Annotated in this window: 57 protein-coding genes (1 of these 57 running past the window's edge); 17 read left to right on the forward strand and 40 right to left on the reverse strand. The window is 40.9% G+C overall.

What is annotated here, in order from left to right; translation table 11 throughout:
- Positions 1 to 603 precede the first annotated feature (603 nt).
- The 18 genes from rplQ to AC27I2_RS18860 form a co-directional block, all read right to left on the reverse strand.
- On the reverse strand, positions 604 to 1,005 hold the full coding sequence (rplQ, locus tag AC27I2_RS18775) for a 50S ribosomal protein L17 (RefSeq protein WP_006794892.1): 402 nt from the start codon (positions 1,003 to 1,005) through the stop codon (positions 604 to 606).
- 39 nt (positions 1,006 to 1,044) lie between these two features.
- Entirely contained in the window at positions 1,045 to 2,031 is a 987-nt protein-coding gene (locus AC27I2_RS18780; protein ID WP_008127834.1) for a DNA-directed RNA polymerase subunit alpha, read from the reverse strand.
- A 24-nt stretch (positions 2,032 to 2,055) separates the two neighbouring features.
- A complete protein-coding gene (gene rpsD / locus AC27I2_RS18785; RefSeq protein WP_002959461.1) occupies positions 2,056 to 2,676 on the reverse strand; it encodes a 30S ribosomal protein S4 in 621 nt (206 codons plus the stop codon).
- Between the two features lie 21 nt (positions 2,677 to 2,697).
- Positions 2,698 to 3,084, reverse strand: coding sequence for a 30S ribosomal protein S11 (rpsK, locus tag AC27I2_RS18790; RefSeq protein WP_002959471.1), 387 nt, complete (start codon positions 3,082 to 3,084; stop codon positions 2,698 to 2,700).
- Between the two features lie 12 nt (positions 3,085 to 3,096).
- Entirely contained in the window at positions 3,097 to 3,453 is a 357-nt protein-coding gene (gene rpsM, locus AC27I2_RS18795; RefSeq protein ID WP_006794252.1) for a 30S ribosomal protein S13, read from the reverse strand.
- Positions 3,454 to 3,578: 125 nt separating this feature from the next.
- Positions 3,579 to 3,692: a 50S ribosomal protein L36 gene (gene rpmJ / locus AC27I2_RS18800; protein ID WP_002959476.1), complete on the reverse strand. Its 114-nt coding sequence runs from the start codon at positions 3,690 to 3,692 to the stop codon at positions 3,579 to 3,581.
- Between the two features lie 22 nt (positions 3,693 to 3,714).
- Positions 3,715 to 5,043: a preprotein translocase subunit SecY gene (secY, locus tag AC27I2_RS18805; protein ID WP_058403567.1), complete on the reverse strand. Its 1,329-nt coding sequence runs from the start codon at positions 5,041 to 5,043 to the stop codon at positions 3,715 to 3,717.
- A 10-nt stretch (positions 5,044 to 5,053) separates the two neighbouring features.
- A complete protein-coding gene (rplO, locus tag AC27I2_RS18810; RefSeq protein ID WP_006794250.1) occupies positions 5,054 to 5,488 on the reverse strand; it encodes a 50S ribosomal protein L15 in 435 nt (144 codons plus the stop codon).
- 4 nt (positions 5,489 to 5,492) lie between these two features.
- Positions 5,493 to 5,675, reverse strand: a complete 183-nt coding sequence (gene rpmD, locus AC27I2_RS18815; RefSeq protein ID WP_002959482.1) for a 50S ribosomal protein L30 — start codon at positions 5,673 to 5,675, stop codon at positions 5,493 to 5,495.
- 2 nt (positions 5,676 to 5,677) lie between these two features.
- Positions 5,678 to 6,184: a 30S ribosomal protein S5 gene (gene rpsE / locus AC27I2_RS18820; protein WP_006794249.1), complete on the reverse strand. Its 507-nt coding sequence runs from the start codon at positions 6,182 to 6,184 to the stop codon at positions 5,678 to 5,680.
- Between the two features lie 9 nt (positions 6,185 to 6,193).
- On the reverse strand, positions 6,194 to 6,544 hold the full coding sequence (gene rplR, locus AC27I2_RS18825; protein WP_006794248.1) for a 50S ribosomal protein L18: 351 nt from the start codon (positions 6,542 to 6,544) through the stop codon (positions 6,194 to 6,196).
- A gap of 9 nt (positions 6,545 to 6,553) precedes the next feature.
- Positions 6,554 to 7,087, reverse strand: coding sequence for a 50S ribosomal protein L6 (gene rplF, locus AC27I2_RS18830; RefSeq protein ID WP_006794247.1), 534 nt, complete (start codon positions 7,085 to 7,087; stop codon positions 6,554 to 6,556).
- Between the two features lie 13 nt (positions 7,088 to 7,100).
- Entirely contained in the window at positions 7,101 to 7,493 is a 393-nt protein-coding gene (rpsH, locus tag AC27I2_RS18835) for a 30S ribosomal protein S8 (RefSeq protein ID WP_006794246.1), read from the reverse strand.
- A gap of 21 nt (positions 7,494 to 7,514) precedes the next feature.
- Entirely contained in the window at positions 7,515 to 7,820 is a 306-nt protein-coding gene (gene rpsN / locus AC27I2_RS18840) for a 30S ribosomal protein S14 (protein WP_006794245.1), read from the reverse strand.
- A gap of 10 nt (positions 7,821 to 7,830) precedes the next feature.
- A complete protein-coding gene (rplE, locus tag AC27I2_RS18845) occupies positions 7,831 to 8,370 on the reverse strand; it encodes a 50S ribosomal protein L5 (protein WP_006794244.1) in 540 nt (179 codons plus the stop codon).
- Between the two features lie 16 nt (positions 8,371 to 8,386).
- Positions 8,387 to 8,701 (reverse strand): 50S ribosomal protein L24, encoded by a 315-nt coding sequence (gene rplX / locus AC27I2_RS18850; RefSeq protein ID WP_006794243.1) that lies wholly within the window; start codon positions 8,699 to 8,701, stop codon positions 8,387 to 8,389.
- 10 nt (positions 8,702 to 8,711) lie between these two features.
- Entirely contained in the window at positions 8,712 to 9,080 is a 369-nt protein-coding gene (rplN, locus tag AC27I2_RS18855) for a 50S ribosomal protein L14 (protein ID WP_002959498.1), read from the reverse strand.
- Positions 9,081 to 9,352: 272 nt separating this feature from the next.
- Positions 9,353 to 11,323: an AsmA family protein gene (locus AC27I2_RS18860; protein WP_138530249.1), complete on the reverse strand. Its 1,971-nt coding sequence runs from the start codon at positions 11,321 to 11,323 to the stop codon at positions 9,353 to 9,355.
- Between the two features lie 230 nt (positions 11,324 to 11,553).
- On the opposite strand from AC27I2_RS18860, the gene AC27I2_RS18865 reads away from it, so the two are divergent.
- The 9 genes from AC27I2_RS18865 (at position 11,554) to AC27I2_RS18905 (ending at position 19,428) form a co-directional block, all read left to right on the forward strand.
- Positions 11,554 to 11,973 carry a hypothetical protein gene (locus AC27I2_RS18865; RefSeq protein WP_058403570.1) on the forward strand — a complete coding sequence of 140 codons (420 nt, stop codon included), beginning with the start codon at positions 11,554 to 11,556 and terminating at the stop codon, positions 11,971 to 11,973.
- An 8-nt stretch (positions 11,974 to 11,981) separates the two neighbouring features.
- A complete protein-coding gene (locus AC27I2_RS18870) occupies positions 11,982 to 12,182 on the forward strand; it encodes a helix-turn-helix transcriptional regulator (protein ID WP_058403571.1) in 201 nt (66 codons plus the stop codon).
- A gap of 139 nt (positions 12,183 to 12,321) precedes the next feature.
- Positions 12,322 to 13,485 carry a hypothetical protein gene (locus AC27I2_RS18875; protein ID WP_138530247.1) on the forward strand — a complete coding sequence of 388 codons (1,164 nt, stop codon included), beginning with the start codon at positions 12,322 to 12,324 and terminating at the stop codon, positions 13,483 to 13,485.
- 282 nt (positions 13,486 to 13,767) lie between these two features.
- Entirely contained in the window at positions 13,768 to 14,454 is a 687-nt protein-coding gene (locus AC27I2_RS18880) for a TorF family putative porin (RefSeq protein ID WP_219422991.1), read from the forward strand.
- Between the two features lie 168 nt (positions 14,455 to 14,622).
- The gene (locus tag AC27I2_RS18885; RefSeq protein ID WP_487205162.1) at positions 14,623 to 15,288 is read left to right on the forward strand and encodes a hypothetical protein; all 666 of its coding nucleotides are present in this window, start codon (positions 14,623 to 14,625) and stop codon (positions 15,286 to 15,288) included.
- Between the two features lie 266 nt (positions 15,289 to 15,554).
- A complete protein-coding gene (locus tag AC27I2_RS18890; RefSeq protein WP_058551422.1) occupies positions 15,555 to 16,268 on the forward strand; it encodes a YIP1 family protein in 714 nt (237 codons plus the stop codon).
- A 55-nt stretch (positions 16,269 to 16,323) separates the two neighbouring features.
- Complete coding sequence (locus AC27I2_RS18895) at positions 16,324 to 17,490, forward strand: efflux RND transporter periplasmic adaptor subunit (protein ID WP_219422989.1); 1,167 nt, start codon at positions 16,324 to 16,326, stop codon at positions 17,488 to 17,490.
- A complete protein-coding gene (locus tag AC27I2_RS18900; protein ID WP_058403577.1) occupies positions 17,490 to 18,197 on the forward strand; it encodes an ABC transporter ATP-binding protein in 708 nt (235 codons plus the stop codon). The genes AC27I2_RS18895 and AC27I2_RS18900 overlap by 1 nt, the downstream gene beginning before the upstream one ends.
- Positions 18,190 to 19,428: an ABC transporter permease gene (locus tag AC27I2_RS18905; RefSeq protein WP_138530237.1), complete on the forward strand. Its 1,239-nt coding sequence runs from the start codon at positions 18,190 to 18,192 to the stop codon at positions 19,426 to 19,428. Before AC27I2_RS18900 ends, AC27I2_RS18905 begins: the two co-directional genes overlap by 8 nt.
- Positions 19,429 to 19,441: 13 nt before the next feature.
- On the opposite strand, the gene AC27I2_RS18910 is transcribed toward AC27I2_RS18905, so the two are convergent.
- The 4 genes from AC27I2_RS18910 to AC27I2_RS18925 form a co-directional block, all read right to left on the reverse strand.
- Entirely contained in the window at positions 19,442 to 19,771 is a 330-nt protein-coding gene (locus AC27I2_RS18910) for a Bor/Iss family lipoprotein (RefSeq protein ID WP_219422988.1), read from the reverse strand.
- Complete coding sequence (locus tag AC27I2_RS18915) at positions 19,768 to 20,079, reverse strand: Bor family protein (protein ID WP_487205163.1); 312 nt, start codon at positions 20,077 to 20,079, stop codon at positions 19,768 to 19,770. Before AC27I2_RS18915 ends, AC27I2_RS18910 begins: the two co-directional genes overlap by 4 nt.
- Before the next feature lie 172 nt (positions 20,080 to 20,251).
- Positions 20,252 to 23,830 carry an ABC transporter permease/M1 family aminopeptidase gene (locus AC27I2_RS18920; protein ID WP_487205164.1) on the reverse strand — a complete coding sequence of 1,193 codons (3,579 nt, stop codon included), beginning with the start codon at positions 23,828 to 23,830 and terminating at the stop codon, positions 20,252 to 20,254.
- 9 nt (positions 23,831 to 23,839) lie between these two features.
- The gene (locus tag AC27I2_RS18925) at positions 23,840 to 24,721 is read right to left on the reverse strand and encodes an ABC transporter ATP-binding protein (protein WP_138530233.1); all 882 of its coding nucleotides are present in this window, start codon (positions 24,719 to 24,721) and stop codon (positions 23,840 to 23,842) included.
- 188 nt (positions 24,722 to 24,909) lie between these two features.
- On the opposite strand from AC27I2_RS18925, the gene AC27I2_RS18930 reads away from it, so the two are divergent.
- Positions 24,910 to 25,587 carry a nitroreductase family protein gene (locus AC27I2_RS18930; protein ID WP_487205165.1) on the forward strand — a complete coding sequence of 226 codons (678 nt, stop codon included), beginning with the start codon at positions 24,910 to 24,912 and terminating at the stop codon, positions 25,585 to 25,587.
- On the opposite strand, the gene AC27I2_RS18935 is transcribed toward AC27I2_RS18930, so the two are convergent.
- From AC27I2_RS18935 to AC27I2_RS18945, 3 genes are read right to left on the reverse strand one after another with little or no spacing between them, the layout of a single operon-like run.
- Complete coding sequence (locus AC27I2_RS18935) at positions 25,580 to 26,653, reverse strand: efflux RND transporter periplasmic adaptor subunit (RefSeq protein WP_487205166.1); 1,074 nt, start codon at positions 26,651 to 26,653, stop codon at positions 25,580 to 25,582. The two genes, AC27I2_RS18930 and AC27I2_RS18935, sit on opposite strands and share 8 nt — an antisense overlap.
- Positions 26,643 to 29,918 (reverse strand): efflux RND transporter permease subunit, encoded by a 3,276-nt coding sequence (locus AC27I2_RS18940; RefSeq protein WP_487205167.1) that lies wholly within the window; start codon positions 29,916 to 29,918, stop codon positions 26,643 to 26,645. The genes AC27I2_RS18935 and AC27I2_RS18940 overlap by 11 nt, the downstream gene beginning before the upstream one ends.
- A 5-nt stretch (positions 29,919 to 29,923) precedes the next feature.
- On the reverse strand, positions 29,924 to 30,226 hold the full coding sequence (locus AC27I2_RS18945; RefSeq protein WP_058403585.1) for an ArsR/SmtB family transcription factor: 303 nt from the start codon (positions 30,224 to 30,226) through the stop codon (positions 29,924 to 29,926).
- Positions 30,227 to 30,357: 131 nt separating this feature from the next.
- Here AC27I2_RS18945 and AC27I2_RS18950 point away from each other — a divergent pair, with 131 nt between their 5' ends.
- Both AC27I2_RS18950 and AC27I2_RS18955 read left to right on the forward strand, forming a co-directional pair.
- On the forward strand, positions 30,358 to 30,546 hold the full coding sequence (locus tag AC27I2_RS18950; protein ID WP_006794224.1) for a YgaP family membrane protein: 189 nt from the start codon (positions 30,358 to 30,360) through the stop codon (positions 30,544 to 30,546).
- 5 nt (positions 30,547 to 30,551) lie between these two features.
- Positions 30,552 to 30,896: a rhodanese-like domain-containing protein gene (locus AC27I2_RS18955; RefSeq protein WP_219422983.1), complete on the forward strand. Its 345-nt coding sequence runs from the start codon at positions 30,552 to 30,554 to the stop codon at positions 30,894 to 30,896.
- An 81-nt stretch (positions 30,897 to 30,977) separates the two neighbouring features.
- Here AC27I2_RS18955 and AC27I2_RS18960 read toward each other — a convergent pair whose 3' ends face one another.
- Positions 30,978 to 31,787: a hypothetical protein gene (locus tag AC27I2_RS18960; RefSeq protein ID WP_487205168.1), complete on the reverse strand. Its 810-nt coding sequence runs from the start codon at positions 31,785 to 31,787 to the stop codon at positions 30,978 to 30,980.
- 59 nt (positions 31,788 to 31,846) lie between these two features.
- Complete coding sequence (locus AC27I2_RS18965) at positions 31,847 to 32,392, reverse strand: PH domain-containing protein (RefSeq protein ID WP_487205169.1); 546 nt, start codon at positions 32,390 to 32,392, stop codon at positions 31,847 to 31,849.
- Between the two features lie 260 nt (positions 32,393 to 32,652).
- On the opposite strand from AC27I2_RS18965, the gene AC27I2_RS18970 reads away from it, so the two are divergent.
- Entirely contained in the window at positions 32,653 to 33,402 is a 750-nt protein-coding gene (locus AC27I2_RS18970) for a MipA/OmpV family protein (protein WP_219422980.1), read from the forward strand.
- A gap of 82 nt (positions 33,403 to 33,484) precedes the next feature.
- On the opposite strand, the gene AC27I2_RS18975 is transcribed toward AC27I2_RS18970, so the two are convergent.
- The 5 genes from AC27I2_RS18975 to AC27I2_RS18995 all read right to left on the reverse strand — a co-directional run bounded on the left by AC27I2_RS18975 (position 33,485) and on the right by AC27I2_RS18995 (position 42,064).
- A complete protein-coding gene (locus tag AC27I2_RS18975) occupies positions 33,485 to 37,789 on the reverse strand; it encodes an alpha-1,6-glucosidase domain-containing protein (protein WP_487205170.1) in 4,305 nt (1,434 codons plus the stop codon).
- 22 nt (positions 37,790 to 37,811) lie between these two features.
- Complete coding sequence (locus AC27I2_RS18980) at positions 37,812 to 40,691, reverse strand: TonB-dependent receptor (RefSeq protein WP_487205171.1); 2,880 nt, start codon at positions 40,689 to 40,691, stop codon at positions 37,812 to 37,814.
- A gap of 156 nt (positions 40,692 to 40,847) precedes the next feature.
- Positions 40,848 to 41,465, reverse strand: coding sequence for a LysE family translocator (locus tag AC27I2_RS18985; protein WP_487205172.1), 618 nt, complete (start codon positions 41,463 to 41,465; stop codon positions 40,848 to 40,850).
- Positions 41,466 to 41,648 carry a DUF4177 domain-containing protein gene (locus AC27I2_RS18990; RefSeq protein WP_058403592.1) on the reverse strand — a complete coding sequence of 61 codons (183 nt, stop codon included), beginning with the start codon at positions 41,646 to 41,648 and terminating at the stop codon, positions 41,466 to 41,468.
- A gap of 17 nt (positions 41,649 to 41,665) precedes the next feature.
- Complete coding sequence (locus AC27I2_RS18995; RefSeq protein WP_058403593.1) at positions 41,666 to 42,064, reverse strand: DUF3224 domain-containing protein; 399 nt, start codon at positions 42,062 to 42,064, stop codon at positions 41,666 to 41,668.
- Between the two features lie 88 nt (positions 42,065 to 42,152).
- Here AC27I2_RS18995 and AC27I2_RS19000 point away from each other — a divergent pair, with 88 nt between their 5' ends.
- Positions 42,153 to 43,931, forward strand: a complete 1,779-nt coding sequence (locus AC27I2_RS19000) for an ABC transporter transmembrane domain-containing protein (RefSeq protein WP_487205173.1) — start codon at positions 42,153 to 42,155, stop codon at positions 43,929 to 43,931.
- On the opposite strand, the gene AC27I2_RS19005 is transcribed toward AC27I2_RS19000, so the two are convergent.
- Positions 43,928 to 44,560, reverse strand: a complete 633-nt coding sequence (locus tag AC27I2_RS19005; protein WP_008129859.1) for a YiaD family glycine zipper/OmpA-like lipoprotein — start codon at positions 44,558 to 44,560, stop codon at positions 43,928 to 43,930. The two genes, AC27I2_RS19000 and AC27I2_RS19005, sit on opposite strands and share 4 nt — an antisense overlap.
- Before the next feature lie 178 nt (positions 44,561 to 44,738).
- On the opposite strand from AC27I2_RS19005, the gene chrA reads away from it, so the two are divergent.
- Positions 44,739 to 45,893, forward strand: coding sequence for a chromate efflux transporter (chrA, locus tag AC27I2_RS19010; protein WP_487205178.1), 1,155 nt, complete (start codon positions 44,739 to 44,741; stop codon positions 45,891 to 45,893).
- Here chrA and AC27I2_RS19015 read toward each other — a convergent pair.
- From AC27I2_RS19015 to speA, 4 genes are read right to left on the reverse strand one after another with little or no spacing between them, the layout of a single operon-like run.
- Positions 45,856 to 47,112 carry a mechanosensitive ion channel family protein gene (locus AC27I2_RS19015; RefSeq protein WP_058551405.1) on the reverse strand — a complete coding sequence of 419 codons (1,257 nt, stop codon included), beginning with the start codon at positions 47,110 to 47,112 and terminating at the stop codon, positions 45,856 to 45,858. The two genes, chrA and AC27I2_RS19015, sit on opposite strands and share 38 nt — an antisense overlap.
- Complete coding sequence (locus tag AC27I2_RS19020) at positions 47,109 to 48,029, reverse strand: 1-acylglycerol-3-phosphate O-acyltransferase, YihG family (protein ID WP_058403598.1); 921 nt, start codon at positions 48,027 to 48,029, stop codon at positions 47,109 to 47,111. The genes AC27I2_RS19015 and AC27I2_RS19020 overlap by 4 nt, the downstream gene beginning before the upstream one ends.
- Before the next feature lie 18 nt (positions 48,030 to 48,047).
- Positions 48,048 to 48,932 carry an acyltransferase gene (locus AC27I2_RS19025; RefSeq protein ID WP_487205174.1) on the reverse strand — a complete coding sequence of 295 codons (885 nt, stop codon included), beginning with the start codon at positions 48,930 to 48,932 and terminating at the stop codon, positions 48,048 to 48,050.
- A gap of 57 nt (positions 48,933 to 48,989) precedes the next feature.
- Entirely contained in the window at positions 48,990 to 50,870 is a 1,881-nt protein-coding gene (speA, locus tag AC27I2_RS19030; protein ID WP_010557735.1) for a biosynthetic arginine decarboxylase, read from the reverse strand.
- 197 nt (positions 50,871 to 51,067) lie between these two features.
- Here speA and speE point away from each other — a divergent pair, with 197 nt between their 5' ends.
- Positions 51,068 to 51,931 (forward strand): polyamine aminopropyltransferase, encoded by an 864-nt coding sequence (gene speE / locus AC27I2_RS19035; RefSeq protein WP_058403599.1) that lies wholly within the window; start codon positions 51,068 to 51,070, stop codon positions 51,929 to 51,931.
- Positions 51,932 to 51,982: 51 nt separating this feature from the next.
- Here speE and AC27I2_RS19040 read toward each other — a convergent pair whose 3' ends face one another.
- The 3 genes from AC27I2_RS19040 to AC27I2_RS19050 form a co-directional block, all read right to left on the reverse strand.
- On the reverse strand, positions 51,983 to 53,584 hold the full coding sequence (locus AC27I2_RS19040; RefSeq protein ID WP_487205175.1) for a methyl-accepting chemotaxis protein: 1,602 nt from the start codon (positions 53,582 to 53,584) through the stop codon (positions 51,983 to 51,985).
- A 69-nt stretch (positions 53,585 to 53,653) separates the two neighbouring features.
- Positions 53,654 to 54,886: a hypothetical protein gene (locus tag AC27I2_RS19045; protein ID WP_487205176.1), complete on the reverse strand. Its 1,233-nt coding sequence runs from the start codon at positions 54,884 to 54,886 to the stop codon at positions 53,654 to 53,656.
- The gene (locus AC27I2_RS19050) at positions 54,876 to 55,502 is read right to left on the reverse strand and encodes a methylamine utilization protein (RefSeq protein WP_487205179.1); all 627 of its coding nucleotides are present in this window, start codon (positions 55,500 to 55,502) and stop codon (positions 54,876 to 54,878) included. Before AC27I2_RS19050 ends, AC27I2_RS19045 begins: the two co-directional genes overlap by 11 nt.
- Before the next feature lie 162 nt (positions 55,503 to 55,664).
- Here AC27I2_RS19050 and AC27I2_RS19055 point away from each other — a divergent pair, with 162 nt between their 5' ends.
- Positions 55,665 to 57,671, forward strand: the 5' portion of a protein-coding gene (locus tag AC27I2_RS19055; RefSeq protein WP_487205177.1) for a glycoside hydrolase family 97 protein. Its footprint extends 30 nt past the window's final position; 2,007 of the gene's 2,037 nt are visible here — the first part of the coding sequence; its start codon is at positions 55,665 to 55,667; the stop codon falls past the right edge of the window.

Genomic DNA, 57,671 nt, shown 5'->3' on the forward strand with positions numbered 1-57,671 from the left:
AGCTTAAGCGTTGCCTGCTCTGCCGTCTCAGTGGGGTCGCATTATAGGGAGATCCAAAAACAGATCAACCCTTTTTTGAAGAAAACGTGAAAAAACATGTTGTTCGCTGGGAATTTAGGCTAAACGGTCAAAAAGGCAACTAAACCTACTCATATTTGACCTTTAAAGCTATTAAAGCTGATTGTTTGAAAGAAGCTTTTTATAATTGCTGCTTAGATTATCCAGAAAACTAATTGTTTAATTAAACATGGCCATTTAGATTTGTGGCAAATAAGTTCATCAGTCAGAAATTCAAGTGTGTAAAGTTAATACGCTATTACTACATATAATCTGTTATGGCTTTTTTCTGTTTATACCAATCAACCATCTCAGTCGTTACGATGTTATGGCACTATTGAATAAATAACTTTTTCAGTAAGTAAAAAGTAACAATTCTCAATACAATTGCACTATTGTTTTCTATTCTAATCAGGCTGATTTACAAGATGAAAGGAAGGAGAGTTAATTTACTAATAATATCGAGCAAACGGTATATCCGGTTTGAGTGAAATTTAGACATTAAAAAAGCCGAGCATATGCTCGGCTTTTAGGTTTCTTTAAGACTTACTCTGCAGACTGTGCGTCTTCTTGAACTTCTTCGCTAGTCGCTGGGCGACCAACTAGTTCAATATAAGCCATTGGTGCATTATCACCAGTACGGAAGCCACACTTAAGAATACGAGTGTAACCACCTGGACGATCCGCATTACGTGGACCGATTTCACTGAATAATTTACCAACAACTTCATTGTCGCGCGTGCGAGCAAACGCTAAACGGCGGTTTGCTACACTGTCAGTCTTAGCCAGTGTGATTAAAGGTTCAATTACACGACGTAACTCTTTCGCTTTTGGCAAAGTTGTTTTGATGATTTCATGTTTCACCAAAGAACCTGCCATATTGCTGAACATCGCTTTACGATGGCTACTGTTACGGTTTAATTGACGACCACTCTTACGATGGCGCATGACCCTATCCTTCTAACTAAACTAATATAGTGATTTAGATTATTCAGCTAAACTTGCAGGTGGCCAATTTTCTAGGCGCATACCTAGAGAAAGACCACGTGAAGCTAGCACGTCTTTAATTTCAGTTAGAGACTTCTTACCTAAATTAGGCGTTTTAAGAAGCTCAACTTCAGTGCGCTGAACTAAATCACCGATATATTGAATTTGCTCGGCTTTCAAACAATTTGCTGAGCGTACTGTTAGTTCAAGATCATCGACTGGACGAAGCAGAATAGGATCGAATTCTGGTTTCTCTTCTTTCTCTTCTGGCTCAGTTACATCACGTAAATCTACGAATGCATCTAATTGCTCAGCTAAGATAGTAGACGCACGGCGGATCGCTTCTTCAGGATCTAATGTACCGTTTGTTTCCATATCAATGATTAATTTGTCTAAATCTGTACGTTGCTCAACTCGAGCTGATTCAACCGAGTACGCAATACGTTCAACTGGGCTGAATGATGCATCAAGCAACAATCTACCAATTGGACGCTCATCGTCATCAGAGGATAAACGACTAGATGCCGGCACATAACCACGACCGCGCTCAACACGAATACGCATGCTGATCTCGCTGTTACCTGTAGTTAAATTACAGATAACGTGATCTGGATTAGCAATTGTTACATCGCCATCGTGCTGAATATCAGCCGCAGTAACAGGGCCTACACCAGATTTAGTCAGGGTCAGAAAAACTTCATCTTTGCCTTCTAACGTTACTGCTAAACCTTTAAGGTTTAATAGTATTTCAATGATGTCTTCTTGAACGCCTTCTTTCGCGCTGTACTCATGTAATACACCGTCGATTTCTACTTCAGTTACTGCACATCCAGGCATAGATGAAAGTAATATACGGCGTAAAGCATTACCCAGAGTGTGACCAAAGCCACGCTCTAATGGTTCTAAAACTATTTTAGAACGCGTTGGGTTTATAGCGTCGATGTCGACTAACCTTGGTTTTAGAAATTCTGTAACAGAACCCTGCATTTTATCCTCTCTTAACTCTTAACTTTACTTAGAGTAAAGTTCGACGATTAGTTGTTCATTAATGTCCGCAGACAGGTCTGAACGCTCAGGTAGACGCTTAAAGCTGCCTTCCAATTTCTTACCGTCAACTTCAACCCAAGTCGGCTTTTCACGTTGCTCAGCCAACTCTAGAGCAGCGATGATACGTGCTTGTGTTTTAGACTTCTCACGGATTACTACAGTATCTTCTGGAGTAATTACGTATGAAGGAATGTTCACAACACGACCATTAACTAGAATCGCTTTGTGGCTTACTAACTGACGTGCTTCAGCGCGTGTGCTAGCAAAACCCATGCGATATACAACATTGTCTAAACGTTGCTCTAAAAGCTGTAACAAGTTTTCACCTGTATTACCTTTAAGGCGAGCAGCTTCTTTATAGTAGTTACGGAACTGCTTTTCTAGTACACCGTAGATACGACGAACTTTTTGCTTTTCACGTAATTGTAAACCGTAATCAGATAGACGACCTTTACGAGCGCCGTGCTGACCAGGTGCAGTCTCAAGTTTACACTTAGAGTCGATAGCTCTTACGCCGCTCTTAAGGAACAGGTCAGTACCTTCACGACGACTCAGCTTGAGCTTAGGGCCCAAATATCTTGCCATGTTATTTCTCCTAACCTATTGTTAAACGCGACGTTTCTTCGGTGGACGACAACCATTATGTGGTATTGGCGTCACGTCAGTAATGTTGGTAATACGGTAACCAGCAGCATTCAAAGCACGTACAGCAGATTCACGACCTGGACCTGGACCTTTGATGAAAACTTCTAGATTTTTTAAACCGTATTCTTGAGCAGCAGTACCTGCACGCTCTGCAGCAACCTGAGCAGCAAATGGTGTAGATTTACGTGAACCACGGAAACCTGAACCACCGGCAGTAGCCCATGATAGTGCATTACCTTGACGGTCGGTAATCGTTACAATAGTGTTGTTGAAAGAAGCATGAACATGAGCCATACCATCAGCAACTTGTTTTTTAACCTTTTTACGACGAATTGGTGTCTTAGCCATAATACTATCCCCTTATCGCTTAATAGGCTTACGAGGACCCTTACGGGTACGCGCGTTAGTCTTAGTTCTTTGACCACGAAGTGGTAAAGAGCGACGGTGACGTAGGCCACGGTAACAACCAAGGTCCATAAGGCGCTTGATATTTAATGTAACTTCACGACGAAGGTCACCTTCAACAGTGTACTTGCCAACTGCATCACGCAGTACGTCAAGTGTTTCGTCAGAAAGTTCACCGATTTTTGTGGTTTCGGCGATACCAGTCGCTGCTAAGATAGCCTTAGAGCGAGTCTTACCTATGCCATAAATAGCTGTTAAACCAATAACTGCATGTTTATGATCAGGGACGTTAATGCCAGCAATACGGGCCACTAACACATCTCCTATATTCGAATTTGGTAATCAAAAGTTTGAAAAGCCCGTAAGGATACTCAAACGAAGACCAAATCACTACTAAAAACACAGGCCGAGAAATCTCAGCCTGCACGACTGTTTACTTAGCCTTGCCTTTGCTTATGCTTAGGCTCACTGCAAATTACGCGTACTACACCAGCACGTTTAATAACTTTACAGTTACGGCATATTTTCTTAACGGAAGCACGTACTTTCATTGCTCAACTCCGTAAACTGACCTTATCGACCGTAGCCTTTAAGGTTCGCTTTTTTCAGCACAGAATCATACTGATGAGACATCAGGTGAGTCTGTACTTGTGCCATAAAGTCCATGATTACAACAACGATAATCAAAATTGATGTACCGCCGAAATAGAATGGCGTTTGCCATGCCATAGTCATGAATTCGGGCACCAGACAGATAAAGGTTATATACAAAGCACCTGCCAATGTCAGGCGTGTCATCACTTTATCAATGTATTTAGATGTCTGCTCACCTGGACGAATACCTGGGATAAATGCGCCAGATTTCTTAAGGTTATCTGCAGTTTCACGCGGATTAAATACCAACGCTGTATAGAAAAAGCAGAAGAAGATAATAGCCGCAGCTAAAACAAGTGAGTACAAAGGTTGACCTGGAGTCAACGTTGTAGCTACAGCTTGTAATGCATCAGCGACAGGACCTTCACCTTGGCCGAACCAGCTAGCAATTGTACCAGGGAACAGAATTATACTACTAGCAAAGATTGGTGGAATAACACCCGCCATGTTTACTTTTAGTGGTAAATGCGTGCTTTGAGCAGCAAATACTTGACGACCTTGTTGGCGTTTAGCGTAGTTAACAACAATACGTCGTTGTCCACGTTCGAAAAACACTACAAGATAAGTAACAGCGAATACTATAACCGCAACCATAAGTAGTACAAAAACATTCAAATCACCTTGGCGCGCCATTTCGACTGTCGAACCAATAGCAGACGGCAAGTTAGCTACAATACCAACAAATATTAGAACTGAAATACCGTTACCGATACCACGTTCTGTTATTTGTTCACCCAACCACATAAGGAACATAGTACCTGTTACTAAACTCACCACAGCGGTGAAATAGAAACCCATACCCGGGTTAACAACTAACCCGTTCATCATGCCCGGTAAGCTAGTAGCAATACCGATAGATTGAATAGTAGCTAGCACAAGCGTGCCGTAGCGTGTGTACTGGCTAATTTTTTTACGCCCTTGCTCACCTTCTTTCTTAAGCTCTATAAACGGAGGATACATATGCGTTAATAGTTGCGTAATAATCGAAGCCGAGATATACGGCATAATACCCAGTGCTAACACTGAAGCTCGCTCAAGTGCACCACCACTGAACATGTTGAACATTTCAACAATGGTGCCCTTTTGTTGCTCGAAGAAATCGGCAAGTACAGCGGCGTCAATCCCAGGGATCGGCACAAATGAACCTAGACGGTAAATTATGATAGCGCCCAATACGAAGAGTAATCGACGCTTCAATTCCGAAAGCCCACTTTGTGCACTTTGTGTATCTTGACCTGGTTTAGCCATTTGTACTTCCTTAGTCTTCTACCTTGCCTCCGGCAGCTTCAATAGCTTCGCGTGCACCCTTAGAGGCTTTAAGGCCTTTAAGTGTAACAGCGCGTGAAACTTCACCAGATTTAACAACTTTAACGAAAAGAACGTTCTTTTTAACTAGACCAGCTGCTTGTAACGCGCTTAGGTCTACCACATCGCCTTCAACTTTAGCGATTTCAAAAAGGTTAACTTCTGCAGATACTAAAGATTTGCGTGAAGTAAAACCAAATTTAGGTAGACGACGTTGCATAGGCATTTGACCGCCTTCAAAACCAACGCGTACTTTACCGCCAGAACGTGACTTTTGACCTTTGTGACCACGGCCACCAGTCTTACCAAGACCAGAACCGATACCACGACCAACACGTTTAGGGGCAGTTTTTGAACCTGCAGCAGGTGAAAGTGTATTCAAATGCATGAAATTAACCCTCTACCTTAACCATGTAAGAAACCTTGTTTATCATACCACGTACACATGCTGTGTCTTCTAACTCAACAGTGTGATTGATACGACGTAAACCAAGACCGCGTAATGTAGCTTTATGCTTCGGTAAACGACCGATAGAGCTTTTTACTTGTGTTACTTTTACAGTTTGATTAGCCATGGTTACCCCAGTATTTCTTCTACGCGAAGGCCACGTTTTGCAGCGATAGACTGTGGAGAATTCATATTCTCAAGAGCCGAAATCGTTGCACGTACTACGTTGATTGGGTTAGTAGAACCGTAACATTTAGATAGTACGTTCTGAACACCAGTCACTTCTAGTACTGCACGCATAGCGCCACCTGCGATGATACCAGTACCTTCAGAGGCTGGTTTCATGAACACTAGTGAGCCAGCATGACGTCCCTTAACAGGATGCTGTAATGTATTGCCATTTAGGTCTACATTGATCATGTTGCGACGTGCTTTTTCCATTGCTTTTTGAATAGCAGCTGGAACTTCACGTGCTTTACCATAACCAAAACCTACTTTACCTGCGCCGTCACCAACTACAGTTAGTGCAGTAAAGCTAAAGATACGACCACCTTTAACTACTTTAGACACACGGTTTACCGCGATTAGCTTTTCAGCTAGATCAGGCTGTTGTTGCTTTGCTTCTACGTTAGCCATTGTCTACTCCTAGAATTGCAAACCGGCTTCACGCGCAGCATCAGCTAGCGCCTTCACACGGCCGTGATATTTAAAGCCACTGCGATCAAAAGCAATCTTTTCGATGCCTTTGTCAGCCGCACGTTCAGCAACCGCTTTGCCAACTGCTTGCGCAGCTTCAACGTTACCGGTGCCTTTAACTGTTTCGCTAATAGCCTTCTCAACAGTAGAAGCAGCAGCCAGTACATTACCCTCAGCATTAATTACTTGAGCGTAAATGTGACGTGGCGTGCGGTGGATAACAAGACGCGTTGTGCCTTGTTCAATATAATTTCTACGAGTGCGTTTAGCACGACGTAGACGAGCTGTTTTTTTATCCATCGTCTTACCTTACTTCTTCTTAGCCTCTTTACGGCGTACATTCTCATCTGAATAGCGAACACCTTTACCTTTATAAGGCTCAGGTTTACGGTATGCACGAATGTTAGCAGCTGTTTGACCAACTAACTGCTTATCTACGCCCTTAACTAGAACTTCTGTTTGGCTTGGAGTTTCAATCGTAATCCCTTCAGGAACTGCGAAATTAACTGGGTGTGAGAAACCAAGTGTTAAGTCTAAAACTTTACCCTTAGCTGCAGCACGGTAACCAACGCCTACTAACTGAAGTTTCTTCTCGTAACCTTCATGCGTACCAACAACCATGTTGTTGATTAGAGCGCGAGCAGTACCTGCTTGTGCCCATGCATTTGCTACGCCTTCACGAGGTAAAGTTGTAATAACGTTGTCGTTAACTTGTACTTCAACTGCGTCGTTGATAGTACGAGTAAGTTCACCGTTTTTGCCTTTAACTGTGATTTCCTGGCCTTTCAATGTAACTTCTACACCGGCAGGAACATTAATTGGTGCCTTTGCTATGCGAGACATAGTTCCCCTCCGATTAAGCTACAAAGCCAATGATTTCACCACCAACACCAGCACTACGTGCTGCGCGGTCTGTCATTAGGCCTTTAGAAGTTGATACGATAGCGATACCAAGACCACCCATTACCTTAGGTAATTCGTCACGTTTCTTATAGATACGTAAACCAGGGCGACTTACACGCTGGATATTTTCAATTACAGCTTTGCCTTCGAAGTACTTCAACTCGATAGAAAGCTCAGGTTTAACTTCACCGTTAACTGCGTAGTCTACGATGTAACCTTCGTCTTTTAGTACTTTAGCTAATGCTACTTTCAGCTTTGAAGTTGGCATCGTTACAGATACTTTCTTCGCTGATTGACCGTTACGGATACGTGTGAACAAATCCGCGATAGGATCTTGCAAGCTCATAGTCTTACTCCCATGATTCTATTACCAGCTAGCCTTTTTAAGGCCAGGAATTTCACCGCGCATAGCTGCTTCGCGAACTTTAATACGGCTCATGCCGAATTTGCGAAGGAAACCATGTGGGCGGCCCGTAATGTTACAACGATTACGTTGACGTGCAGGGCTAGAATCACGTGGTAAAGCTTGTAGCTTAAGTACCGCGTCCCAACGATCATCTTCAGATGTATTAACATCACTGATGATAGCTTTTAGTGCAGCACGCTTTTCAGCATACTGAGCAACTAGTTTTGTGCGCTTTGCTTCGCGCGCTTTCATAGAATTCTTTGCCATAACCCTACCCTTATTTCTTAAATGGGAAGTTAAACGCTTCTAACAACGCACGGCCTTCCTCATCAGATTTCGCAGAAGTAGTGATAGTGATATCCATACCGCGTACACGGTCTACTTTATCGTAATCGATTTCTGGGAAGATGATTTGTTCACGTACGCCCATGCTGTAGTTACCACGTCCATCAAAAGACTTAGCACTTACGCCACGGAAGTCACGAATACGTGGGATAGCGATTGATACCAAACGCTCAAAAAAGTCCCACATACGCTCGCCGCGTAGGGTTACTTTACAACCAATTGGGTAGCCTTCACGCACTTTAAAGCCAGCAACAGATTTGCGTGCTTTAGTGATTAAAGGTTTCTGACCAGAGATTGCAGTTAAATCAGCTACAGCGTGATCTAAAATTTTCTTGTCAGCTAGGGCTTCGCCCACGCCCATATTTAATGTGATCTTTTCGATCTGAGGGACTTGCATGACAGAGCTGAAACCAAACTTCTCTTGAAGTTCAGCTACTACTTTGTCTTTATATACTTCATGCAGTTTCGCCATCATTCTACTCCAACTATTAGATAGTTTTACCAGTAGATTTAAAGATACGTAATTTCTTACCATCTTCAATCTTGAAACCTACACGATCTGCTTTACTCGTTTCCGAGTTGAAGATCGCAACGTTTGATGCGTCCATAGACGCTTCTTTCTCAACAATGCCGCCAGCTTGGTTCAATTGTGGAACCGGCTTTTGGTGTTTCTTGATCAAGTTTATGCCTTCGACAAAGATTCGACCAGATTCAGTAACAACTGAAAGCACTTTACCGCGCTTACCTTTGTCTTTACCTGCTAGTACGATTACTTCGTCACCACGACGGATTTTTGCTGCCATGATTGGCTCCTTACAGTACTTCTGGGGCTAGTGAAACGATTTTCATGAACTTGTCATTACGAAGTTCGCGAGTCACAGGGCCGAAAATACGTGTACCAATTGGCTGCAAGTTATCATTTAAGATAACAGCCGCGTTGCTGTCGAAACGGATCAGAGAACCATCTGGACGGCGAACACCTTTTCTGGTACGCACAACTACCGCGTTTTTAACATCACCTTTCTTCACTTTACCGCGAGGAATAGCTTCTTTTACAGAAACTTTAATGATGTCGCCAATCGCTGCGTAGCGACGGTGTGAACCACCAAGGACTTTTATACACTGCACTTTGCGAGCGCCGCTGTTATCAGCAACTTCCAGCTGAGTTTGCATTTGGATCATGTTAATGACCTCCGGTGTAGTAATTACAACGTGTCTTAAAATTGTTTAAAATCAAGACATTTCGATTAAATCCCACTCAAAAACAAACGAGTTGTCTCTTAAGGGCGGGCAATTGTACCAGCATTGAGCATGCAGCGATAGGTTATTTTTTAATTAATTTAAGGACTGAAGAAATTTTATTAACCTTGGTAAAGCTATGTGACTATTTTTTAAATGGTTATAAAATAAACAAGGCACTTAAAAAGTGCCTTGTTTATTTTACTAGTGGTTATTTAGCCAAATAGCCCTTTTAATTTGTCTTTTACTTTATCTTTGGCCTTCTCTTTCGCTTTTTCTTTTGCGTCATCGAGTTTCTTTTTAGCTTCATCTTTCAGGGCATTACTTACATCTAAATTTATACCCACATCGTGAAATGGTCCTTTTATACGCAATGGTATTTTAAAGCCTGTACTGTCATCGGTTGTGCCTTGACCTTCAATTGAATCCACAATGCCCGTTACCAAGCGGTAATCTACTTTAGTGAGGGGTAAATCCACATCCCCTTCACCGGAAATACGAATTAAAGGACTTATTAGCGACAGGTCTTTATTCTTACCCACGCCGTTTATAAAATTAAAGCTACCAGTAAGCGCAGAAAAGTCTGTTTGTTCAGCCTCTTCAAAACCAGTATCTAATCCCTCTGAAGCTGCGCCAAAGTTCCCTGATATAATTTCTTTACCTTTACGAACCATTTCAGCGACATTTGCTCCTTTTACCGCACCATCTGCAAATTTAAATCCTAATTGGCCATTAAGTGCACTTATAAACGATTTTTGACTTTGCCCAACTGTAGATAAATTCCAATTTAAAGAGCCTTTACCGAGTAACTTGTCAAAACCAGTTGCATCAGTTAATAACGGCTGTGCATCAATATCTGTTAAATTAAAGTTTGTAGCTATCTTATAAGGTACAATTTGAGCATCAATAGTAATTACACCTTTACCAGCGCCTTCATACGCTGAAAAGCTATCAAGGCTTAATTTAGCCACGCTATTTTTGAGAGCCACTGTAAATTGGTTTGCACCAAGCTCAATATCGTTAACTTTTAACCCGCTTGAACGAATAACTACATTAGCATCAAGTGCATTTAATGCGCTTAAATCAATTTGAGTGTCATCCCAAACAATTGGCTCTGCCGGTTTGCTATCGTCTTCAGTCGGCTGTTCTTTTTTAGCAACGGCATCTGGCAAATAGGGATTAAGATCGAGCATCCCCAAATCTACATTTGCATTAATGGCTAAACGGTTACCTAAACTAATTTCGCTTTTACCTTTAATTTGAAGTTCATCAAGCGTTGCAGTTAACTCTTCAAGATTGAATTTTTCACCCAGTAAATGCATTTTACCATTTACACTAAATGCATTAAACGCATTATCTTTCGCATTTAGGTCAACCCCCTGCCATTTAGCAATATTTTTTACCGACTCGCCATTGAGTGCTAATTGACCTTTTATGTCTTGCCCTTGTTTTGCGATTGAGCCATTAAATGTCAATTCAACCAAGCGCGAATCTAAATTTTGCGATACATTAAAAGCCTGACCTTCAATCGCTTTGGCAGGAGTATCGAGTTTTAAATCTAGTTCAAATCGCTCCTGCATATAGGTAATCCCCCCTTTAACTTCAAGGGTTTTACGTAATGAAGGAAGTAAAATAGCCAGCTCTAAATCGCTAATTTGCTGCTTGGCGCCCGTTTGACCATCTAGATATGTAAATGTACCGCCATAAATAGCGACCTCACCCAGCTCAATATCAAAGCTAGCAGGTAGCTTAATTGCCTCACCAGGCTCAGTTTGCTCTGTTGGTTGCTCTGCTACAGCATCAAACAACTGCCAGTTAGCTTTACCATTTTTATCTGTCTCTAATAAAATATCGGGTTCGTTAATAACAAACTTATCAAGCTTAAACTCACCGCCAAATAACGAGAACCAAGGTATATGTATCGCTAACTGCTGCATACTTGCCATATCATTTCGCGAACCTGTTTGCATATTAGCAAAGTGGACATCATTCAACTCTAACTTTAGTGCAGGAAATACACTAAGCGTTTTGTCACCCTTAATTGTTAGCGTTCTTCCCGTCGTTTTTTGAACTTCCTCTGATACTTTATTAAAAATGGTATCGGTAGGAATTAAAAAAGGCGCTGCCACAATTAAAGCAATACAGAGTAAGAGTATTACACCAAAAATTTTGAGTAAGGTTTTCATGTTCGTCCTTTAAGCGGTCAAATTATGTTTTTATCATAGCGAGTGTTAAGCCTAAAAGCATTGCTATAGATACAAAAAAGCTCATAAAAGCAGTTTACTTATTTCATATGAATCGTTCCTGAAACATTTTGATACCTTTAGGTTACAAAAAATAATTGACTCATTGATACCTCAAGGTTACATTGACACCCAGAGGTTACATCATGTTAAATTTTAAAAGGAAATGATATATGTCAAATCATGATATTAAAAATGAAGAAAAGTTTATGGGCCAAAATGCTTGGTTCTCATTATTCATGGGAGTCACTTTATTAATCATCAGTGTTTACCCACTGCTTACTCAAACATCAGCCCCACTGTTGTTTTTTGGCACTGCTGCTTTTTTAGGTTCATTCTGTATGTTTGTGATCAGAGGCGGGTTTACATGGAAAATGAAATACCACCTTACCTACAAAGATGAGTACTTAAACACCATCGACACCATTGCCTATAAACATGTAGTCCTTGGCTTACTTTTTAGCATGGGTGGCGTTTACTTATTCTCAGATGATTTGGCTTTAGAAGTGTCTCACACCATGATGGCCTCGTTTTATCTTGCTGTAATGTGTTTAATATATGGCGTATCAATTCTTTGGCAAAGCAAAGATTAGGAACAAAAGTGCAAAATAACATAGCAAAATTTCGTAAAGAGGCAGGGCTTTCGCAGCAAGAACTTGCCGATGCTATAAGCGTATCGCGTAAAACAATAAGCACTGTAGAAACAAATCGATTTACGCCGTCGGTGATTATAGCGCTTAAAATTGCAGCTAACTTTAACGTGCCCGTTGAGAGCCTCTTTATATTAGATGAGGCTGATTAATAACCGAGCAGATTAGATTAACCCCAATTTTAAACACCATAATATTGCAGCGCGCAGGACAGCGCTGTTGTTATTAGCGTATTTGAGCTAAAATAAACAATGCTAATACATATATATAAATCCGGAGTATCTACAAGGCATGAAAAAACTGCTAATTTCACCGTCAAAAATGACACTAGGCGAGCAAGAAAATCAAATCTATCAGAACATTCTGAAACAATCTTCAGAATTAAGCCTTAACCTTATGGCCGTGAAAGTAGAAAACCATCCTGATGATTTTTTACCTTGGTGTTACGAGCTATTAAACGCAAGCAGAGATCGTATTAACTACGATCTACTTGAGCCGCAACAGCTACCTGTTCTTAAAAAATTGCATGATCAGCTTATTTCGGCTATCAGCTTTTTACAAGTTAAAACGCTTCGTGTAGCCCCTTGGCCTGTGGTAAGTGTATTTATAGAGCAACATAAAGACGTTATTGCACTTGATGAGCAACTTCGTTTAGCAAGTTACGTAAAAAGTATTCGTGAGCAATCATTAAAAGACATGATCCCTGAAGACCTTCTTGCTTTTACTGGCAAGCATATGGCTTCACTTGATCCAAGCACATACGACTTTGATGTTGAGTGGTTTGCATCGACTAAAAGCGCTAAAGCTTTTCATCAACTCATTGGTGATTTACCGGGTGCGTTTGATGAAGCACTGGCTAATATTCCTCTTGAAGGTGACATTACCCATTACGAGTACCAACAATTCGTAGCCGCTTACACCAAAGTATTTACTGATAGCAGTGAAAAACCAACACTTGCTCCGGCAACACGACTACTTGCAATGCGTCGTCCTGATATTTTTACGCCAATTACAAATAGCCGTTTAGACGCATTATGCTCAGCGCTTGCGGTTACTAAACTCAAAAATAGTGATTTTGAGCGTTACTGGCAAGATATTGTAAAAGGCATTCAAGCTATGTCATGGTACAAAATGGCAAATGCTTCAAATGAACTAGAAGAGCAACTAGTGTCAATTAAAGCGCTTATTCCGTGCTTTTTTTACTACGCGGATAACAAAACACCAGATAGCTCTAACTATATTAAATTACTTAATAAACCAAAGCGTAGCACCACTAAAACGGGTAAAACACAACGCAGAGGTAAAGAGTCGGCTGAAATTTTAGTTGACCGCGCTTTAGCTGCTGATGATATTCCTGAGCACATTCGTAGCAAACGTGATTCAATAATCAGCGAAGTTCAAAAAGGTCGCAGTGTAAACGAAACAATTAGTCTAATGCGCACCATATTTGGCTAAATAATTCTAAACAAGCTGTACTTTCATGGTGCAGCTTGATTATTTTATGCACCAGCGATGTGCGAAGAAACATTCCCTCCTTGTAATTAAAAATACACAACTAAAACACAACCTACTGTTAATAAACAATAAAATTTAAATTTCAAACAAAATAAATCAAGCTGGCATACACAGTGCAATTCTATTCTCAGTTAAACAATAAAAACGCATAAATCAAAAGGCTACGGTACTTCATAATAAAAAGCCTTCCTATGCAAAAAATCATATAACGGGAAATGGAACATGTTAAAACTAAAAAAAACAATCGCTTTTAGCGCCGTAGCATTAATGGCTGCCACATCACTAACATCAACAGCAGTAAATGCTGAAGTGTCTGCTAATGTAGCCGCTACCTCAAACTACTTATGGCGTGGACAAGAACAAACTGGTGGCGACGCAGCTATCTCTGGTGGTATTGATTACGCTGATGAGTCAGGATTTTATGCTGGTACATGGGTATCAAATGCATCTTGGGCTGACGAAATGACCTACGAACTAGATTTTTACGCAGGTTTTGGTGGCGATATTAGCGAAGGCGTTAGCTATGACGTAGGTTATATTTACTATGCTTACCCAGACGCGGCATCAAGTGCTGATGCTGATTTCTCTGAAATTTACGGTAGCATCAGTGTTGAAGGGTTTACCTTTGGTGCATCAGTGCTTGCTACGTCAGCGGCAAGTGGTGACGGTACAGACTTTGGTGACTCACTTTATTTAACAGCTGATTACGGCTTTGCTGTTGGCAGTAATGGTACAGAAATGGCTTTACATATAGGCCATTACTCGGGTGATTTCATTGGTGATGAAGACATCATTGATTACGGTATCTCTGTATCAAAAGATGGGTTTACGTTTGGCGTATCAGACACTGATATGGACGAGTCAGATGTAAAAGTTTACGTTGCTTACGCTGTAGACTTCAGCTTATAAACAAACATATGTTACTTGCTGCAACTGAAGGGCCTTTTGGCCCTTTTTTTATACTTAAAAAACTAGCAAATTTTTTTAAGTATCCATGACTATATGAGTAGAGGGAAGGTTCTTACTATGTTAGTGTAAAAATAAAGCATTACCTACCAATTACTAAGGAAAGTAAAAATGAAACATAAAGTGTTAATTACTATTTCTGTTGTTGCAGTTAGTTTTGCGGTTATCTTCACATTACATTACTCACAAGAGCCTAATCTATCGGTTCAGCAATCAGTTAGCGAATCCAATAAAAACACCCAATTAAGTGATATAAAGCCTGTAAAAACTACATCAAAAACTAAAAACGTGTTGCCCATCACCGATAAAAGCAATTCAATAACACCAGAACAGTTAGATAAACCAGAGCAACAAGTCTTAACTGCTGAAGTATTTTCTGATGAGTTTGTCTCTACCGAAAATGGCAAAGAGTTTGTGTCAAAAAAAGCATTAGATGACGTATTTAAAAATGACACCTCACTATTGCTGCAACGCATGTCTGATATTGAATACTCTGAAGTCGCCCAGATACGTAAAGATAAGCTAAACGAATTTATTATAAATGAATTAAAAGACGTTACCATTTTACAGCAAGACTTAGAGTGTGCAGGAAAGGTTTGCGCGATAGAACTTACTTATACGCAAAGTAGTAACCAAGCATCTATTGACACCCTTTCAAGCTTTTCTAAAAACCTTTCTTTCCAGCAATTTACTGAAACCGAAAGTGGTGATAAAAAACTAAAAGCATTGTATATCGCAACAGATAACCCTAGCGGTTTAAGCTTATCTGATAGCTAATTAAATGAATGGCTGTGTTTGCATTAGATACAGCCATAATAACGTGATTATTAAGCTCTACTCCTGATTAGGTCAATCATATTAAAACCACATAGCAACAATAGGACTTAGTAATACGTCTATTACTTATTACTTTTACAATGCCCACCGTTGTTAACAATCGGTTACAATTGAATAAAATTAGTACATACTTTTTCCTATATTATTAATCTATCCATTGGTATCACGTGTTTACCAAATCTCATATAGGTTATTAAGGAATAATAATGAAATCACCTAACGCATTTAGCGCCCTACTCGATATTTACATTAGCCCAAGCAAAGCTTTCAATGGTGTTGAACACGCCAAAGGTTGGTCATGGCTTGCTTTTATAGCAATCTCTTTAGTTTCAATGACGAGTATTTATATTTTTTATTCCACCGTTGATATGCAGTTTTTGATTAACGAGCAATTTGCAGCTGCAAGTGTTGATGCAACAATTGGCGAGCAAAAAATGATTCGCCAAAGCATTGAACAAAACGCCGAAATACAAGTATGGATTAGCATGATATCAATCGTATTAGGTACTGCAATCATAGCCGCGATAATGGCTGTGTATTATATGCTCATTGCTAAATTAGACCCAGAATCAGAGCACAGCTATGGTGCTTGGTATGGTTTTACTATTTGGACAATAATGCCAAATATTGTTTTAAGTCTAGGTACGCTAGCGCTTGTACTTAGTGCAAGTACCGATCAAATATCTCAAACAGCAGTATTTAACTTTGATTCAATTAATCAGCTTGTTGTTGGGTTAGAACCCGGCAGCCCATTTTATACATTACTAGAATCATTAAAGCTAAGTAGTCTTTGGGGGATTGGACTAGGAATGGTTGGCTTAAAATGTTGGACAAATTTTTCAACAAATAAAGCGTTACTTTTCTCGGCGCTTCCAACATTGGTTATTTTTGGTATTTGGGCAATTATTGCTGCAATGTAATTAATAAGCAGAGGTATTTTACCTCTGCGCTACTTATTCACGGACAGATGTATATATGAAAAAAGCAATAATAATAACGATAGCTGTAGTCGCGTTTATAGGCCTAATAGTTTCTAAGCAAGTAACAGATGATAAAAAGCAAGCACTAGTAAATATTGCACAGGTTGAGCAAGGAAGTATTGCTGATTCAATCATGGCGTCGGGCAATCTAGTTTTTAATACCCAAGTGCAATTGCGCTCTGAGGTAACTGGTCGTGTCGATAAGGTTTTTGTAGAAGAAGGGCAAAGCGTTAAGCAAGGGGATATTTTAATGCGCCTTGATACAACGGCCTTCGAATCAGAAGTAAACCGAAACCAAGCCGTTCTACGCGCTACCGAAATTGAAATAAAACATAGCCAAACTCGTCTTGCTAATTTAGAGCGTCAATTAAAAAGGCAAAAAGAGCTATACGATGTTGGATTAGGAAATCAAGAAAGCTTTGAAAATATAGAAAGCGCTCGCGATCTAGCAAAAATAGATATCGAATCACGCAAAGAGTCATATAACCAAGCACAAGCGTCGCTTCAAATAGCACAAGATCGCCTAAGTAAAAGTGTATTTAGAGCGCCAATGAGTGGCTTACTAGCATCGGTTAATATTAAAGAAGGCGAAACGGTTATTGCAGGCACAACTAATATTATTGGTTCAGACCTTATGCTTGTTGCCGACCCTAGCGCTATTTTAGCAGAGCTTCGAGTTGATGAAACAGATATAGCCAGCATAAAACTAAATCAACAAGCTGATATTTATGCCGCAGCTTACCCTAACAAACCTTTTAGCGGCAAAGTCATTAATATTGGCACATCAGCTAAAAACCAACCAGGGTCGCAAGGGCTTTCTTTTAGAGTTAAAGTACTATTAGACCCAACAGATCGCCAGCTTTATGCAGGTATGAGTTGCCGGGCAGAAATTGCTACAAGCATTGCCGAAAACGGCTTAAAGCTCCCTATTGAAGCTATACAAAAAGAAGAGGGTAAAACCTTTGTATGGCGCTTAAATAGCGATAATACCGTGAGTAAAGTAATAGTAAGTGTTGGTATTTCGTCTGACATTGAGCAAGCCATAACAGAAGGGCTAAGCAAAGGCGATAATGTGGTTATTGGCCCTGCTCGACCAATTAGTAAGCTGCAAGAAGGCGATGTTGTTTCACTTAAAAATGATGCAGACGAGGAAGCAATATAATGTCTGCGGTAATTAAGTTAGAACACATTAACAAACAATATGTAATGGGCGAGCAGGTATTTAAAGCGTTAGATGATGTAAATATCGTCATGAATGAAAATGAATATGTAGCCATTATTGGCCCTTCAGGCTCAGGTAAATCAACTTTAATGAACTTACTTGGCTGCTTAGATACCCCCACTAGTGGCGATTACTTTTTAAAAGATAAACTTGTAAAAAGTATGACCGAAACCGAACTTGCGCATCAACGTAATGAAAGCGTCGGATTTATTTTTCAAAGCTTTAACTTATTGCCTAGGGCAACTGCACTTGAAAATGTAATGCAACCTTTGGTTTATCGTTTTATACCCGCAAAACAACGCAAACAAAAAGCACTTGAAGCATTGCAACGGGTTGGCCTTGGCGACAAGGTTGATCACCTATCTAGTCAGCTTTCAGGTGGGCAACGTCAACGTGTAGCTATTGCTCGCGCATTAGTAACTAAACCACATATTTTACTAGGAGATGAACCCACGGGGAATCTTGATAGTAAGACCACCGCCGAAATAATGACCTTGTTTGATGAACTGCATAATGAGGGACACACTATTATTTTAGTGACCCACGAGCAAGAAATTGCAGACCATTGCCAGCGGGTTATTCGCTTGGTAGATGGTAAGGTAGTAAGTGACGTAAAAAAAGGCGAAGGAGAAAAACAACATGTTTAAATCTGCCATTGCCATTATGGAAGGAACAAAAGCAGCATTAATGGCTATTAAGGCCAACGCAATGCGCAGCGCATTAACCTGTTTAGGTATTATTATTGGTGTTGCAGCCGTTATAACTGTGGTTGCAGTTATGCAGGGCTTTACTAAACAAATTAACGATCAACTTGCTGATATGGCACCCGATGTAACCTCAATCAAACCATTTACAAGCATTGAGCAAGAAATGGTTGGTAAAAACGCAAAGCTGACTTACTCCGACTTTTTAACACTAAAAGCACGCATAAAAGAAGCCGAAACACTAACCGCGCTTATGTTTACATGGCGCTTTTCTGGTGGCGCTGAATACGGAAATAAAAGTCATTCATCACGGGTAATGGGAACCGAACAAGATTATCAAAAAGCATACCGCACGTTTCCAGAGTTAGGCCGCTTTATTCGCGCGGAAGATGACGAAAAACGCCGTCGGGTTGCGTTTATTGGTCCTTCTATTATTGAAAAGTTAAATTTACCCGACAACCCCGTAGGAGAATATATCAAACTTGGTGGCGAATGGTTTAGGATCATTGGAGTAGCCGAAAAACAAGGTAGCTTATTTGGCTTTGATCAAGATGATTATATAAATATTCCAATCAGTACCATGAGCGCGCTAGAGGGCGCTAGCAGCACGAGTAACGTACAGATAATGTTTAGACTTAAAGAAGGAGTCGATGAAGAGCTTACTTTAGCTAAAATAACGCGTATTTTACGCCAATTACATAAATTAAAAGACGGTGAAGAAAACGACTTTGAATTTGAAACCGCAGAAAAAGCCCGTGCTAATGTTGATAAGTTTACGGGGAGCGCCACGGCGATCACTGCCGGTATTGTTGGTATAAGCCTTGTTGTAGGAGGTATTGGCGTAATGAATATCATGCTGGTATCGGTGACTGAGCGCACCCGAGTAATAGGTACACTCAAAGCATTGGGCGCAACACCCGGCTTTATTATGCTGCAGTTTTTGGTGGAAGCAGTGGTACTGTCGTTGTTTGGCGGATTAATTGGCCTAGCTATAGGCTATGGTGCTGCCACATTTATTTCGTTTATTGTTCCCAGTATGCCCGATGCTTACATACCTGGTTGGGCTGTGATGTTATCGTTCGGTTTTACATCTCTCATTGGTATTGTATTTGGCTTAGCCCCCGCTATTAAAGCAGCAAGGCTAAACCCTATTGAAGCATTACGATACGAATAATTGGCATCAATCGCTACTCAGCTTTAAAAGGTACCTTAGTGCAGCTTACTTCAACTGTTTTAGGGTACCAAGCTGGGCCTACCTGATTAACTACAATCTCCGCCACTCCATTACTAAATGACTTATAAGTATGCACCGTCTGCCATTGTCCTTGCGGGCAATGCTCACTCAAATCAACCGCATCAGATCCCTCATACAAAGCTAAAGCAAAATTATGATGCCACTGAGAGCTATTATGTGTTTGATTGTTAACTTTTTCAGGTACACCATTATCAAAGTAAATATTTGTGCAACCAGTTAACATAGCAAATGTAATACTGCCTAAAATTAATTTAAGATTCATAACGCCTCCTGCGTATTTTGCTCTTCACACCATACTTTTACTGTGTGTGGTGAATAAATACCTAGCGTAATTAAACTCAACGCACCATCGCTAAATGTTTGCTGCGACTGCATTTGAGCAGCTTGTGTATCTGTACAAATCTGTTTTACATCCACGCGTTCCTTCCCTACTAACCCCCATAAGTAAAATGGACGGCTATCCTCGTAGGTTGCTTTACTTGTAATTTTTGCGATAGCGTGTGGCTGTATGGTAACGGCAGAACAGGCGCTTAAGCCTAATACTACAAACCCCATTATTAATGATTTCATGTTTGTCCTTACTTAGTACTCACTTTCAGTAAATAAACTTTACAGTAAACCAGTAAAATAATGCGTAAAAAGCTGTGCGAAAAATGTAGCCAACCTTACAGATTTCAAACAGTTTTTTACACAAAAAAAAGGCCGCAAAATTGCGGCCTTTGAGTAAATGTTGTGTCAGCTATTAAAACTTAGCCAAATTATTTACATTGTCTTTATCAACCAGTTTTACGTACGGATCTACCCCTGCAAATAAAGGTTTTTCTTTTACCTTTAACTCAATGATATTAGTGCCCGTTACTATTTGGTGTTTTTGTGAGTAAATCACAAAATCTTCAGCGAGTAGGTTTTCAGGATCATCGCTAAACAACACAATATCAATTAACTCGTCGAGTGGCTGTTCTGTTTCTTCACCTTGACCATCAGCACGTTGCTTAACAGCTTCAACGTTTAACGTAACGCTATAAAAGCCATCACTGTCGGCTTCGTCTGAAATTGAAACCTCTTTCATTTCTAGCTCATACAAAGTGATATATTTAAACTGATCATCAATAAAGTTTTGCTCAGCTTGCGTTGCGTCTTGTTTTAAATAACTAAGTAAGTCAAGCGTTGTTGGGTATGGCGTTGATTGGTATCTAAACTCATTTAAAAATGCCTTAAGGGCAGCGTTTAAACGTTTTTCACCTAAGCGATCATAAATCGCCATCATCACCACAGATCCTTTATTGTAATGAAGGTATTGCTGGGCTTGTGTTTTATATAGCGGCATTTCTTCAAACGCTTCCCCTGTGCGGCCCATTAAGTACCTATCTAACTCGTATTTTAAAAACTTACGTAGCTTTTCTGGGCCAAAGCGTTTTTCAAGCACCATAAGCGCACTGTATTGTGAAAGTGTCTCCGACATAACGGCGGCGCCTTCTACATTGGCGCCTGATACTTGATGACCCCACCACTGATGCGCCACTTCATGTGCGGTTACATAGTAAGGTAGGTCAATTTTACTTTCATCCCTTGAGTCTGTAACAAAACCAATGCTTTCTGAATAAGGAACAGTATTAGCAAAACTTTGCGCAAATGAGCGATAGCGAGGAAATTCAATAATACGTAATTGCTTATGCTGATAGGGACCAAATGCTTGTGTAAAATAATCTATCGAGTCTTGAACCGATTCAATCATGCGGTCAACATTCCACGCATGACTTTTATGGAAATAAACCTCAATATTTACACCATTATGCTCAACCTTTTTACTTTCCAGTTCGGCCGACTGCACCGCATAAAAGTTTATAATAGGTGCATCCATTTCATAAACAAAGGTTCGGCGCCCATCTTTTACACTTTCACTTTGTAAATAACCAGGCGTAATCGCAAATTGCGATTCATCGGTCGTTACCGTTGCTTTAAAGTTAATAAATCCAGTCGCTTGACCAAAATCACTTTGTGTATAGTACTGGCTATCTTCAAGTTTATTTGCTCGTTCTAGCTCAGGTAAATCATGTTTACGGCGTTCAAATTTATCAGCCACCTGTAAACGACGGTTGTAACCAAAATTGGGAAACAGCTCCCAGTTATTAATAAACGTGCCATTAGCCACTAACTGTGTATCAGAGCCACTATCGGTAAAACCTGTATGCTCGCGAGTGACAGACAGCTGCCCTTCTCTTATTTCGTTTGGCATAAGGGGCTGATCAAATTCAAACCATGCAGAATAAAGCGCTGGTAATGTTTCAACAATTTTACCGCCAGCCATTGTTACATCCCAGCTTTTGGCGTGTTGCGGTGAACTTATTAACACTCGCGAAATTGGCTCATTAGATGTATTAGTAAACTTAATTTTTGCAACTGCACTCAAAGCACGCTTTTTAGGATAAATATCAACAGTTAAGTCTACATCTGTCACCATAGGCACGGCTAAATCTTTGTATTGTGCAAACTGTTTTTCATAGCTTACTTGCTTGTCTTGAAACGCATCACTTGTGGTAAATTCGTTTAAAACACGCGTATTGTAATAAATGTTATAACCTGCACCAACAAACACCAGTGCACTAACACAAACAATTACTTGCCCCTTTAACGACATATTATAACGAAGCATAGACAGGCGTGTACGCAGTGTTTGTGAAGGTCCTCTGTGCCATAACGCAAATCCTACAATAGCCAAAACAAGACTTAACGCGCCCCAATACAATGTGTACCAATGCGCTGCTTGCAAAAAGTGTCCATAGCCGTTTATATCAGAGTACGGTACGCTACTGCTTTTCGAAAAATGATACATATGGTGTTCAAATCCATACGAATCCATTACCATTTGCACTATGTAGTACAAAATAAATAACCCCATTCCTACGTATTTATTTGGGCTAATAATTTGTAAAAAGAAGGCAAGCACCGTAAGCATAATTAACGGTAAAAGCGATAAATAAACAATCCTGAATAAATACTGCCCTAACTCTAAATTAAATTGCCCTTTAAATAACTGCACTGTGATTGTTAGCACCATCCCAACAAGAAACAAGCCTGAAATAGCTGTTATTAACGCCAGTATTTTTGATACCCAAAAAACACTGTTGTGTACTGGAAAGCTGTCAACAATATCGCCCATACCACTTTGACGTTCTCGCCAAACAAGCTCAGCGCTATAAAAAGCGATAATAACAAACAAAAACAAACCCGAAATACCGCTAATAATATTGACCATATTCGCGGTAATTGGCCAGTTAGTTGTACCGTAAGCGCCAATGGGAGCAAACAGCGGAATCATAAGCGTTACAATACTTACACCCGCTAAAATCATAAATGGCGCGCTAAATATTACTTGTTTAAGTTCAAATATACTGCGCATTATTAACTGCGATTGCGTACTCGCTCCTGCAGACTTGTAATTTTTAGCATTATTAATCAGTGCAGCTTGTTTATTTTGCACAAATGCAGAGACTTTAAATTGCTTTTTCTGTTTTTTAGCTAATATGCGGTTACTTAATCTTCCAAGGCTAAAAAACATAGCTAAGCCCAGTACAATCCACAAAATACGGTTAACTAACAAATCACCGCTGAGGGTAAGCACTTCTGTATTTTTATCACTCACAGTCCAGTAACGCGTCAAATCAATTAAAGACCCTAGGCCAAATGGGTCGGCGTAAACAACTATATTTCTAAATGCTAAATCATCAAAATAAGCACTGGCGATTTGATAAGCAATAAAAATAACAACGGCTGCTACATACACCGACATCATGGTTTTAAAATAGACAGCTACGCTGTTAAAAATAGCCGAAAGCACCAGTAAACTTGGCACTGCAATATAAAAATAAGGTGCGGCGTAATACACAAAATTATTTGGCCCTACTAGCTCACTATCGAGCCACCCAACTGATAAGCCAAATTGCGACCCTAAAAGCACGCCTAACGGCACGGTTAAAAATACAACTAGCACCACTAAGTAAGCACCAAAAAAACGCCCAGTTTGATAAGGAATAGGATTAACAGGCTTACTAAAAACCAGTTCGTCCATTTTACTTTCACTATTTCTAATAGCGGAGCTGGCAACAAAGTTAACTACCAAAAACATCGAAAATACGCAAAATGTAATGGTTAACATCATAATTGAGAAGGGCGAATTCATATGTACATTAGCGCCGCCTAGCGGAAATTTGCTAGAAGAGCTGATAAAAAACGCCATAAAAAAGAACATTAATGAAACAATATAAAACGAAGGCTGGCGCACAAAATAGCGCAGCTCAAACGCGAGCATATTAAAAAACATAGCGCCCCCTTATGCTTCTTGGCTATTACGATGATTGAGCAAAGTAGAAAAGTACACGTCTTCTAGGTTTGCATGGCTTGGTTGAAAACCTTCAGGAGCTTGTTCGGCTAATACATGCAATATGGTTTGCCCAGCAAATAAGCGTTTAGAAATAACAGGTAGCTGTGGCTCAAGCTCTTGCGCTTCTTCTTGGCTCATGGCTTTGCGCCAAATTTGGCCTTGCAGTTTATCGGTAAGCGCAATCGGGTTGCCCTCTAATAAAATTTTACCGCCAGCCAGTACGGCCATATTAGGGCATAGCTCTGCCACGTCTTCTACTATATGGGTTGATAATATAACGACTTTTTGCTCGCCTAAGCTTACCAATAAGTTATGAAAACGGTTACGCTCTTCAGGATCTAGCCCTGCGGTTGGCTCATCAACGATGAGTAAATCTGGGTCGCCCAGCAATGCTTGTGCTATACCAAAACGCTGGCGCATCCCGCCCGAAAAACCACTAACCGCTTTTGAGCGATGTTGATATAAATTAGTGTGAGCCAGTAGGCCTTCAACCGACTCTTTTCGCTCAGCTTTGTTATGAATGCCCTTTAAAACAGCCATATGATCCAACAAGTCGTAAGCACTAACACGTGGGTAAACACCAAAATCTTGTGGAAGGTAACCTAAGCGTTGGCGCAGTGCTTGTGGGTCTTTAAACACATCAATACCATCAAAGATAATTGAACCCGCGTCGGCAGATTGTAACGTTGCAATGGTGCGCATTAATGATGACTTACCGGCACCATTTGGCCCAAGTAGTCCAAACATACCTTTACCTATCGATAAATCAACGCCTTGCAATGCGTGTACGCCGTTGTCGTAGGTTTTTGATAACCCTGTGATTGATAGCATTTTTTACTTCCTTGAATTGTAAGTATTATTTTTTATACCGTTTTATACCACATTAAAAACGGGAACATAAGTTAGTAACCAGTTAACTTTGTAACAATAAATAAACAACAATTCATTCTAATAACACTTGCTTAGCAGTGAGCCTCTCGGTATAAAAACCACACACTACTGATAAGAAGCGAAAAGCCATGCAAGAACATAAAAACCAGCCATTGACCGATTTCATAGAATATCCACAGGATGAAATGTTGGCCCGTGCAAATGAATTTTTACAAACAAGCCAACGTCGTCATAGTATTCGCAGCTTTAGCAACCGCCCAGTGCCAAAAGAGATTATCGAAACCTGCATAAAAGCAGCAGGTACAGCACCCAGTGGCGCAAACCACCAGCCTTGGCATTTTGTGGCTATTAATAGTGCAGATGTTAAAAAGCAAATACGCGACGCGGCTGAAAAGCTAGAGCGATCTTTTTACGAAGGGCGAGCAGGCGATGAATGGTTAGATGCATTAAAGCCTTTAGGCACCGATGCTAACAAACCCTACTTAGAGCATGCACCTTGGCTTATTGCTGTATTTAGTCAAAAAAAGGGCGGTGTGAATACCGATGATAAAAATACAAATTATTATGTGCATGAGTCCGTTGGGCTAGCAACGGGGTTTTTAATACAAGCTCTGCACCGTGCAGGCCTTGCAACACTGACCCACACCCCAAAACCGATGAGCTTTTTAACGGACATTTGTGACCGAGATAAAGACAATGAACGCCCTTACATGCTATTAATTACAGGCTACCCCGATGAACATGCAACAGTACCAATGCATGCCCTAGATAAAAAAACGATTGATGAAATAGCCAGTTTTATTTAATACTTTGCAAGGGAGCATAATCAATAGCCAGTACATCCCCTTCTTTCAGGCCAGCAACCACATGCTGCTTATTATTTACTCTGGCGCCTAAACGGACGAAACGTTTAACTAGCGTTTCGTTTTCCAACACATACACCATGCTTAATTGACCAAACTCATGCACCCAGCTTGGCTCAATTAAAATACCTTGAGCGTTTTTTGTAGGCAATTGTAGCTGTGCATAAAGCCCAGGGATCAAGCCTAATTGTGTATTCGTGTCTAAACGAATAAGTAAGCTGCGCGCGCTATTGTCAGCAACAGGGACTATTTCACTCACTGTAGCCGAAATAGTTAAATTGAGCGATGGCAGTACTACATTTAAGTTATCCCCTAGTTTTAACTTTACTGCTTGTTGTTCTCGTACATTAAATTCAACCTGTAATTGCAATGGGTTATATACAGTAATGAGTGGCTTACCCGGTGTTGCGGTATCGCCAGGCTCTGTTAAGCGCTCAACCACCACACCCGAAATGGGTGCCGTTATTTGAGTATAATTTAATGCCACTTTGGCTTGTGCTTGCTGCTGCTTAGCGGCGGCTAAATTAGCCGTGAGGTTATCAAATTTAGCTTTAGCGTCATCTACTTCGCTAACAGATACTAACCCTTTAGCATTTAAGTTAGTCAGTCTGGCTAATTGCTTTTGAGCTTGTGTCAACGATGCTTGCACGGCGTTAATTTTAGCGTCGCTTTGTGCCAACGCCGCTTTAAAATCATCTTGCTTGAGGGTAATAAGTAAATCGCCCTTAGTGACTTTATCGCCCGCTCGTACCTTTAACTGCTCAACCTGCGCCATCACATTTGATGAAATTTGCGTATTTTGTTTTGCTATTACACTACCCGGCACCTGCTCACTACCAGTAATGCTTTGCAGGGCAATGGTGACGCGCTCGCCCTGATAATTACTGTGTTGTGATTCTTTTAAACCAGCAGTTTGTTGGTCAGAAAAGCTGCCAGCCATGTAAAGCACAGCCATAATAATTACCAATAAAGCGATTAAAGCGCCGATTAGTTTTGATTTACCCTGCATGCGCTTCACCCTCTGAACTTGCAAACACTAAATAATAAACAAGTGGCACTACAAATAACGAAAATACAGTAGACGCCACAATACCAAAAATTATCGCAATCGCGAGCCCGCTAAATACCGGGTCTAGTGTGATTACTAAGTTACCCAATAAGGTCGTGCCTGCGGTTAATAATACAGGACGCATACGCACTGTTCCTGCAGCAACCAGCGCATCTTTTATAGTCATGCCTTGGCCTCGTGCTTGATTAATAAATTCAACTAAAATAAGCGAATTACGAACCACAATACCAGCAAGGGCAATCATCCCAATCATCGCTGTAGCGGTAAATAGTACCGGCTCAGGAGCGCCGGCTATAACACGCTCTCCAAACTGATTTAAAAACCAAAAGCCTGGCATAATACCTATAACAGTGAGCGGAATAGCCGACATAATAATTAACGACAAGCTCGCTGATTGTGTTTGTACACGTAAAATAATAAATATGGCGCTAAGCGCAAAGGCAAATGCAATTCCCATATCCCTAAACACATCTATGGTAATGCGCCACTCTCCCTCGCCACTAAAGTTAGCATAAGTGCCTTTAGGTAACTGCCATGGCACAGTACCGCCATTATTAAAAAAGTGGTGGTTTATCCACGGTGTTTTTTCAAAATAGTTAGGCTCGGCGTTAAAATCAGCATTTACGTCTGCAATAACCTCTGCTGGCGTTCGCCCGTTTAGCTCAGCCATAACATAAATTACATCGCGTTGATCTTTACGAACCCGAATGTCAGCAACCTGATGTTGCGTAAATTTACCTAATTCTGAAAGCGACACTAATGGCCTTGGTGCACTTTGTAAGCCAAATTCATTACTGGTTTTAGCTAAATCTCTATCCCCCCTGACTTGCAATGCAAGTAATTGCGAAATTTGATTACGCTCGCTGTATGGTAACTGTAATTTAATATCAACAGGCTCTGTTTCGTTACTTACGTAAAGCACACCCACGGTTTCACCTTGTGTGGCAACACTTAACGATTGAGCAATATTTTGAGTGGAAATGGCACTGAGTGCTGCTTTGCTCTTATCGGTTACAAAACGCTGCAAAAGTGAAGGTGCAACCAGAGAGGTATCCACTTCAACTACGTGTGGCTCTTGCTTTAAACGTTCAGCTAATTGTTTAGCTGCTTGGTAATGAGTTTGCTGATCAACAAAATCATCTCGGTAAACCTCAGCAACTAAAGTACTTAATACCGGCGGCCCAGGAGGCACCTCAACAACTTTTATTACTATGCCTTGTTTTGCTAAAGGTGCGAGCTGTTTACGTAAGCGCATAACCACAGCATGTGATTGATGCTCGCGTTCAGACTTATCAATCAATAACACTCTTAGCTCTGCTAAATGTGCAGCTTCACGCCGATAATAGCCACGTACCATCGCATTAAAATCCATACTTGAAGGCTTACCAACGTACGCTGCTATTTCACTTACTTCGTTTAATTGCCATGTGAGTGTTTGCACCTGTTGAGTAAAGGCAGCCGTTCGTTCTAAATGTGTTCCCTCTGGCATATCTATTAATACTTGTAGCTCGTTTTTATTATCAAATGGTAATAGCTTTAAAGGCACCAAACGCATAACCGGTAGCATGGCGCTAATAATAAATAAAATTAATGTGCCCCATAATACCCATTTTGCGCGCTGCCTTGAGACAAGCAATGGGCTTAATAACGTTTGATAAATACTTATTTTTGGCTCAACTTCTGTGTGGGTATCTGTATTGGGCTTGAGTAACTTCATCGCAAGCCAAGGCGTTACAAAAAACGCCACAATGGTAGACACCATCACGCTGATTGGAACATTAAATGCCATCGGTGCCATGTATGGCCCCATCATGCCGGTAATAAATGCCAGCGGAATAAATGCCATCATAATAGTTAAAGTAGACATAAGTAACGCACCGCGAATTTCGCTCATTGCGCCAACTATTTGCTGTTTTTTATTGCCTTTTTTATCTAAAAAACGGCTTATATTATCAATGCCTGTAATTGGGTCATCGACCAATAACCCTAACGATAAAATAAGTGCAAATAACGTTACTCGGTTAATGGTATAACCAAACGCAAAATCCAGTGACAGTGTAATGCCATAGCAAATAGGCACAGCTAACCCAACAACAATGGCGGGTCGCCAACCCAAAAATACCCCAACAAAAATCACTACCGTAAATACAGCAAACACCAAGCTTGATGTTAAATTATTTACTTTTTCATTGGCGGTCTGCCCGTAATCTCTTAATACCGAATAACTCACCTCGGGCGGTAAAAGCGTGCGTGATAACTCAGCCATCATTTGATGAACATCGTTTGCAACCGCCACAGCATTCGTGCCTGTTTGCTTAGCCACACTTAATGTGACCATAGGTGAGTGTTGCTCATTAGAAGATTGTGCAAGCCATTGGTAATGTTCAATCTCACCAGGGCCGTCAATCACGTTTGCAATATCAAGTAAGTAAACACTTTTACCATTTACTACATTAACTACAAGCTGCTCTACTGCAGACTTATTACGTAAAACGTCACCTGCTTGCAGGGCTATTTTTTGCTGGCCATTTATAACACTGCCCACCTGTGTGAGCTGATTAGATATATTTAATGCATAAAGTACATCGTTTATAGTCGTTTGGTGAGCAGCCAACGCGCTGGCATTTAAATTAATGGTGAGCGTGCGTTTACGCCCAGCAATCACTTTTACCTCACTAGTGTTTTCAATACGTTGTAAACCATTAGCAATTTCGTTTGCAAATCGCGTTAATTCGTAATCGCCATACAGCTGCGGATCTTTGCTGTATAGCCCAAGCATAACAATGGGAACATCATCAACTTCAATGGGCCGAATTTGCCAGTGTTCAATAACAGAAGGCATTGTATGCTGGTAACTATTAAGCTTGGCGTAGGTATCTAAAATAGCTTGTTCACGATCATGGCCCACCTCAAACCTAAGTGTCACCACGCTAGCGCCAGTTTGTGTGGTTGAGTAAATATGTTCAACACCGCCAAGCTGGGCAAGTAACTTTTCAAGTGGTTGAGTCACCAACCGTGTCACTTCAGGCGCTTCAACGTTAGGAGCCGATACATATATATCGAGCATAGGCACCACTATTTGCGGTTCTTCCTCGCGAGGTGTTTGTTTTAAAGCAAACAGACCTAACAAAATTGATAACACAAAAATAATAACTGGAATACGACCCGTTAAACTGCTTTTTACTGCATTATCAATCATATTCATGGCCACTACCCCTTACAAAACAAACCATACAATGTGCCCAAAAGATGAATAGCATTTTGATCAATCACACGGTAATAAATAGTTTGTCCTTCACGGCGAGTAGCAACAATATTCGTTTTTCTAAGGGCAGCCAAATGCTGAGAAAGTGCCGACTGCGCTAACGGTACCGCTTCATTAAGCTGCGTTACACTCATTTCGGTATCTTGCAATGAACATAAAATCATTAAACGATTTTTATTAGCTAAAATTTTTAATAGCTGCTCTGCTTGATCAACATTCCCCGCCATAGCAGTAAAATCAATATTCATATAAAGCTCTAATAATCTAATGTGATAGCAGTATAAATTGTTACATTAGAAAAGTCTAATATTAGGATTTACTAATATATAAAATACGATTATAGTAATTATGTATTTAACTGGATAAGTGACCGACTATAATGAAACTCAATAATGCGCTTCGTCTGATCGCAGGCATAATGATTGTGATCTCAATTTTATTACAAACCTATCACGATCCTAGGTGGGTATATTTTACTGTGTTTATTGCCCTAAACTTAATGCAATCGGCTTTCACTAGCTGGTGCCCTATGATTACACTACTACGCAAATTTGGCGTTAAGGAATAAATATAATGCTTACTTCTATCCCCGATTTACTAAAAGTTATTACACCTAACCAACGACGTATTGACGCTGAGCAAGCAAAACAAGAGATTAGCGAAAACAAGGGCTTACTTATTGATGTGCGCGAACCCGCAGAACATGCCACCAAAGCAGCTACTGGCGCAATTAATATTCCGCGCGGATTACTTGAAATGAAGTTAATGGAAATAGAAAAAGACGCGGCCCGCCCTATTTATCTGCACTGCGCTAGTGGCGCACGCGCCACATTAAGTGCTGAAGCAATCACACGTATAGGATACGAAAACGTCACCGTTATTACTTGTAACGCAGCGCAAGTGTGTGACGCTTTTTAATTATTATACACCCAAATAATTAGAGCTTTCGTTAGTAGACTCGACGATAAAAAATCGTCGAGCTGACTTATTCAGGTGGACTTAATTTGTTTGAAAATAAAAGCGCGTTTCTGATATTTTTTCAATAATGTCATATTCCAAGCCCATGTGGTTATACTCACCTTGAGTTGGCATTCTTGAACTGTAATTAACAACAACACCCCAATGGTTATCACTCACTCCTCCAAAAATTATGCTCATGCTTTTGTCATCATTTTTAGTGATAGCAGCAACATTATAAGCATTCATTAACTCCCTAACTTGCTTAGTTTCTGCTGATAACGTCATTAACTCTTCATTTTCACCTAACTCAAAAACTTTATAATTAGCTGAGGGAACAAATCCCGCATACTTAGATGGATAATAAGTAACAAGTTGAGCTGGCGTGAAAAATGTATTATTTATTCGATAAACAAACATGTCTGTTTGCTGAATAAGATTTAGATCTTTTGACTGATTGAATTTAAGTAGCTCATTCATCGTTACTTTTAAAAAGTCGTCAATTAAGCCTAACCGTTCTTCTTTGCATGCTTGTTTTTTACATATCGTAACAGTAGGTAATTTGGAGAGTTGTGCCTTATTTATATTTAAAAAATTACGACCCAAAACACCTAAATTAAAGTTTGCAAACGCTTGTTTATCTTTATCACTTTTAAACTTAGTCGGATGAATATCAAGAAAACTAAAAGGATAAAATAACGGCAGATACGCGAGAGGTAAATCACTTTTAGGTAATATATCTCCAGCATGCTTTAGCAATGCTCTATATTCTGCGTCTATATCCTCATTAAAATAAGGTGGCATACCACTGGCCTTAATCGTAGCCGCATTAATCAATAAAAATAAAAACAATCCATATCTCAGCATACTTTTTTAAGTTCCTTAGTAAGTGCTTTTTTGTGTAGCAAAAGCTATTTTTTTTCATCAAGTAGCGTAACAAGCATGTTCTCTATGTTTTTTACGCTATAGGTAAGTGTACGTATTAACTCTAGTTGGCTTTGCGGGGTTTCTTCATTTGATGATTTTGCTGGTGTGTTTGCAGTTAAGTTATCTTTTTGCTCAAGTATGGCTTCTCTGAATTCACTGGCATTTTCAACACCAAGTAATGACACTAATGCACCGTGGCCAGACTGCCCTGCTGTTTCAAAACTTAACCGATACAGCCCAAACATGCGCATTATTGGGCCTTGACTTAGGCCTACATCTGTTATTTTTTCTAGCGGTATTGATTTTTCTTCTTTAAAAAATATCCCGCGTTTTACAACGAGTTTTTGCGTAAGTAATTGTGCCGACATAGCTGCCAATATTCGCCCTCCCACTAGCCACACTATCGCTAAAACAATGGGTAACAACGGAATCGTCACGAGTGCTAGTACACTAAAAAAAGTGGCCATTAACATCCAGTATTGCTGCACTTTCGGGTCGAAAGATGCACTTTTTAAAACGAGATTATTCATGTGTTTATCCTTAATTTAATTTGGGTGCGTATCCTGTACTAGATCGTTTTTTCACCTTAAAAAACCCAAATTACGTTAACAATGAAGTTAATGCAATTGAGCTACTTACATTCAAACAAACTTTCACACACTCTTTTACAAACAACTGCAGCATATAAAGCTACACTAAACCCAGTTATAGCTAATCACCGGTTAAGGATAGAGTGTTATCCGTCTGAATATAAAACTATTTTTTTCTTATCTTACATTCAAGGTATTTTATGAATCCTTATATTAAAAACTCAATACAGATAATAGTAAGCACCTTTGCGCTTTGTAGTATCAGCGCTCAAGCTGAATCACAATTTTCGTTAGGGGGCGGTGTTATTTCTACCAGTTCACCTTATGCGGGAACCGATAATAAAACCTTAGTGTTACCTATGATCACTTACGAAGGTGAACGGCTCAGCTTGAGAGGGCTGTCTCTTGACTATAAATTATTAGAACATAACGGATTTAATTGGTCACTTGTGCTTGAACCAGGTGATAACTTTGATACCTCCGATTCAGACCTTGCAGCAATAAAGGCTTTGAACGATCGAAAGCTGTCACTTTATGCTGGTACACAAGTGAGCTACAGCGCAGGCTTTGGCAAAATTACGGCCAGTGCCACTCATGATGTAATAGGCCACGGTGATGGCGCTAAATTTAAAACCAATTACAGCTACCCTATTAAGTTATCTAAGCAATTAATGCTTGTTCCTTCTGTGGGTGTTGAGTTAAACAGCAGTGATATATCTAACTATTATTATGGTGTAGCCCAAGGCGAATCAAGCACGTATGCGCCTTACAAACTAAGCTCTACAGTAAACTACAATGCGGGGTTATTTTTAATGTATTACATTAATAAAAATTGGAACGCGAATGCCATGGTTAATTACAAGCAACTCGACTCAGACATTGAAGACTCTCCAATTATTGATACCGACTACTCTACAACCTTTATGATGTCGGTTAACTATCGTTTTTAATATGACTTTAGTTGGGTATTAATTAGGCATTAAAAAAGCCGAGCAGGATTGTGCTCGGCTTAGGTCTGGGAAAATATAACTGCTACTGTTTATCTATAAGTATGCTCACATTTTCTCTATCTGGACCTATTACCTTAAAGGTGTAAGTACCTTGTTCGGTAATATTGAGTGCTATATTAGCGCCTATGGCTTCGAGTGAAGTAAGCTGACCAACAGTGGCTACAGGTGCATCACCTGTACCGCCATAATCAACGGTGCTCCAATCTTCAGACGCTACTTTAAACTCATAGTCGCCCGCTTCTAACTCTATGGATGTAGAGTAAACCGCATTACCTTGGTACATCAGTGGGTTGTCTGTACCCCACCCATTTAAACTGCCGCGAATAAACACCGGTGTTTGTGCAAACATTTCAGCGTTAAGTACTTTCAGTGATACGTTATTTAAATCACTGGCGTCAAATATAAACTGGTATTCACCTTCTTCTGCAATATCCATGGTCATATTTGCGCCTGCAACCGATAACTGCTCTGCAGTGCCTATCATTACACTTGCATCACTCTCGCCAGAGCCATAATCAACAGTGCTCCAATCTTCAGACGCTATTTTAAAATCATAGCTTGCAGCACTCAGTGTTTTAGTAAAAGTATAAATACCTTTACCTTGATAGCTCAGCTCATCGGTTATTCCCCATCCATTAAGCGTCCCACGCACATAGATGGCAGTACCCACAAATGGCTCTTCATTATATAAAGTAAGTGTTGGATTTTCTGGGTTTGAAGCATCAAGCGAAAATACATAAGTTGCATCAATAACAGCACTAAAGGTCATGTTTGCACCTGAGCGCGTTAATGGCTCGCTTTGATTTTCAACAACGTCTTTATCGGCATCAGAAAGCGCGCCAAAATCAACCGTTGACCAATCTTCAGAGGCAATTTTAAACTCGTAGTCGCCAGCGCTTAGCGCAATTGCTATACGGTATTCACCTTCGCCAATATAGTCGAATGCATCGCGTGTGCCCCAGTCGTTTAACGTACCACGAACAAACACTGCGGTGCTGCCATAAGGTACAACATCAGGTGCGCCTACGGTTGCATTTGCACTTAAACCAGTACCTTGGCTCTCACCTTGGTTTTTAGTGAAAACAGCTAACGTGTAAGGCGGTACAGTAAATGTGCCTTCGTTTTCGCCAGCAGCAAAATTAGCACTGGTCATGCTTGTATCAACACTGTTTTTTAATACATCGTGTAATTCAAAGCCCGCTGCGGTAGCAATAGTATGACTAAGAGTTTGCTCGGTTGCGTTAATCACGACAACAAGCGCATCAAGTGCTGGGTCTAAGTCTGTTAGCCCTTCGCCATCATCAATGCTCATGACAATTAAGCCATGTTGCTGGTTTTTACCCACATTATGAAATCCGACACGGTCAATAACATCTTGCTCCGTGGTTAATCTAAATAGTGGGCTGCTGCTACGTATTTGTAAAAACTCGTTAAATACATCACCTGCATAGGCTATGTCTTGCGGCATTGCCTGTGCATCTGGATTAGCAGAGATAGGCATAATTTCAGACCATTTTTCTTGGTTCTTCTCTGCGTTTGGTAAACCAATGTTCCAATTATTATTTTCCTTGGTTAAATCAACAGCATTAAACCAATCACCGGCATTATAGCTATCACGATCCATTGACTTAGAACGCAGTAAATCAGCGCCCAATTGCATAAATGGAATGCCTTGGCTAATAAGTGGAATAGACAATGCCATGTTGTGCGCGCGCACACGTTGCTCAATACTCATGCTTGATGCATGTTTGTATTGCAACTGATCCCACAGTGTTTCGTTATCATGCTTAGACACGTAGTTAATGCTATCTGCTGGGTCTAATGCATACGCTGTTGGTTGCGTATTCCAAGTAAAGCTATTTCCTTTAGATGAATTACCTTTAAAGTCTTTAAGAATGTAATTTTGTAAGTTGCCCGCCAGCGATAACCGTAACGTATCTTGTTCGGCTAGGTTGCCATCTGTCGGGTTATTACTAAACATTGCACCACCACGCACAGCTTCACGAATACGGTCGTTAAATGTACCGACTTCTGAGCCTGCCATATCAGCCTGTTTAGCTTGTGTGAATAAACGATTGTTAGCTACTTCACCAAAATCCCAGCCTTCACCGTAAAAATAGTTATCAGGGTCGACTGCTTGCACTGCTTCACGCGCAGCTAATATTGATGATTTAGGCATATGGCCCATTACATCAAAACGAAAGCTGTCATAACCAAAGTCACGAGCAAGAATAACCATTGAATCTGCAACAAACTTATCCATCATCACATGTTCAGTTGCTGTGTTTTCACAACAGGTTGAGCGCTCTATTTCACCACTTACTTCGTTATAACGGTGGTAATAACCCGGTACCAACTTATCAAACACTGATTTTTCCCAGATACCCGACGACGTTGTATGGTTATAAACCACATCAAGCACCACACGAAGTCCTACTTCTTGCAGTGATTGCACCATAGCGCGTGTCTCAACTACGCGAGCAATGCCATCGCTGCTTGATGCATACGAGCCCTCAGGCGCAATAAAGTGATGAGGGTCATAACCCCAGTTAAAACCGTCTAAATCACGCATCGCACTGGCTAATGCTTGTGCATCATCTGAGCCAGGCAAGTAACTTTGCATAATATCGACAATGGTGCTGCTTTTATCTTCGATTTTACACGCATCCGCTTCATCGTTAATACGCTCACATAATTTACCTAAGGTGTCTGTAATTTCCACACGCTGTGAGGCATCTTCTTCAATGGTGCCAATATCAGTTACTGGCAGTAAATGAAAGTGTGTTAAGCCTTTATCAGCTAATTGCTTAAGGTGCTGCATTGGCACGCTTTCAAGTTCAGTGAATGCAAGGTATTTACCGCGGTTTGCTTCGCTTACTGACTGGTCGCGAACACTAAAATCACGTACATGACCTTCATAAATAACCGCATCTTCTGGGTTAGTAATAGTAGGCACAATACGCTCATCCCAACCTTCGGGTTTAGTGTCGTCGTCGCTTAAGTTGATTAGTTGTGAATAAAGCCCATTACTCGATACATTGAGTGAGTATGGGTCGGTACTCCATAAGCTTTCAATTGCTTTAGTGGTTGGGTGATAAACATCAAATGCAAAACGGAAATAATGACGATCGTATTTGCTATCTAAACTGATAGACCAAATACCTGTGTTGCTATCAAACGTCATCGCACTGCTATCAACTTGCGTTTTATTAGCATCGAAAACCGTGATCATCATATTATTTGCAGTGGGTGCCCAAACCGATACATCGATTGCATTGTTATTATAATGCACACCTAGCATGGCTTCATTCGCGTCGCTTTCACCTTGAGTGTAAAGTGCGTCTAATACTTTTGCTGATTGTACAAAGGTCGCTTCTAGCAGCTTGCCATCGGCATCGTAGCCTGCAACAACAAGCTGTTGCTTTATAAGCTGCTTTGCAGCGTTTGCATCCCAATTTCCCTGATAAGCAGTCCAATCCATTAAATGCGGTACTTTTACAGCTTGCTCATCACTTAACTCGGTTGTAGTCAGCTCAACAGCTTCACCATTTAGTCCAGTGTCTAAATCAACCACCAAGTCAGCGGTTGCTGAAGAATGCAACTTAATGATTTGTGTAAGCTCATTACTTGGCTTATACAATACTGTATTTAAATCAATCCAATGTGCTGATGCACCATCTATCGCTACCGGACGTTCGCCCAAGCTTAGAATAGGGTATTCAAACACCGAAGGCTCACCATGGATGGTAAAGTTCATACGCTGAAACTTTTCATCGTCCTGCATAAGCGGCATGGTTAAATCAACATCACCAAACGCTTTACCCGATCCTTCGGTACCAATGTGCACAATAAAATTAGCACACTCGTTATAACCTTCTTTGAGGTTAATTATCCAGTAGGCACCGTAGTTTGGGTCAATGCCATCATATTCATGGCCGTTAGCCCAATCGCTCGTGTCAAATGGAGGTGCATAAGCATCACACACATCATTATTCCACGAATGTAATCGGTAACCTTCGTAGTTATCGTCAGCTAAACGGTTATAAAATAAAACCGCCTCACCTTCACCTGCAAATACAATAGGATCAGGCAATGTTGGGTCGGCGCCCACAACACAGCTTTCGTTTTTTTCATCTGGTACAGTCGGCGCTGCACACGTTATAGGCTCAGGGTCCACACATTGCGAACCTGCTTCATTTGGTACTTGTGGCACATTGCAGGTTAAAAGCTGCTGTCCTGACTCAACCTCATCTGTCCCACCACATCCTGCTAATATCATTAACCCTAAGGCTATTAGCAAATATTTAGACATTGTTATAATTTTCATTTTTAAACGCTCCGTTTGCTAATTAATGACTGTATGTAAAACCAAGATAAAACTGACGACCAAAGTACTGAGTAGTCCCTGTTCGTTGCTGCGACCCAAAGTAACTTTGGGTTGGTTCATCGGTTAAGTTATTAACTTGCAAAAGCATGGTGAGTGAATCGCTAAAGCGATAAGACGTTTGAAAATCAATGACGGTTTCAGCATCAAAATTAACCACCTGTTCGTTAATGGCAACCTGTTCTGATACAAACTCATCGCGGTAACGCACATTAAGGCGCGTTTCAAAATCGTCTAAGGCATAAAATAACGTGGCATTTAGCACATTATTAGACAACCCAGGTAAAGATTGAACGAGAGTATCGCCCCCTAAACTGGTGATCGATTCAATTTCACTTTCGGTGTATGAGTAGCTTGCGTTAGCGCCCAAACCATTAAATGGTTCAGGTAAAAAGGTAAACACTTGCGTATAAGCAAGCTCTAGCCCTCTAATGTAGCCACCCTCGCCATTATTAACTGCCGTGGTATAAATACCGTTGGTCGTTGCAACTTGCTCGCCACTGACTGGATCTTCTATTGAGTCAGGTACGTTAAAGCCATTACCTTTAAAATCGAAGTTTTCGATTGATAAGGTTTCTACAAACGAGTCTATATTTTTATAAAATAGCGCCGCAGCGATAGTACCGTTACCTTCTTCAAAATAATATTCGTAAGATAAGTCGTACTGGTCAGCATAAAAGGGTTTTAAAAATGGGTTGTTATTACTTGAACCGTTAATAACACCATCGTCACTTACGTTTGCGCTGGCATCGCCCGCTAAGCGGTTTATTGGTGCACGCGACATGACTTTAGCCGCAGCAAAACGAACTAGCGAGTTGTCGTTAAGTTGCAGGTTTAAATTTAGCGAAGGCAGGTAATCGGTGTATTTAGTGCCTAATACATTAGGCGCGTATAAATCATTTACAATGCCATTCTCATCAACAATATTTTGCGCACCTAAGCGCGCATCGCCTGCTACGTTTTCAAGTACGGTTGCCGATTGATCGGTTTCGATACGGCGCACACCCACATTACCCGATAGGTTAAGCCCGGCAATTTGCGTGTTAATGTTTACCATAACGTACGCGGCTAACACATCTTCAAACACCGAGCCGCTTTGCAACACTGACCACGAATAGTTCGTTGTGTAACCTTGCGCGTCGTCTACGCCATCGGCGTTGCCCCAGGTTTGCACTGGCTGTGGCGTGCCATCTGGAAACCACGCATTAAGCGCTTTATCTAAATCAATGGCTAAATACGATGGAAAATAACTAAAGTCGCCCTGCCAATCAACCACTGATGCCATATCGTCGGTTAAACGCAAAGGGGGCTGCGTTGATGAAAATGCCCCATCGTTACCGTACTCAAATACCGAACGCTTTCGGCTGTATTCTCTATCTGAATAGCGCGCACCAAACTCTACTGAGCTAAAAATGTCGCTTTCTAACTCGTATTTAAAGTCGAGTCTAAATGCCGTTACTTCATCTTCGGTTTGATCAGGGTAAATACCATATTTACTGACCATTACTCGGTCTATATCACTAAAGGCGGCCGCCTGATTAAACCCAACGTCAGGTAAATTTAAACCATTTAATTGATAGTTAATTGCAACGTTGTTATCAAATACCGGCGTTTCTGCATTGGCATCTTCTGCTACTAAGCTCCACAGTAAGCCATTTCTAAAATTACTTTTTGCGCGAGAAAGCGCTACATCGGCATTAACATTTAGTCTATCGGTTACTTGCCAATCGGCATTAACGCCAAAGCTGTCTACTTCGTCAAAATCTTGGTTGTCGTCATTCACTATTTCAACACGGGTATAACTTTGCGAAGTACGATTAACCGCTGCACCAATTACAGCATTGCCATCAAGTTGTGCATTTGCGTATGCTGCCGAGGGGCCGCCTAATTTAACCCTAAAACCACGGGCAAATGACTCTTTATCAAAGCGAGATAAAAACGCATCACCTTTTAATTTAAAATTATCTACCGGTGCCCACTCTATGGCAGCTAAATAACCATTACGGGTTTCTTCACCGCCTAAATGCTGTAACTCAAAGCCTTCGCTAATGTATTCACTTTCTGGGCTATCTATGGGGCCATTTGTGTCGTTTGGTGCGCCATCAACATCTTTTCTATCGTTGTATGCAAGGCCAATGAACTGTGTTGCTACACTTGGTTGAAACAAACGCGCAAACCCCAGTGCCACACCTAATGTATCGTCTAAATATTTACCTTGATACGAAAAGCTAATACGGTCGCCAAATTCAGTGGCATCCGATACCTCAGATGCACGGTCGTTGTACATACCACGCACATTAGCTACAAATTTATGTTTTTGATCATTATTAAGTGGGCTGGCAGTTTCAAGCTCTACCGTACCTGCCACACCACCTTCTATAAGCGATGCCTTTGGCGATTTATATACCGCCGCAGAGCTAATTAATTCTGATGGGTATTGGTCAAATTCAATGCTGCGGCTACCACTTGTAGATACCTGCTCACGACCGTTAAGTGTTGAAAATACAAAGCCGCCCGAAAGCCCGCGTATATTAATTTGTGCAGCCTGCCCACCAGTACGCACAGCTGAAATACCCGGTAAACGAGTCAGTGCATCGGCCATTGAAATATCAGGCAAGGCGCCTAAGTCATCAGCAGAAATTTGCTCCGAAACGGTATCGCTAAATCGCTTTTGGTTAAGCGATTGAATTAAGCTGCGACTAAAGCCGCGCACTTCAATCACTTCTACATCGGTTTGAACTTGAGCGGGTTTACTCGTGTCTTCAGGTGGTTCTTCAGTAGCTGCAATAGCACTATTGGCGGCAAATAATGCCAGCATGAGCGCATTTAATTTAAACTTTTGCATGTGTGTGCCTTTTGGTTATTGTTTTGTGTGGTGTGTCAGTGCAGTAAAAACACACCCAACAAATTGTAACCAAAAGGTGAATATTTTGTGATGAATACGTATGCAGTATAGCCCACTTAGGCTGTAGCTATTTTGAGCAATTTAGTTAGCAATAGCTTAAATACTCACTACCACCCTAATGGCTAAGGCAACAAATACAAAACCCAGTACTTTGTCTAACCATGGATTGTGTTTAGTAAACCCAAAACGGTTTTTAGAAAACTCTGTTAGGGCGGCAACAAGTAAGTACCAACCGGTATCAATCACAAATACAGTTAAACACATCACCATTGCAATGCTTAGGGTAAGATTTTCTGGATCAATAAACTGTGAAAACAAGGCTAAAAAGAAAATAGCAAGTTTGGGATTTAAAAAGGCAATGGCAAACCCATCTTGTAGTGCTTTAATGCAACTCACTTCACTATTTTGTATTTTAAGTTCATCATTGTTGGGTTTAGACAATAAAATTTTAATTCCTAGGTAAGCTAAATAGGCAGCGCCTAAATACACTAACACCTGATACACAGTAGGAAACTGCAGCATTAACGCACCCAAGCCAACTAATGAGGCTCCCGCATATAACCCCACTCCAATACCGTGACTTAGCGCCGCTAGCATGCCGTTTTTCATACTGCCGTTAAGCGAATGCTTTAATACAACCGCAAGGCTTGGACCCGGCGACATTGCGCCCATCATACAAATAGCCACTAGGCCTAACCACATAGAAAGAGTCATTTACAGCTCGTCAATTTCAATAAATAATGTATAACCATGCACTTGCCCATAAAAACCGGTTATGGGCACTGCGCTAATTACCTTCCAGCCATCTTGATTTAATTCCTGTATGCGATCATTCAGCGCCGCTATGTCTACCCCACCCATAAAGCGGGTCTTTCTAAATTCGATTACTTTTTGCATTTAAATCCCTGTGTATTTTATAACGTGTATTGAAAATCGTAGTTATGTACACCGTTTTCAATGCGTATTTTCATACTACCCGCTAATCCTTCTAGCTCATCAGTGCCTGAGTCGGGAATTACATTTAAAATTAGGCTGTCTTGGCCTTTATCCATTGTGCCAAAATGCTGTAATACAAAGCTGCCTTTTTTGCCTTCAAGCTCGCCTATTACTTGCTCAATTGCTACATAACCGGCACTGCCTTGCACTGGCGTCATGGCGCTTAACATTTCGCCTTGGCTAGTAGCATTAAGTGCGCCTTTAAATGTTTTATCAATAGACATACGCCCTAAATTAATGCCGTTTTGACCTTTGGCATAGCCATCTATTGGGGCTAATGCCACCGTAAATTGGCCTGTTATTATGTTGCTTGTCATAACGATTCCTTATTGATGATTTTTAAAGCTATTGATTTTTAATTCAATGATGCCATATCTATACCTCAACTTATAAAAAGAATCCACTATGCCAAACATTACCCCCGCAACCGAAAAAGCTGCATTTAGCAGTTTATTGCCTATTTTTGCATTTATTAAACCCTATAAATGGATGGTCGTAGTAGCCCTTGGCGCTTTATTAGTAACGGCTGGTGTTAATTTATCGTTAGGCCAAGGGGTTAAATTTGTTATAGATCATGGCTTTATTGCGGGATCTCAAGCGCAACTTAAACAAGCTGTATTGGTACTTATTGGTTTAATTAGCTTATTGGCTGTAGGCACGTTTAGCCGATTTTATCTAATGTCGTGGATTGGCGAGCGAGTGAGTAACGATATTCGTAAGGCCGTGTTTAACCGTATTGTGACATTGCATCCAAGCTACTTTGAAGAAAACCGCAGTGGCGAGCTTATGTCGCGTTTAACAACCGACACCACTTTACTGCAATCTATTATTGGCTCCTCGTTTTCAATGGCGCTGCGCAGTACATTAATGCTGGTTGGCGGTTTGGTCATGTTATTAATAACTAACCTAAAACTCACGCTAGTTGTGGTTGCGTGTGTGCCACTAGTATTAGTGCCGATGATGGTATTTGGCAGAAAGGTGCGTAAGCTTGCAAGCTCTAGCCAAGACGCCATTGCCGATATAAGCACCTATGCCGGCGAGATCATTCAAAATATTAAAGTGGTACAAAGTTATAGCCACGAAACGCAAGAGCAACATGCTTTTGCACTTGAAACCGAAAAAGCCTTTAACGTTGCCAAAAGCCGCATTAAACAGCGCTCGTTTTTAATTGCTGCTGTAATATTTTTAACCTTTAGTGCCATCAGCGCAATGCTGTGGGTTGGCGGCAGTGATGTACTGGCAGGCACTATGACCGGGGGTGAACTGGGTGCATTCGTGTTTTACGCTATTATGGTGGCAATGTCGGTGGCAACGGTTGCAGAAGTGTACGGCGAATTGCAAAGAGCGGCAGGTGCAGCCGCCCGCTTACTTGAATTACTTGCGGTAAAAAGTGAAATTGAAAATCCTGAAAACCCGCAAGACGCTCAGCTACAAAATAACGCAAGCTTGCCTGCAATCTCGCTTGAAAATATCAGCTTTAATTATCCGTCTCGCCCGGATGTCAGTGCACTTAACAAAATAAGCTTAAGCATTTCGCAAGGTCAAACAGTGGCTATTGTTGGCCCATCTGGCGCAGGTAAAACAACCTTATTTGAGCTACTACAGCGCTTTTACGACCCAGCTAGTGGCGCAATAAAATTTCACGATATTGATATTAAGTCGCTCTCTTTAAACACCCTGCGTGACAAAATGGGCATGGTGGCACAAAACCCTATTTTATTTAGCTCAGATGTAATGCATAACATTCGTTACGGCAACCCAAACGCCACTGATGAACAAGTATACGCTGCTGCAAAACATGCTCATGCCGATGAATTTATTAAACAATTACCACAAGGTTACAACAGCTTTTTAGGCGAGCAAGGCGTTAGGTTATCGGGTGGTCAAAAGCAACGTATTGTACTTGCTAGGGCTATTTTAAAAGACCCTGAAATACTCCTTCTTGATGAAGCAACCAGCGCACTCGATGCGCAAAGTGAGCACCATGTACAAGCCGCGCTTGAGCACTTAATGCAAAATAGAACCACGCTTATTATTGCACATAGGCTAGCAACAGTTATCCACGCAGATATGATTGTAGTGATGGAAAATGGAGAAATTATTGCAACGGGTACTCACCAAGAGTTAGTGGCAAGCAACCCGCTGTATCAAAAGCTGTGTGAATTACAGTTTAATAAGGATTAACCTTCTGTATTTGGCACTATTTGAATTTCTACACGACGGTTTTGAGCTCGCCCGTTTGCAGTGTCGTTAGTGGCAATTGGGCGTGTTTCACCAAAGCCGCTAGTGCTAATGCGCGCTGCCATAATATCTTGGTTGGCTAAGTAAGCTTTTACACTTTGAGCACGTTCGCGCGATAAGTTCATGTTGTAGCTATCTTGGCCTGTGCTATCTGTATGTCCTTCTACGCTTAGGTAGGTTTTCTCATACTTGTTCATAACTTTAGCAATGGCGTTTAGCGTATCGTTAAACCCTGTTGAAATGTATGATTGGTCGGTTGCAAACGTAATATTAGAGGGCATAACCAAGCGTAAGTTATCGCCTTCGCGTACCACCTCAACACCCGAACCGGCTAATTCATCACGAAACGCTTCTTCTTGCTTATCCATGTAATCACCCACGGCAGCGCCTGCTAATGCACCAATAGCAGCACCAATAAATATGCGCTTGTCTTTGTGGTTACCCGTTGCTTTACCTAGCACGCCACCAGCAGCTGCGCCAATTGCCGCGCCTTTGCCGGTATTATTCATTTCACAACCTGAAAGTAATACGGCCACTACTGTAACGCTTAAAAGTGATTTTGATAATGTCATGATGATGTCCTATTCATTTAGAAATTAGCAACAGTATGTAATTACCTGTATGAACAAACTATGAAGTGCGTAACAATCACCTTATAATTTTGTTATTAACCCTACAAAATTGAGTTTTAATAAATATGTCATATTCCTTTGTGACAATTTAATGAATTCAAAAAAGGATACAAGCGCAATGCTGATTGCTATTTTTAGACAGTTTTTTTTACTTGGCTGCATGAGCTTTGGTGGCCCAGCGGCACACTTAGGCTATTTTAAGCGCCACTTTGTAGATACATTAAATTGGATCACCAACACACGCTACGCGCAATTAATTAGTTTAAGCCAAGCGTTGCCGGGGCCTGGTTCGAGCCAAGTGAGCTTTGCTATTGGCGTTGAACGCGCAGGGATATTAGGTGGTATTACCGCGTTTGTTGGTTTTACGCTGCCATCTTTTTTAATTATGGTGATACTGGCCATTAGTGCACACCAATTTGATGCCGTTTATTATGCCATTATTGCGGGTTTGAAACTATTTGCCGTGGTCATCGTAGCTGATGCCACACTGTCTATGGCTAAAAGCTTTTGCACAAGTGCGGTGCTAAAGTTACTTGCCGTATTTAGCACTTTAGCGCTTGTACTACTCCCGGTGTTAAGCACGCAAATTGCAGTTTTAGTTATTGCTGCAACTATTGGTGCTATATGGCCTTTATTAAAATTAGGCGAGGCAACTCAAAATACGAATACCAACACAAAAAGTAATATTAACTGGGTTGCTCTGAGCTTATTTGCATTGTTACTGGCTATTAGCTTTGCCCCTCTTGGAAAAGAATTTGCATTATTTGCTCCTTTTTACCAAGCAGGCGCTATGGTGTTTGGTGGTGGGCACGTTGTATTACCTGTATTGCAAGCTGGTGTACCTGCGCTGAGCGATGACCAATTTTTAAGTGCTTATGCCAGCGCTCAAGCAATCCCTGGCCCTATGTTTACTATTGCTACTTATTTAGGTGCACAACTTAATACTGCGCAGCCTTTATTTGGCGCACTGGTTGCTACGTTATTAATTTTTTCACCCGGCTTTTTATTAATGTTAGCATTTCAAAAAAGCTGGCTTAACTTGGCTAATAAACCGCGTTTTGCTAGTTCAATTGCCGCACTTAATGCTGCCGTTGTGGGCTTTTTGGCCGCAGCTTTATATTCACCTATTTGGACATCGGCAGTGCACAGCTGGTTACATGTTGGGTTAGTTGTTGTGGCTTTTGCATGGCTACGATTTAAAAAGCCACCTATTTGGTGGCTATTAATATTGTTTATTAGCGTGGGTCTTGCACAGCATTATTGGGCACTTTAATGCTGGGCTTTTCAGTTTGCCCCGCATTGGTTGGTGGGCTTAACTGCCCACTCACACTTTGATAAGCACGTAATCCAAAAATAGGCAGCACGGCAAGTAAGTGATCCATTATTTCGGCTTGCAAATGTTCGTAAGAGATCCAGCGCTTATCTTCACTAAAACAGTAAAACTCAATAGGTAAACCGTGGTTTAACGGTTGAAGCTCTCTCACCATTAAAGTAAGCGAAGAGTTTATTTTACTATGCTGCTTTAAATACCCTTCAGCATAACGGCGAAACAGCCCTAAATTAGACACAGGCTCTGGTAATGCCGACACTCGAATATACTCATGTAGCGGAATAGCCGCATCAATTTGCGCTCTAAACTCGTCGTTTACTAGGCAAATACTGTTCATATCAATATTGAGTGAGCGCTTAATCCGCCTCCCACCCGACTCTTGCATACCTCGCCAGTTTTTGAACGACCCGGCCACCAGCATGTACGTAGGAATCGTCGTAATGGTGTTATCCCAGTTACGTACTTTTACCGTATTTAAGCCTAAGTCTATTACCTCACCATCGGCGCCGTAATTATCAACTTGGATCCAATCACCATAAGTAACTAATCGGTTAGCCGCAATTTGTATACTGGCAACAAACCCTAAAATCGTATCTTTAAATACTAATAAAGTGACGGCGGCAATAGCACCAAAACCCGAAAGAATATATGTCGGTGATTTTTCAAGCACAATACTAACAATTAAAATGCCACACACAATAAAGGTAATTAGTTTTACAACTTGAACAAGGCCTTGAATGGGAACTTCTCGGGCAAAGTCTAATTGGTTATAAATAGCAGCAGCGATACTAACAATACTGCTGATAATAAAACCAGTGTAAATAATTAATAAGGCTTGGCCTATGGTTTTAAGTATTTCAGCCGCTAACTCACCAACCGGATAAAAACTGTCAAAGGTGGCTAAAAACAATACACAACACAGGAGCCCAGCAATACGCTTATTAAGCTTAGTTAACATTGGGGAAAGCGCGCCAATACGCTCAGGCGATAACTTAGTAACCACCTTTTGAATACCTGGCAGCATAAGCCTGCGAGTAAATAAATACACAACAAGTAACGAGCAAATGCCAATGGCGGTAGCCGTTAGTGCACTAAAAAAAGCAGCGTCGGGGACATTTTCAAACCAAGGAGCAATTAGCTCTTGTATATGGGTGTTGGTCATAGTGTTTTGGCTTCCTTACTAATTTGTGCATCTGGCATTGCCTGCTGGGCATAAATACCTGCCAATTGCTTATCTTTTGCAACCCATAAATCGTTCACATATTGTTGAAAGTTAGCTTTGAACGCTTCATCTGTTTGATAACTACCTAACATAGTGTCGGTAATAGCCATTACATCAATTGATACGTGAATAGAGTCTAGCTCACCTTTTAATAAGTTGCGGCACACATGATCTGACTTACCGCTATAGACTAAACTGGTATTTAACATAGCATCAAACTGGGTTCCGAGTACTTCCAGTGCAAAGGCAATTCCGCCAGCCTTTGGCTTTAGTAAGTGCTTAAACGGGCTTTGCTGTTGTGCATGTTTAGCGGGGGTATAACGCGTTCCTTCAACAAAGTTGATAATAGTTGTTGGGTGGTTACGAAAGTTACGACAGCTGTTTTTGGTACGCTCTATGTCTAACCCTTTCAACTTTGGGTTTTTAGCTATTTGCGCTTTGCTTACACGCTTCATAAATGGCATTCCCATCGCCCATGCGCCAGTGCCAATAAATGGCACATACTTTAAATCGTCTTTTAAAAAAAACTTAGGGGCGGGTAACGCATGCATCGAACTAAGTACCGTAATATCTAACCAACTCATATGATTACAAATTAGTAAGTACCAACTTTTTGAGTTTAAATCACCTTTTACATCAATTTTAATATCTGGGCAGCCTAGCCATAAACCTAACCGATTACCGTTACACCACCCCCGATAAGCGCTATGTAATAAAAGATTAACAGCATGAATAGGGAGTAATAACTTCACTAATCCTAAAAGTAATACCAATACGCCAAAAATTATAAGGTTAGTAAATAATACGCAGCCTACAATTAGGCCATTTAGCCAATTTGGTAACCATTTTTTTAGCATAACTGTAAGCTCACCGTGTTATTTTGTACTTGTTGGGGCGTCAAGTGATTGCAATGTTTGTTCTTTTTCTTCCCATAAACGGTTTAACTCGCCTTGAAAACGAACTCTAAATTCAGAATCGCCCGTGTAATCACCAATTAGCTCGTCACTTACTGGCATAACATTCACGTGTATATTAATATTTTTTACTTTTCCGCCAGCAAAATCCATAAACGTAGGAATACCGTCAGGGTAATGCAATGTAACGTTCACAACTTGAGAAATTTGCTCACCCATTGCTTGCATAACAAAGGCAATACCACCAGCTTTTGGTTTTAATAAATGCGGAAACGGACTTTGCTGTTTTGCATGTTTACTTTGCGTAAAGCGCGTACCTTCAACAAAGTTAACTACCGTCACAGGCATTTCTTTAAATTTTTCGCATGCTTTACGTGTTGTTTCTAAGTCTTTACCACGTAGTTTAGGGTTCTTTTTAAGCTGGCTTTTACTGGTGCGCGTCATAAATGGAAAGTCGAGCGCCCACCAACATAATCCCAACACAGGCACATAAATGAGCTCTTTCTTTAAAAAGAAATTTAAAAACGGAATTTTACGATTAAATACGCGCTGCAATACTAAAATGTCTACCCAGCTTTGATGATTGGCAATCACCAAGTACCAATCTTTTAGTTTAAGAGAGTCTAAGCCCGTTACGTTAAGTTTTGTTGGTGTGAGTAACAACTGGTTTAAGGTATTAAACGACACCCAAATAGTGGCGCACTGCTTAGCAATCCAGCTCAATAACTTTTGTAATGGTTTAATAGGAATAAGCTTTAATAAGCCACAAATAAAAATAGGTATAAACCAAAAAAGTGTGTTTAATGCATAAAAAATAAGACTAAAAACACTACGAATAACTGACATTACTTCTATTCCTTTAACGGTGCGCAGCATTAAACACTGCGCTTTTATACTTAAAAATTAATCTTCAAAATAGGTATAACCTTCAAGGCCCGCATTGAGCTCGGCTAAATAACCCGCTTTACACTGCTCTGAGGCGTCTAGTTTATTAATTTGATAAGCAAAATTTTCAGCTAAAATAGCACTATCGTAATCAACAAACTTTAATACATCCTTAACGCTATCACCTTTTATGGCATTGGTTAATACATAGCCGTCGTCGTTTAGCTCAACATGCACTGAATCGGTATCACCAAAGAGGTTATGTAGGTCACCTAAAATCTCTTGATACGCGCCCACCATAAACATAGCAAGGTGGTATTGTTCGCCATGCTTATATTCAGGGATTGGTAAGCTGGTTTCAATACCTGCACCTTCAACGTATTCGCGTATTTGCCCATCCGAGTCACAAGTAATATCTTGGATAATGGCGCGCTGAGTAAGCGGTTGCGTTAAGTTTTCGATTGGCATAACCGGAAACAACTGCTGTATGCCCCACACATCAGGTAACGATTGAAACAGTGAAAAATTAACAAACAGTTTATCGGCTAATTTTTCATTTAAATCGTCAAGTACTTCTCGGTGTGCGCGGGCGTTATTACTAAGCGATGCACGCACGCGGTGTAAAATAGTAAAATAAAGCTGCTCTATTTTCGCCCACTCTAACATGCTTACTAAACCATGTACGTACTGATCGTGAGCTTCGCTAAATAAGTGCATCGCATCGTGGTAAATTTCTAGCGCCATGCGCGGATTTAAACGCTGTAAGCATTGCCACATTTCATCAAGCACTAACACGCTGTTTTCAAGCGGTGGTTCTGGATTTAAATGATTGGGTGCTTTTTCAACGTCAATCACATCGGTGATGAGTACCGCATGATGCGCGGTTAAAGCACGGCCTGATTCTGTAATAATAGCCGGATGGGTTAAATCGTGTTGGTCGCACACCTCAGCAAACGCGTTGACTACGTTACGAGCATACTCTTCCACTGTGTAGTTCATTGAGCACGCACTACGAGAGCCCGACCCTTCATAATCTACGCCTAAACCGCCCCCAACATCTACGGTATTGAGCGGCACACCTAGCTGTGTTAATTCTGCAAAGTGACGCGCACATTCACGAAGTGCGCGGTGTATATCACGTATATTGGCAATTTGAGAGCCAATATGAAAATGCACCATTTGCATCAAGTGTAATTTATTGTGTTTTTTAAGCACTTCTACCGCACTTAATACTTGCCCTGCAGTTAAACCAAACTTACCTTTTTCGCCACCGGTATTTTGCCACTTACCTTTACCCACCGAATTTAAACGAATTCGAATACCTATTGCAGGTTCAATCCCCAAATTATCGATTTCTTCAAGTAAAGTGGTTAGCTCAGATAGCTTTTCTACTACTATTTTTACGCTGTGCCCCATAGCTTGGCCAATGCACGCTAAACGTAAAAACTCACTGTCTTTGTAGCCATTACATACAATAGTGATTGGCTCTTTTGCCACACCTAAAATAGCCATTAACTCTGGTTTTGAGCCCGCTTCAAGGCCAACTAACCCGCTTGGGTGCGCCAATAATTTACTAACAACAGAGCGCTGCTGATTTACTTTGATAGGATAAACACAGGTGTATTTACCATTGTACTCACGACTACTGCGCGCTTTAGTAAAAGCATTAGTAAGCGTATCAACACGATTTTTTAAAATGTCGGTAAAGCGCACTAAAACAGGCAGTGTTAACCCTTGCTGTTTAAATTGCTCAGTTAAATCGGTTAAAGAGATTGCAGCTTTGCTTTGATCGCCGTCGGGGTAGGCAACCAATTCGCCTTGTGCATTAATATCAAAATAGCCATCACTCCAATGAGCAACATTATAAGTGGCACGTGCTGTTTCTAAACCCCAGGTCATGGCAACTCTTCTTTCGTCAATTAGGTATAAAGGCGCATTTTAATACGTCGCTATCTCCTAGGCTAACAAAAATTGAACTTTCACTCTCTCCTAACTAACTTTATTCGCTAAATCAGTTAAAATGTCATTGAGCAAACTGCCAAGCACTGGCAGAATTGCCCTTTTTTTACCTCAACCTAAAAAGTGTATCAGCAACTATGGCAAACTTAGATCAAAGTAAGTGGTTTACTGAAATTAGCGATCGTGACGGCAGCGCATTTTCATTACGTATTAACAAAAAGTTAGATGAAAAACAGTCTCCTTTTCAAAAAGTAGAAATGTTCGAAACCACAGACTTTGGTAATTTAATGATCATCGACGGTTGTACCATGGTATCAACCCGCGAAAACTTTTTTTATCATGAAATGATCAGCCATCCTGCACTTTTAGCACACCCAAACCCTAAAAATGTGGTTATTATTGGTGGCGGCGACTGCGGCACGTTACGTGAAGTATTAAAGCACCCTGGCGTAGAAAGCGTAACGCAAATTGACATAGACGAAGTAGTTACGCAAATGTCGTTAAAATACTTCCCAGAGCTGTGCGAATCTAATAACGATGCACGCGCTACAGTTATGTTTGACGATGGTATTAAGTACATGCGCGAAGCAGCTAGTGAGTCTATCGACGTGGTTATTGTTGACGGCACAGACCCGGTAGGACCTGGCGAAGGTCTATTTAACCATGCATTTTACACAAGCTGCTTAAATGCACTTCGCCCTGGCGGTATTTTAGTACAGCAAAGTGAATCGCCACTTATGCATATGCCACTACTGGTAGAAATGCGTGAAGCGATGCTAAGTGTTGGCTTTAACGATTTACAAACATTACCATTCCCACAACCAATTTACCCAAGCGGTTTATGGTCGGTAACTCTTGCTCGTAAGTCTGAAACCTTTAACGGCTTCAGAGAAGATGGCGCAGCACAAATAGCCGAGCAAAGTGAATACTACAACAGCGGTATTCACCATGGTGCATTAGCAACACCTAACTTTATGAAACGCGCGTTTGATAAAAAATAATAAATGTTAATACGCCAAAAAGGGAGCTCTACAGGCTCCCTTTTTGTTATATTAAACCTTAAACCGGTTAACTAATCGATTAAGTTCATCTGTTAGCTGCTCCATTTTAGTTGATACATCTTGCGTTGTGCGCGCCAGCGACCCACCCTCTAAGGTTTGATCGTTAAGTGACGATAAGTTATGGCTTATTTCATCAGAAACCGTTGTTTGCTCTTCCGTAGCTTGCGCAGTTTGCATCGCCATATCGTTTACTTTAGTCGATGAGCTTTGCATAGCATTGAGTATATCGTTAGTTTGTGAAAACGACTCCACAGCATCATCTGCAAATTGCTTACTTTCATCGATGGCTTTAATTGACTGCGATACACTCGATGCAAACAGCTCAATCATTTGTTGAATATCGTTGGTACTATCTTGTGTGCGCGTAGCGAGCGTTCTTACTTCGTCAGCCACAACCGCAAAGCCTCGCCCGTATTCACCAGCGCGTGCCGCCTCTATTGCCGCATTAAGTGCTAATAAGTTTGTTTGCTCTGCTATGGCGCGAATGACCTCTAAAACTTTAGCGATATTGTCAGAGCTTTGCTGTAGCTCTGTAGAGCGAGCCATTGCTTGCTCCATATTGTTAGAAAGGGAAGTTATACGCGAACTAGAGTTAGCCACCGCACTAAGCCCTTGTTGAGCTAGTTTTAACGAGTTATCGGCTTCGCTTGATGACTGCTGCGCAACACCTGCCACCTCCTTGCTGGCAGTGCTCATTTCATGGACTGCGCTTACAATAGACTCTGACGCTTGCCCCAAGGCTTGGTTTACATTGTTATTTTGTGTGGCCACTTTACTTAGCTCAACACCTAAGCCATTTAACTCTTTAGATTGCTCTAATATATCGCGTATCAATTGCTGTAAGTTATCTAAAAAAGTATTAAATTCGGTGGCTAAGTCAGAAAACTCATCTTTAGACGTAACTTGTATGCGCCCAGTTAAGTCGCCATCCCCGGAGGCAATATCACTAATGCGCTTAGTTACATAATTGATTTGGCGAGTGAGTTGTTTAGGCACACTGTAACTAAACCAACTCGCTGCAATTAAAATAATAACAACGATGACTAACATCATAATTTTGGTTGAAATAATATTAGATGAAAGCGTGATAATTTCTTGCTCAGAGGTTTTTTCAGCCAGTTCGCCGGCTTTATCAAGCTTAATCCTTAAAGTGGCAAATGCTTGCTCTGAATTCGTTTGTTTGGCTTGGTTATTTTTATCAGCTATGTAGCTTTTTGACGCTGCTAGCCACGTATTAAAGTCGTTTTCAAAGCCATTTAGCTCTTTAACTATACTGGGGTAGTTTTTCATTAAAGATAAATACTGATTAAGTTTGTCAGTAACTTGCATTGCATTTTCTTCGTGCTCTGCCTGGTACTTTTCTGTATTTTTTGAATGGGTTACTAAATTTAATTCGGCAACTTTAGCTTGGTATAGGTCGCGGTCTGCGTTTAAAGCAAGAGACAGCGCCTTAATAAACTTTTCAGACTGCACATCAAGTGCATTTTTTTGTAAAGTTATTAAGTAGGTATACCCCACAATTAACGAGAGTATGGCAAGTCCTAATACAACAATAGGAAACGACACTTTAACGCGAATACTATGCAAATTCATTTTATCGTCCTACAAGGCACTAAACGCCTATTACAAATTAAACCTAAAATTGCAGTAGGTTGATAAAACCTAAAACTTCCATTGCGTGTTAATCATTACTTGCTGCTGCGAAACTCGCTGCTGTAACCCCATTGCAGCTCTATTGTCTATAAAGCTTTTTAGTGCTGAGCCTTCAATACCTAGTTGACCATGTTTGCTAAACGCGTAACGCCATGAGGCTGTTAACCCTTCGCCATCGCTTGCATTTGGGTCAAATACTGTCGTGTCGTTATCGGTTACCTTAAAGTAGTCGTACCGTACCGATACTCTATGTTTACCTTCTTTATGGCTTAACATTAAATAATGACTATAAAAGGCGTTATCTATTAATTTGTTATGCCCCATTTCGGTTTTACCCGTTAATACCTGCGTTATAAAACGCGTTTTATTATTAAATTTATATAACCAAGCAGCGCTGGTAAAGCGTGTATGCCATGCATATTGCCCAGAACTAATGTTTAGTTTAGTCGGATCACCGTTATTGTCGTAATAATAAACCCTAAATTGTGACTGTTTTAAAAAATCCCAGTGTGCACCTAGGTAATAGCCAAAGCGCCCATCAACTTCTTCAAACGGTAAAACCTGGTTTGCCTGCCAACGCAGTGAAAAGTCATCAAGTGCCGCAACGGGTGCAAACCTAATACCTTCGTTAAATGTAGTTTGCCTATCGTGCATGGCAAAACCGCGCCAAGACAGCAGCGTGCCTGTAGGGTCGTTACCTTTAAATGTTGCACCCACTAAACTAAAACTATGCGGGCTGTTAAAACGTTTAGCTGGGCGTTTTATTGTTACCTCTGCGCCAACGGTTCTAAGCTCTTCACCAATCCAACTATTAATTGCTGAATTGGTATAGTTGTAAGGAGATGTCCAGCCAATATCTGGGTTCTCTAACGACATTAGCGGATAAAAACCACCCACTCGCACATGCCACTTATAAGCGCTACTGGTTAATGGTTTATATGTAAAATAGGCTTGTGTTAAACCTAATCCTACATCAGGGTCCTGATTAACGTTTAACACGCCATGAGCAGACCAACTTGTTGCTAAATCGGCGCGCACATCAATAATACCTTGCGATAACAACACGCTATCGCTTTTAGTATCGTGCCGGTATAAGCCAGTGCCTCCGTCTTGAAAGCTTTTTAGCGTGTCGCCTTGAACTGCACGTACTTGTAGCAGCCCCTTAACCTGTGCACTAATTGATGCGCTAAATAAAAACACACCACTTACAACCGCATATTTAAGCATGTGGTTAATAATCATCAAATTCATCCGTAGCAAAATCAAACTGCTCGGTTATGGCTTGTTTCACTTTATAAATAAATGAAGCTTGCCCTAAGGTGACTTTTTTAGACTCAACATGGCTTATATCGCCAAACCCTGAATGCCACACATTAAGGGTGTACTCGCCTGGCTCTGCGCTTAAATCTACATGTCCGCTGTTATCGGTAATAGCAAAAATAGGGCTATCAACAACCACAATATAACCAAGCATCCAGTCATGAATATTACATCCCAACTCAACAACACCGGTTTGATCAAACACTAATGGCGCCTTGGGTTGTTCCTTATATAACTTTAATTCGAACGTTTTTGCCTCAGAAAACGAATACACATGATGCAAAATTGAATCGGCGTTCGGAAATTCCACTTTTGCATTTTGTGGTACAACTAAAATACGCGGCGTAAACTCCCTATCCTTTTGCACCATAGAATAAAGTGTATCTGCTTGGCTGGGTTGGCTAGAAAGCACCTCAGAAGTCAGCCACACCACGGCGTTAGCCATAGGCTCATTTTTATTATTGTTAACCGTGATAGAAACCGCTTGTACCTGCCAAGTTAATAACATGACAATAATTAACGTTAAATATTTGAACATCATCTTACTATTCTTATTTTTCAAATTATTTACAGTATAGACCTATTAGGTGAATTATTTCTTTCTATTTTATTTGATAATGAATACGTATGTAGACATTCGTATTTGCTAACAACAGCCTTTATCCTGATAAGTCACACTGACACAGTAAGGATCTCTTAAATGAGAATATCAGCACTTCTGCTTTTCGCTTTTTCGGGCAGCTGTTTTGCACAAACAGCCACATTACAATCGCCCAACGGCAATATTAAAATAACTATTTCTGACGAATTAACGACCCCCAGCTATTCAATCGACTTTAAAAACAAACCGGTTATTAATCACTCCGCACTGGGGTTTAAATTTAAACAACAAGCCCCTTTTAGCGAAGGCTTTAAAATAACCCATACACAAAAAAACACACAAAACACCCAGTGGCAACAACCTTGGGGCGAACGACAAATCGTAACCGACAATCATAACGAAGTTGCTGTTACATTTAAAAAACCACAAGGCGGCATATTTACCGTTAAATTTAGAGCCTTTAATAACGGTGTGGGCTTTAGATACGAAGTACCCAAGCAACCCGGTTTTGAAAATATAGAAATCACAAAAGAACTTACCGAATTTGCCATTACCGACAGCCAAAGTGCAACAGCGTGGTGGATCCCAGCCCGAGGCTGGAACCGTTACGAATATGTTTATAACACCACCCCAGTTAACGACGCCCCCTTAGTACACACCCCTTTTACGTTTAAAAACAAAGAGGGCGTACACGTTAGCATTCACGAAGCAGCCCTTGTCGATTATGCAGGTATGACCCTTAACCAGCGTCGACCAGGTGTTTTTCAAGCTGATTTAACACCGTGGTCTGACGGCATTGCAGTAAAAAAGCAAGGCGCATTTAATACACCGTGGCGTACTATTCAAATAGGCAGTAAAGCGGTCGACCTGATTAACTCCGATATTATTTTAAACCTTAATGAGCCAAATAAATTAGGTGATGTATCGTGGGTAAAACCCGGTAAATACGTCGGTATTTGGTGGGGAATGCATATAAATACGCAAACATGGGGCAGTGGTGAAAAACATGGTGCTACAACTCAAACAACCAAATACTACATGGACTTTGCCGCAGAATATGGCTTTGACGGCGTGCTAGTAGAAGGGTGGAACATAGGCTGGGATGGCGACTGGTTTTTTAATGGCGATGTGTTTAGCTTTACACAACCCTACGACGACTTTGATATTGAGGAGCTTACCCGCTACGGTAAGCAAAAAGGGGTGCAGTTAATTGGCCACCACGAAACCTCGGGCAATGTAACTAACTATCGCAATCAAATGGAAGATGCCTTTGCCCTATACGAAAAGTCAAACGTAAGCCAAGTTAAAACGGGCTATGTGGCCGATGGCGGTAACATAAAACGCATAGATGAAAACGGCATTGCCCGCCATGAGTGGCACGACGGCCAATTTATGGTTAACGAATACCTTTATAACGTAAAGCTCGCTGCTAAACATAAAATTAGTATTAACACTCACGAACCTATAAAAGACACAGGCCTGCGCCGTACCTACCCCAACTGGATTGCGCGCGAAGGCGCACGTGGGCAAGAGTTTAATGCATGGGGCACACCGCCTAACCCGCCAGAGCATATCCCTATGCTTGCGTTTACCCGTATGCTGGCAGGGCCAATGGACTTTACTCCCGGTATATTTGATATGGGCTTTAATGGCTTAGGCGATGATACAAACCGCCCACAAACAACGCTTGCCAAGCAACTTGCACTTTATGTTGTGCTGTATAGCCCGATTCAAATGGCTGCCGACCTACCTAAAAACTACTTAGCTAAACCTGATGCATTTCAATTTATTCAAGATGTACCAACCGATTGGCAGCAAAGTATTGCGCTAGATGGCGAGGTGGGCGACTTTATTGTATTCGCTCGTAAAGAACGAAAACGCGATAAATACTCAGGAAACGATTGGTACTTAGGTGCAGTCACTGACGAAAAAGCCCGCACCATTGAGGTAAAACTCGACTTTTTAGAAAAAGGTAAAAAGTTTGAAGCGCATATATACCAAGACGGTAAAAACGCAGAATGGAAAAACAACCCGTACGATTTAGATATCGAAAAGCGCGTAGTTAGTGCAAACGATAAGCTAACTTTAAAACTAGCAACCAGCGGC

The sequence above is a fragment of the Pseudoalteromonas sp. NH0006-46 genome (assembly GCF_057547735.1).

Bases quoted from the DNA above. Each gene is read 5' to 3' on its own strand.
- rplQ (WP_006794892.1), bottom strand. From the start codon at position 1,005: ATGCGCCATCGTAAGAGTGGTCGTCAATTAAACCGTAACAGTAGCCAT.
- AC27I2_RS18780 (WP_008127834.1), bottom strand. From the start codon at position 2,031: ATGCAGGGTTCTGTTACAGAATTTCTAAAACCAAGGTTAGTCGACATC.
- rpsD (WP_002959461.1), bottom strand. From the start codon at position 2,676: ATGGCAAGATATTTGGGCCCTAAGCTCAAGCTGAGTCGTCGTGAAGGT.
- rpsK (WP_002959471.1), bottom strand. From the start codon at position 3,084: ATGGCTAAGACACCAATTCGTCGTAAAAAGGTTAAAAAACAAGTTGCT.
- rpmJ (WP_002959476.1), bottom strand. From the start codon at position 3,692: ATGAAAGTACGTGCTTCCGTTAAGAAAATATGCCGTAACTGTAAAGTT.
- secY (WP_058403567.1), bottom strand. From the start codon at position 5,043: ATGGCTAAACCAGGTCAAGATACACAAAGTGCACAAAGTGGGCTTTCG.
- rplO (WP_006794250.1), bottom strand. From the start codon at position 5,488: ATGCATTTGAATACACTTTCACCTGCTGCAGGTTCAAAAACTGCCCCT.
- rpmD (WP_002959482.1), bottom strand. From the start codon at position 5,675: ATGGCTAATCAAACTGTAAAAGTAACACAAGTAAAAAGCTCTATCGGT.
- rpsE (WP_006794249.1), bottom strand. From the start codon at position 6,184: ATGGCTAACGTAGAAGCAAAGCAACAACAGCCTGATCTAGCTGAAAAG.
- rplR (WP_006794248.1), bottom strand. From the start codon at position 6,544: ATGGATAAAAAAACAGCTCGTCTACGTCGTGCTAAACGCACTCGTAGA.
- rplF (WP_006794247.1), bottom strand. From the start codon at position 7,087: ATGTCTCGCATAGCAAAGGCACCAATTAATGTTCCTGCCGGTGTAGAA.
- rpsH (WP_006794246.1), bottom strand. From the start codon at position 7,493: ATGAGCTTGCAAGATCCTATCGCGGATTTGTTCACACGTATCCGTAAC.
- rpsN (WP_006794245.1), bottom strand. From the start codon at position 7,820: ATGGCAAAGAATTCTATGAAAGCGCGCGAAGCAAAGCGCACAAAACTA.
- rplE (WP_006794244.1), bottom strand. From the start codon at position 8,370: ATGGCGAAACTGCATGAAGTATATAAAGACAAAGTAGTAGCTGAACTT.
- rplX (WP_006794243.1), bottom strand. From the start codon at position 8,701: ATGGCAGCAAAAATCCGTCGTGGTGACGAAGTAATCGTACTAGCAGGT.
- rplN (WP_002959498.1), bottom strand. From the start codon at position 9,080: ATGATCCAAATGCAAACTCAGCTGGAAGTTGCTGATAACAGCGGCGCT.
- AC27I2_RS18860 (WP_138530249.1), bottom strand. From the start codon at position 11,323: ATGAAAACCTTACTCAAAATTTTTGGTGTAATACTCTTACTCTGTATT.
- AC27I2_RS18865 (WP_058403570.1), top strand. From the start codon at position 11,554: ATGTCAAATCATGATATTAAAAATGAAGAAAAGTTTATGGGCCAAAAT.
- AC27I2_RS18875 (WP_138530247.1), top strand. From the start codon at position 12,322: ATGAAAAAACTGCTAATTTCACCGTCAAAAATGACACTAGGCGAGCAA.
- AC27I2_RS18880 (WP_219422991.1), top strand. From the start codon at position 13,768: ATGTTAAAACTAAAAAAAACAATCGCTTTTAGCGCCGTAGCATTAATG.
- AC27I2_RS18885 (WP_487205162.1), top strand. From the start codon at position 14,623: ATGAAACATAAAGTGTTAATTACTATTTCTGTTGTTGCAGTTAGTTTT.
- AC27I2_RS18890 (WP_058551422.1), top strand. From the start codon at position 15,555: ATGAAATCACCTAACGCATTTAGCGCCCTACTCGATATTTACATTAGC.
- AC27I2_RS18895 (WP_219422989.1), top strand. From the start codon at position 16,324: ATGAAAAAAGCAATAATAATAACGATAGCTGTAGTCGCGTTTATAGGC.
- AC27I2_RS18900 (WP_058403577.1), top strand. From the start codon at position 17,490: ATGTCTGCGGTAATTAAGTTAGAACACATTAACAAACAATATGTAATG.
- AC27I2_RS18905 (WP_138530237.1), top strand. From the start codon at position 18,190: ATGTTTAAATCTGCCATTGCCATTATGGAAGGAACAAAAGCAGCATTA.
- AC27I2_RS18910 (WP_219422988.1), bottom strand. From the start codon at position 19,771: ATGAATCTTAAATTAATTTTAGGCAGTATTACATTTGCTATGTTAACT.
- AC27I2_RS18915 (WP_487205163.1), bottom strand. From the start codon at position 20,079: ATGAAATCATTAATAATGGGGTTTGTAGTATTAGGCTTAAGCGCCTGT.
- AC27I2_RS18920 (WP_487205164.1), bottom strand. From the start codon at position 23,830: ATGTTTTTTAATATGCTCGCGTTTGAGCTGCGCTATTTTGTGCGCCAG.
- AC27I2_RS18925 (WP_138530233.1), bottom strand. From the start codon at position 24,721: ATGCTATCAATCACAGGGTTATCAAAAACCTACGACAACGGCGTACAC.
- AC27I2_RS18930 (WP_487205165.1), top strand. From the start codon at position 24,910: ATGCAAGAACATAAAAACCAGCCATTGACCGATTTCATAGAATATCCA.
- AC27I2_RS18935 (WP_487205166.1), bottom strand. From the start codon at position 26,653: ATGCAGGGTAAATCAAAACTAATCGGCGCTTTAATCGCTTTATTGGTA.
- AC27I2_RS18940 (WP_487205167.1), bottom strand. From the start codon at position 29,918: ATGAATATGATTGATAATGCAGTAAAAAGCAGTTTAACGGGTCGTATT.
- AC27I2_RS18945 (WP_058403585.1), bottom strand. From the start codon at position 30,226: ATGAATATTGATTTTACTGCTATGGCGGGGAATGTTGATCAAGCAGAG.
- AC27I2_RS18950 (WP_006794224.1), top strand. From the start codon at position 30,358: ATGAAACTCAATAATGCGCTTCGTCTGATCGCAGGCATAATGATTGTG.
- AC27I2_RS18955 (WP_219422983.1), top strand. From the start codon at position 30,552: ATGCTTACTTCTATCCCCGATTTACTAAAAGTTATTACACCTAACCAA.
- AC27I2_RS18965 (WP_487205169.1), bottom strand. From the start codon at position 32,392: ATGAATAATCTCGTTTTAAAAAGTGCATCTTTCGACCCGAAAGTGCAG.
- AC27I2_RS18970 (WP_219422980.1), top strand. From the start codon at position 32,653: ATGAATCCTTATATTAAAAACTCAATACAGATAATAGTAAGCACCTTT.
- AC27I2_RS18975 (WP_487205170.1), bottom strand. From the start codon at position 37,789: ATGAAAATTATAACAATGTCTAAATATTTGCTAATAGCCTTAGGGTTA.
- AC27I2_RS18980 (WP_487205171.1), bottom strand. From the start codon at position 40,691: ATGCAAAAGTTTAAATTAAATGCGCTCATGCTGGCATTATTTGCCGCC.
- AC27I2_RS18985 (WP_487205172.1), bottom strand. From the start codon at position 41,465: ATGACTCTTTCTATGTGGTTAGGCCTAGTGGCTATTTGTATGATGGGC.
- AC27I2_RS18990 (WP_058403592.1), bottom strand. From the start codon at position 41,648: ATGCAAAAAGTAATCGAATTTAGAAAGACCCGCTTTATGGGTGGGGTA.
- AC27I2_RS18995 (WP_058403593.1), bottom strand. From the start codon at position 42,064: ATGACAAGCAACATAATAACAGGCCAATTTACGGTGGCATTAGCCCCA.
- AC27I2_RS19000 (WP_487205173.1), top strand. From the start codon at position 42,153: ATGCCAAACATTACCCCCGCAACCGAAAAAGCTGCATTTAGCAGTTTA.
- AC27I2_RS19005 (WP_008129859.1), bottom strand. From the start codon at position 44,560: ATGACATTATCAAAATCACTTTTAAGCGTTACAGTAGTGGCCGTATTA.
- chrA (WP_487205178.1), top strand. From the start codon at position 44,739: ATGCTGATTGCTATTTTTAGACAGTTTTTTTTACTTGGCTGCATGAGC.
- AC27I2_RS19015 (WP_058551405.1), bottom strand. From the start codon at position 47,112: ATGACCAACACCCATATACAAGAGCTAATTGCTCCTTGGTTTGAAAAT.
- AC27I2_RS19020 (WP_058403598.1), bottom strand. From the start codon at position 48,029: ATGCTAAAAAAATGGTTACCAAATTGGCTAAATGGCCTAATTGTAGGC.
- AC27I2_RS19025 (WP_487205174.1), bottom strand. From the start codon at position 48,932: ATGTCAGTTATTCGTAGTGTTTTTAGTCTTATTTTTTATGCATTAAAC.
- speA (WP_010557735.1), bottom strand. From the start codon at position 50,870: ATGACCTGGGGTTTAGAAACAGCACGTGCCACTTATAATGTTGCTCAT.
- speE (WP_058403599.1), top strand. From the start codon at position 51,068: ATGGCAAACTTAGATCAAAGTAAGTGGTTTACTGAAATTAGCGATCGT.
- AC27I2_RS19040 (WP_487205175.1), bottom strand. From the start codon at position 53,584: ATGAATTTGCATAGTATTCGCGTTAAAGTGTCGTTTCCTATTGTTGTA.
- AC27I2_RS19045 (WP_487205176.1), bottom strand. From the start codon at position 54,886: ATGATTATTAACCACATGCTTAAATATGCGGTTGTAAGTGGTGTGTTT.
- AC27I2_RS19050 (WP_487205179.1), bottom strand. From the start codon at position 55,502: ATGTTCAAATATTTAACGTTAATTATTGTCATGTTATTAACTTGGCAG.